At 42.8% G+C, this 57,671-nt stretch carries 46 protein-coding genes and 5 tRNA genes (2 of these 51 cut by a window edge); 36 read left to right on the top strand and 15 right to left on the bottom strand.

Annotated features, from left to right (window positions below; translation table 11 throughout):
- The 11 genes from DSL64_RS16555 to DSL64_RS16505 form a co-directional block, all read left to right on the top strand.
- Positions 1-119 carry the 3' end of a cytochrome c oxidase subunit II gene (locus DSL64_RS16555; protein WP_115832021.1) on the top strand. It extends 961 nt beyond the left edge of the window, so only the last 119 of its 1,080 coding nucleotides appear in the window; the start codon falls outside the window, past its left edge; its stop codon occupies positions 117-119.
- Positions 120-181: 62 nt separating this feature from the next.
- Positions 182-2,056, top strand: a complete 1,875-nt coding sequence (locus DSL64_RS16550; RefSeq protein ID WP_115832020.1) for a cytochrome c oxidase subunit I — start codon at positions 182-184, stop codon at positions 2,054-2,056.
- Entirely contained in the window at positions 2,034-3,032 is a 999-nt protein-coding gene (locus DSL64_RS16545; RefSeq protein ID WP_115832019.1) for a COX15/CtaA family protein, read from the top strand. The genes DSL64_RS16550 and DSL64_RS16545 overlap by 23 nt, the downstream gene beginning before the upstream one ends.
- 32 nt (positions 3,033-3,064) lie before the next feature.
- Positions 3,065-3,946, top strand: a complete 882-nt coding sequence (gene cyoE, locus DSL64_RS16540) for a heme o synthase (protein ID WP_115832018.1) — start codon at positions 3,065-3,067, stop codon at positions 3,944-3,946.
- 17 nt (positions 3,947-3,963) lie between these two features.
- Entirely contained in the window at positions 3,964-4,551 is a 588-nt protein-coding gene (locus DSL64_RS16535; RefSeq protein ID WP_115832017.1) for a cytochrome c oxidase subunit 3, read from the top strand.
- 12 nt (positions 4,552-4,563) lie between these two features.
- Positions 4,564-5,334 carry a cytochrome c oxidase subunit 3 gene (locus DSL64_RS16530; RefSeq protein WP_115832016.1) on the top strand — a complete coding sequence of 257 codons (771 nt, stop codon included), beginning with the start codon at positions 4,564-4,566 and terminating at the stop codon, positions 5,332-5,334.
- 31 nt (positions 5,335-5,365) lie between these two features.
- Entirely contained in the window at positions 5,366-5,695 is a 330-nt protein-coding gene (locus DSL64_RS16525) for a cytochrome C oxidase subunit IV family protein (RefSeq protein WP_115832015.1), read from the top strand.
- 6 nt (positions 5,696-5,701) lie between these two features.
- Positions 5,702-6,307 carry a hypothetical protein gene (locus tag DSL64_RS16520; protein ID WP_115832014.1) on the top strand — a complete coding sequence of 202 codons (606 nt, stop codon included), beginning with the start codon at positions 5,702-5,704 and terminating at the stop codon, positions 6,305-6,307.
- Between the two features lie 3 nt (positions 6,308-6,310).
- A complete protein-coding gene (locus DSL64_RS16515; RefSeq protein WP_115832013.1) occupies positions 6,311-6,856 on the top strand; it encodes a DUF420 domain-containing protein in 546 nt (181 codons plus the stop codon).
- Positions 6,853-7,137, top strand: a complete 285-nt coding sequence (locus DSL64_RS16510; RefSeq protein ID WP_115832012.1) for a CAMCR motif-containing small membrane protein — start codon at positions 6,853-6,855, stop codon at positions 7,135-7,137. Before DSL64_RS16515 ends, DSL64_RS16510 begins: the two co-directional genes overlap by 4 nt.
- A gap of 165 nt (positions 7,138-7,302) precedes the next feature.
- On the top strand, positions 7,303-9,798 hold the full coding sequence (locus DSL64_RS16505) for a glycosyl hydrolase (RefSeq protein WP_229217115.1): 2,496 nt from the start codon (positions 7,303-7,305) through the stop codon (positions 9,796-9,798).
- Position 9,799: 1 nt separating this feature from the next.
- Here the strand turns inward: DSL64_RS16505 and murI are convergent, their stop codons facing one another.
- Positions 9,800-10,609 (bottom strand): glutamate racemase, encoded by an 810-nt coding sequence (murI, locus tag DSL64_RS16500; RefSeq protein ID WP_115832010.1) that lies wholly within the window; start codon positions 10,607-10,609, stop codon positions 9,800-9,802.
- Between the two features lie 239 nt (positions 10,610-10,848).
- Here murI and DSL64_RS16495 point away from each other — a divergent pair, with 239 nt between their 5' ends.
- From DSL64_RS16495 to DSL64_RS16415, 17 genes are all read left to right on the top strand, one after another.
- A complete protein-coding gene (locus DSL64_RS16495) occupies positions 10,849-11,439 on the top strand; it encodes an RNA polymerase sigma factor (protein ID WP_115832009.1) in 591 nt (196 codons plus the stop codon).
- Complete coding sequence (locus DSL64_RS16490) at positions 11,420-12,181, top strand: hypothetical protein (RefSeq protein ID WP_115832008.1); 762 nt, start codon at positions 11,420-11,422, stop codon at positions 12,179-12,181. The genes DSL64_RS16495 and DSL64_RS16490 overlap by 20 nt, the downstream gene beginning before the upstream one ends.
- Positions 12,182-12,193: 12 nt before the next feature.
- A complete protein-coding gene (locus DSL64_RS16485) occupies positions 12,194-13,297 on the top strand; it encodes a porin family protein (RefSeq protein WP_115832007.1) in 1,104 nt (367 codons plus the stop codon).
- 168 nt (positions 13,298-13,465) lie between these two features.
- A tRNA-Tyr gene (locus DSL64_RS16480) sits at positions 13,466-13,548 on the top strand.
- 59 nt (positions 13,549-13,607) lie between these two features.
- Positions 13,608-13,680 (top strand) — tRNA-Gly (locus DSL64_RS16475).
- Between the two features lie 121 nt (positions 13,681-13,801).
- A tRNA-Thr gene (locus DSL64_RS16470) sits at positions 13,802-13,873 on the top strand.
- 281 nt (positions 13,874-14,154) lie between these two features.
- Positions 14,155-15,342, top strand: a complete 1,188-nt coding sequence (gene tuf, locus DSL64_RS16465) for an elongation factor Tu (protein ID WP_115832006.1) — start codon at positions 14,155-14,157, stop codon at positions 15,340-15,342.
- Between the two features lie 102 nt (positions 15,343-15,444).
- A tRNA-Trp gene (locus tag DSL64_RS16460) sits at positions 15,445-15,515 on the top strand.
- Positions 15,516-15,532: 17 nt separating this feature from the next.
- On the top strand, positions 15,533-15,724 hold the full coding sequence (gene secE / locus DSL64_RS16455) for a preprotein translocase subunit SecE (RefSeq protein ID WP_115832005.1): 192 nt from the start codon (positions 15,533-15,535) through the stop codon (positions 15,722-15,724).
- Between the two features lie 30 nt (positions 15,725-15,754).
- Positions 15,755-16,309, top strand: coding sequence for a transcription termination/antitermination protein NusG (gene nusG / locus DSL64_RS16450; protein ID WP_115832004.1), 555 nt, complete (start codon positions 15,755-15,757; stop codon positions 16,307-16,309).
- A 79-nt stretch (positions 16,310-16,388) separates the two neighbouring features.
- Positions 16,389-16,838 (top strand): 50S ribosomal protein L11, encoded by a 450-nt coding sequence (rplK, locus tag DSL64_RS16445; RefSeq protein WP_115832003.1) that lies wholly within the window; start codon positions 16,389-16,391, stop codon positions 16,836-16,838.
- A 31-nt stretch (positions 16,839-16,869) separates the two neighbouring features.
- Positions 16,870-17,568, top strand: coding sequence for a 50S ribosomal protein L1 (gene rplA, locus DSL64_RS16440; protein ID WP_115832002.1), 699 nt, complete (start codon positions 16,870-16,872; stop codon positions 17,566-17,568).
- Between the two features lies 1 nt (position 17,569).
- Positions 17,570-18,100: a 50S ribosomal protein L10 gene (gene rplJ, locus DSL64_RS16435; RefSeq protein WP_115832001.1), complete on the top strand. Its 531-nt coding sequence runs from the start codon at positions 17,570-17,572 to the stop codon at positions 18,098-18,100.
- A 93-nt stretch (positions 18,101-18,193) separates the two neighbouring features.
- Positions 18,194-18,577: a 50S ribosomal protein L7/L12 gene (rplL, locus tag DSL64_RS16430; RefSeq protein ID WP_115832000.1), complete on the top strand. Its 384-nt coding sequence runs from the start codon at positions 18,194-18,196 to the stop codon at positions 18,575-18,577.
- A gap of 339 nt (positions 18,578-18,916) precedes the next feature.
- Positions 18,917-22,780 (top strand): DNA-directed RNA polymerase subunit beta, encoded by a 3,864-nt coding sequence (gene rpoB / locus DSL64_RS16425; RefSeq protein ID WP_115831999.1) that lies wholly within the window; start codon positions 18,917-18,919, stop codon positions 22,778-22,780.
- Positions 22,781-22,868: 88 nt separating this feature from the next.
- Entirely contained in the window at positions 22,869-27,191 is a 4,323-nt protein-coding gene (rpoC, locus tag DSL64_RS16420; protein WP_115831998.1) for a DNA-directed RNA polymerase subunit beta', read from the top strand.
- A gap of 150 nt (positions 27,192-27,341) precedes the next feature.
- Positions 27,342-27,668: a DUF3467 domain-containing protein gene (locus DSL64_RS16415; protein WP_115831997.1), complete on the top strand. Its 327-nt coding sequence runs from the start codon at positions 27,342-27,344 to the stop codon at positions 27,666-27,668.
- A 65-nt stretch (positions 27,669-27,733) separates the two neighbouring features.
- On the opposite strand, the gene DSL64_RS16410 is transcribed toward DSL64_RS16415, so the two are convergent.
- A complete protein-coding gene (locus DSL64_RS16410) occupies positions 27,734-28,732 on the bottom strand; it encodes a hypothetical protein (protein WP_115831996.1) in 999 nt (332 codons plus the stop codon).
- Between the two features lie 198 nt (positions 28,733-28,930).
- Here DSL64_RS16410 and DSL64_RS16405 point away from each other — a divergent pair, with 198 nt between their 5' ends.
- Positions 28,931-30,007: a glutaminyl-peptide cyclotransferase gene (locus tag DSL64_RS16405; protein ID WP_115831995.1), complete on the top strand. Its 1,077-nt coding sequence runs from the start codon at positions 28,931-28,933 to the stop codon at positions 30,005-30,007.
- A gap of 15 nt (positions 30,008-30,022) precedes the next feature.
- Here DSL64_RS16405 and DSL64_RS16400 read toward each other — a convergent pair whose 3' ends face one another.
- Positions 30,023-31,459: a M20 family peptidase gene (locus tag DSL64_RS16400; RefSeq protein ID WP_115831994.1), complete on the bottom strand. Its 1,437-nt coding sequence runs from the start codon at positions 31,457-31,459 to the stop codon at positions 30,023-30,025.
- 303 nt (positions 31,460-31,762) lie between these two features.
- Here DSL64_RS16400 and DSL64_RS16395 point away from each other — a divergent pair, with 303 nt between their 5' ends.
- The 3 genes from DSL64_RS16395 to DSL64_RS16385 all read left to right on the top strand — a co-directional run bounded on the left by DSL64_RS16395 (position 31,763) and on the right by DSL64_RS16385 (position 35,133).
- Positions 31,763-32,224 (top strand): (2Fe-2S)-binding protein, encoded by a 462-nt coding sequence (locus tag DSL64_RS16395; RefSeq protein WP_115831993.1) that lies wholly within the window; start codon positions 31,763-31,765, stop codon positions 32,222-32,224.
- 2 nt (positions 32,225-32,226) lie between these two features.
- Positions 32,227-34,371, top strand: coding sequence for a molybdopterin cofactor-binding domain-containing protein (locus DSL64_RS16390; RefSeq protein ID WP_115831992.1), 2,145 nt, complete (start codon positions 32,227-32,229; stop codon positions 34,369-34,371).
- A 129-nt stretch (positions 34,372-34,500) separates the two neighbouring features.
- Positions 34,501-35,133, top strand: a complete 633-nt coding sequence (locus tag DSL64_RS16385; RefSeq protein WP_115832067.1) for a bifunctional 4-hydroxy-2-oxoglutarate aldolase/2-dehydro-3-deoxy-phosphogluconate aldolase — start codon at positions 34,501-34,503, stop codon at positions 35,131-35,133.
- Positions 35,134-35,195: 62 nt separating this feature from the next.
- On the opposite strand, the gene DSL64_RS16380 is transcribed toward DSL64_RS16385, so the two are convergent.
- Positions 35,196-36,518, bottom strand: coding sequence for an OmpA family protein (locus DSL64_RS16380; RefSeq protein WP_115831991.1), 1,323 nt, complete (start codon positions 36,516-36,518; stop codon positions 35,196-35,198).
- A 378-nt stretch (positions 36,519-36,896) separates the two neighbouring features.
- Here DSL64_RS16380 and DSL64_RS16375 point away from each other — a divergent pair, with 378 nt between their 5' ends.
- Both DSL64_RS16375 and DSL64_RS16370 read left to right on the top strand, forming a co-directional pair.
- Positions 36,897-37,220, top strand: a complete 324-nt coding sequence (locus DSL64_RS16375; RefSeq protein ID WP_115831990.1) for a nucleoside triphosphate pyrophosphohydrolase family protein — start codon at positions 36,897-36,899, stop codon at positions 37,218-37,220.
- Between the two features lie 240 nt (positions 37,221-37,460).
- A complete protein-coding gene (locus DSL64_RS16370; protein ID WP_115831989.1) occupies positions 37,461-39,245 on the top strand; it encodes a PQQ-dependent sugar dehydrogenase in 1,785 nt (594 codons plus the stop codon).
- Positions 39,246-39,308: 63 nt separating this feature from the next.
- Here the strand turns inward: DSL64_RS16370 and DSL64_RS16365 are convergent, their stop codons facing one another.
- Positions 39,309-40,838, bottom strand: coding sequence for a DNA recombination protein RmuC (locus DSL64_RS16365; protein ID WP_115831988.1), 1,530 nt, complete (start codon positions 40,836-40,838; stop codon positions 39,309-39,311).
- A 251-nt stretch (positions 40,839-41,089) separates the two neighbouring features.
- On the opposite strand from DSL64_RS16365, the gene DSL64_RS16360 reads away from it, so the two are divergent.
- Complete coding sequence (locus DSL64_RS16360; protein WP_115832066.1) at positions 41,090-43,108, top strand: M13 family metallopeptidase; 2,019 nt, start codon at positions 41,090-41,092, stop codon at positions 43,106-43,108.
- A 79-nt stretch (positions 43,109-43,187) separates the two neighbouring features.
- Here DSL64_RS16360 and DSL64_RS16355 read toward each other — a convergent pair whose 3' ends face one another.
- From DSL64_RS16355 to DSL64_RS16315, 9 genes are all read right to left on the bottom strand, one after another.
- On the bottom strand, positions 43,188-43,568 hold the full coding sequence (locus DSL64_RS16355; protein WP_115831987.1) for a response regulator: 381 nt from the start codon (positions 43,566-43,568) through the stop codon (positions 43,188-43,190).
- Between the two features lie 11 nt (positions 43,569-43,579).
- Positions 43,580-44,569, bottom strand: a complete 990-nt coding sequence (locus DSL64_RS16350) for a helix-turn-helix transcriptional regulator (RefSeq protein WP_115831986.1) — start codon at positions 44,567-44,569, stop codon at positions 43,580-43,582.
- A gap of 541 nt (positions 44,570-45,110) precedes the next feature.
- Positions 45,111-45,186, bottom strand: a tRNA-His gene (locus tag DSL64_RS16345).
- 110 nt (positions 45,187-45,296) lie between these two features.
- Positions 45,297-45,902 carry a superoxide dismutase gene (locus DSL64_RS16340; RefSeq protein ID WP_115831985.1) on the bottom strand — a complete coding sequence of 202 codons (606 nt, stop codon included), beginning with the start codon at positions 45,900-45,902 and terminating at the stop codon, positions 45,297-45,299.
- A gap of 62 nt (positions 45,903-45,964) precedes the next feature.
- A complete protein-coding gene (locus DSL64_RS16335) occupies positions 45,965-46,417 on the bottom strand; it encodes a nucleoside deaminase (protein WP_199539412.1) in 453 nt (150 codons plus the stop codon).
- 81 nt (positions 46,418-46,498) lie between these two features.
- Entirely contained in the window at positions 46,499-51,169 is a 4,671-nt protein-coding gene (locus DSL64_RS16330; RefSeq protein ID WP_115831984.1) for an Ig-like domain-containing protein, read from the bottom strand.
- A gap of 104 nt (positions 51,170-51,273) precedes the next feature.
- Positions 51,274-54,330 carry a serine hydrolase domain-containing protein gene (locus DSL64_RS16325; RefSeq protein WP_115831983.1) on the bottom strand — a complete coding sequence of 1,019 codons (3,057 nt, stop codon included), beginning with the start codon at positions 54,328-54,330 and terminating at the stop codon, positions 51,274-51,276.
- A gap of 181 nt (positions 54,331-54,511) precedes the next feature.
- The gene (locus DSL64_RS16320) at positions 54,512-55,225 is read right to left on the bottom strand and encodes an ATP-binding cassette domain-containing protein (RefSeq protein ID WP_115831982.1); all 714 of its coding nucleotides are present in this window, start codon (positions 55,223-55,225) and stop codon (positions 54,512-54,514) included.
- Positions 55,226-55,280: 55 nt separating this feature from the next.
- Positions 55,281-56,396, bottom strand: a complete 1,116-nt coding sequence (locus tag DSL64_RS16315) for an acyltransferase family protein (protein ID WP_115831981.1) — start codon at positions 56,394-56,396, stop codon at positions 55,281-55,283.
- 255 nt (positions 56,397-56,651) lie between these two features.
- Here DSL64_RS16315 and DSL64_RS16310 point away from each other — a divergent pair, with 255 nt between their 5' ends.
- The gene (locus DSL64_RS16310) at positions 56,652-57,056 is read left to right on the top strand and encodes a hypothetical protein (protein WP_115831980.1); all 405 of its coding nucleotides are present in this window, start codon (positions 56,652-56,654) and stop codon (positions 57,054-57,056) included.
- A gap of 79 nt (positions 57,057-57,135) precedes the next feature.
- Here DSL64_RS16310 and DSL64_RS16305 read toward each other — a convergent pair whose 3' ends face one another.
- A protein-coding gene (locus tag DSL64_RS16305) for a complex I subunit 4 family protein (protein ID WP_115831979.1) crosses the window boundary here: on the bottom strand, positions 57,136-57,671 show its end. Its footprint extends 1,135 nt past the window's final position; only the last 536 of its 1,671 coding nucleotides appear in the window; its start codon lies off the right edge, out of view; the stop codon is at positions 57,136-57,138.

Genomic DNA, 57,671 nt, shown 5'->3' with positions numbered 1-57,671 from the left:
TTCAGACTTATCCGGAATACCTTGCGAAGGTACCTGATAACCTGAAAGCAAAAGCAATGAAAGGATTACCAGAAACAACTGCAGCGCCGGCGGATAGTACAGCTTCTGCATCTCTGTAGTAAGTGAAGCTGCGCGTAGCAGTTTCCGTTAATAATCATAATTTTAAAATATCTTATAGTATATGTCAGCTGTTGAAGGAATGGATACCGCTCATGTAGATGCGCACGATCATCACCATGAGTCACAGAACTTCTGGCAGAAGTATGTCTTCTCCGAGGATCACAAAATTATAGCAAAACAGTACCTGATCACCGGGATTATTTGGGCTGTTATAGGTATATCAATGTCTGTAATCTTCCGTATTCAGTTGGGTATGCCGGACTCTAATTTGTCTTGGTTAAAACCAATTCTTGGAGGTTGGATCAGCGAAAGCGGGAAATTGGATCCTAATTTCTATCTGGCTCTTGTAACGATGCACGGTACTATCATGGTATTCTTTGTATTGACAGCCGGATTGAGTGGTACTTTCAGTAACTTTCTGATTCCTCTTCAAATCGGTGCACGTGATATGGCATCCGGTTTCATGAACATGCTTTCTTACTGGTTCTTCTTCCTTGCCAGTATCATTATGTTTGCTTCATTGTTCCTGCAAGCAGGACCTGCAGCTGGTGGTTGGGTAATTTATCCTCCTTTGAGTGCTTTGCCTCAGGCTCACCCGGGTTCAGGAATGGGTATGACATTATGGCTTGCAGCTATGGCGTTCTTTATCGTGTCTCAGCTACTTGGAGGTATCAACTATATCACTAGTATCATTAACCTGAGAACAAGAGGTATGTCTTTCGATCGTCTTCCTTTGACAATCTGGTCGTTCCTTATTACAGCTGTTCTTGGTCTTATCTCTTTCCCAGTGTTATTGTCTTCAGTATTGTTGCTGATTATGGACCGTCACTTCGGAACGAGCTTCTATCTTTCTGATATTTATATTAACGGTGAGGCTTTGCCAAACGTAGGTGGTAGCCCGATTTTGTTCCAGCACTTGTTCTGGTTCCTGGGTCACCCTGAAGTATATATCGTATTGTTGCCTGGTTTGGGTATTACATCTGAAATTATTGCAACTAACTCACGTAAGCCAATCTTTGGATACCGTGCGATGATCGCATCCATGTTGGGTATTGCATTCCTTGCATTTATTGTATGGGCTCACCACATGTTCGTAACGGGTATGAACCCATTCCTTGGATCTGTGTTCATGTTCCTGACGTTGATTATCGCTGTACCATCTGCTGTAAAAGGGTTTAACTATATCACCACATTGTGGAAGGGTAACATCGTGTTTACTCCTGGTATGTTGTTCTCAATTGGTTTGGTTTCTCTGTTCGTATCGGGTGGTCTTACAGGTATCATCCTTGGAAACAGTGCTTTGGATATTCAATTGCATGATACTTACTTCGTAGTAGCTCACTTCCACTTGGTAATGGGTGCTGCGTCAGCATTTGGTTTGTTTGCCGGGGTTTACCACTGGTTCCCTAAGATGTTCGGTCGTATGATGAACCCAACTCTGGGTCAGATACACTTCTGGTTTACATTTATAGGTATTTACCTGATATTTATCCCGATGCACTATGTCGGTATCGCAGGTTTCCCACGTAGATACTACCAGTTCACAAGCTACGACTTTACGCATAAGTTTATGGACATGAACATGTTCATATCTGTGGCGGCGATATTCTCATTCCTTGCTCAGTTTATTTTCCTTTGGAACTTCTTCTATAGCATTTTCAAAGGTAAGAGAGCTCCTCTTAATCCATGGAGATCTAACACATTGGAATGGACAACTCCTATTGAGCCGGTTCATGGTAACTGGCCTGGTGAAATACCTGCAGTATACCGTTGGTCATATGACTACAGTAAGCCAGGTGCTAAGGAAGATTTTATTCCACAAAATATACCATATTCTCAAACATTGGAATCCAATTTCCCACATGAGAATGAGCTGATCGCGACAGAGAAATTAATCGAAGCGCAGAATTTTAATGATCAGTTCAACGCACATTGATTTTAAAGCCAGCCGGAAATTTCGCCGGCTGGCTTTAAATACTGTTATTTCGCTTTATCTGGTGATTATCGCCGGAGGAGTAGTGAGAAGTACAGGTTCCGGAATGGGCTGTCCCGACTGGCCTAAGTGTTTTGGTCAATGGGTGCCACCAACTGAACTTTCGCAACTTCCTGAAAATTATAAGGAGATTTACGGAGCAAAACTGAAAGGTGAGATAGAGTTTAATCCTGTTAAAACCTGGACGGAATACGTAAACCGACTTGTGGGTGTTGTAACAGGAATCATGATCTTTTTGACGCTTCTTGCGTCTATTCCTTATTTGAAGGCTGGTTACGGGAAGATATTCTACTATAGTTTGTCTGCTTTTATATTAGTTGGAGTTCAGGGATGGCTTGGAGCGAAGGTTGTTGCTACAGAGCTAATGCCGGGGATGATTACAATACACATGTTACTGGCAATAGTAATCGTGTTTATTTTATTATATCTGTTTACCTGGTCAACGTTTTCAACAGGTTTGTTCAGAGCTAAAAGTAATAAGCCTTTGTTGAATAAATTGGGCTTATTAATACTAGGATTATCTCTGATACAGATTTTGCTTGGAACTCAGGTTCGTGAAAATATGGATGAAGTGATTCATTCATTGGGATACGGAGCCAGAGCTGAATGGATTGATAACCTGGGAACAGGCTTTTATATCCACCGCTCGTTTTCAATACTGGTTGTAATAGCTAATTTTTATTGGTTATATCAGGTAGAAAAAAATGGGGCTGACAGCAGATTAATTAAGTTCGTTAAGGGATGCCAGGTTGTGTTGCTACTGGAAGTGTTATCAGGAATTGCAATGGCCTATTTTGGCGTTCCACCGTTTGCTCAGCCAATGCACCTGACAATGGGTATTCTGCTAATTGGAATACAATATGTGATCTGGCTGCTGATCAATGAGAATAAGTATTTAGTGAAGAAGAGTTTGGTGTAATAGGAATCGGAGTAAGATAAGTGAGTAAAATAATGACATCATCAATAACAGAAGTAGCTTTCGGAGACCGATTGAGAGTAGGTTTTGAATTACTGAAATTCAGACTGGCATCTTTGATTGCTTTCTCTGGTGCTATGGGTTACTGCCTTGGCGCGAAAGAAGTTGTTTGGACCAAGTTGGTATTGTTTGTAATCGCTTCTATCGGAATTACCGGAGCAGCCAATATCATCAATCAGATTCTTGAAAAGGATACTGATAAAATGATGAAAAGAACAGCATCAAGACCACTTCCAAGTGGTAGAATATCGGTAAACCAGGCAATCACATTGTGTATTGTTTTAGGAGTAACGTCACTGTTCATATTTGTATCGGTATTTAATTTAATAACGGGTCTTATTTCTTTGCTTTCATTGGTACTGTACGGATTTGTATACACACCATTGAAGAAGGTAGGACCGATAGCAGTGTTTGTCGGGGCATTTCCCGGAGCCTTTCCTCCTATGATCGGATGGTTGGCAGCGACAAATCATTTCGGACTGGAACCGGGGATTCTGTTCGCGATTCAGTTCTTCTGGCAATTTCCTCACTTTTGGGCAATTGCCTGGGTTTTGGATGAGGATTACAAAAGAGCTGGCTTTAAGTTGCTTCCTGCAAAAGGTTTGAAGGATGCGGATTCGGCTTTACAAATGATGATTTACACATTGTTTCTGTTACCCGTAGGCTGGTTGCCTTACGAATTGGGAATGACAGGAATCAATTCAGCTTTCGTAGCAACAATATTTGGAATTTTGTTTTTAGCACAGACTTTCCATCTCATGCGGAAGTGTACAGATCAAACAGCGCGCCAGTTAATGTTCGGCTCGTTCATTTATTTGCCGATCGTACAGATAGCTTTTTTGTTGGATAAATTGTGATATAAGATTTAAGAGAGATGGAGAATATTCAACAGGTTAATATCGATAAGGAACCCAAGGCGCCACTGGCGATGGATCCTATCAAGTTTATTTTGTGGTTGTTTCTGGTTAGTATCATCATGCTGTTTGCTTCTCAAACCAGTGCATATCTGGTGAGAAGAGCTGAAGGGAACTGGCTGGAGTTTGAAATGCCTGTCATTTTTTGGTACAGTACCGTCGTTTTGATAGCCAGCAGTGTGGCTATGCACTGGGCATACTTGTCAGCAAAAAAAGATCAGTTCAAACAATTGAAGCTGGCAATTTCTATTACTTTTGTGCTGGGTCTTGTTTTCCTCTGGATGCAGTTTGAAGGTTGGAAGCAACTCGTGGCGATGAATGTATATTTTGTCGGAAATCCATCAGGCTCGTTTTTTTATGTATTTACAGGGCTGCATGGTTTTCACATCATCACTGGTCTAATAGTGCTGATCACTGCCTTAACAGCAGCGTTTCGTTTGAATGTTCATTCTAAGAATCTGAGAAGAATTCAGATCTGTACCACCTACTGGCACTTTTTGGATATTCTCTGGTTATACCTTTTTGTTTTTTTATTGACTTTTAATTGATAATTTTCACCAATGGCTGCACATGTAACAACACCTGGCTCGGTAGAACCCAAAATGTGGATGGGAGGTATTGAGCCTATGAAAGCGAGTTACGGTAAACTAATGATGTGGTTTTTCCTCATTTCGGATACTTTTACATTCTCTGCCTTATTGGTAGCGTACGGGTATCAGAGATTTAGTTTTCCCGCGTTTTCAGGTGATTTTGCTGATTTTACGTTTTCAAACTTATATTGGCCAATTCCTGAAAAGGTTTACGAGGCTGTTCCGTTTTTACATGGGATGTCGTTGCCTTTGGTATTTGTAGGTATCATGACGTTCATACTTATTGCTAGTAGCGTAACGATGGTATTGGCAGTGGAAGCGGGACATCGTATGGATCGTGCCAGCGTTGAAAAATATATGCTTTGGACTATCCTTGGTGGTTTTACTTTTCTTGGATGCCAGGCTTGGGAATGGGCTCACTTTATTCACGGAACTGATTCAGGTTCTGTCTTCACTGTAATCGAGAAGGGGGTAGAAGTAACCAAAACGGTCTTTGGAGCAAATCTTATTGAGAATCAATATGGTCCTGCTGCATTTGCAGACTTCTTCTTCTTCATTACTGGTTTCCATGGAACGCACGTATTCAGTGGGGTTGTTTTGAATATCCTTATTTTCTTCCGTACGGCAACTGGTCTTTACGACAGACGCGGAAGTTATGAAATGGTTGAAAAAGTAGGTTTATACTGGCACTTTGTAGACCTTGTTTGGGTATTCGTATTTACATTCTTCTATCTGGTTTAGTCTTCCCGAAACCTCTTAATTCTTAGATATCATGTCAGAAGCACATCATATACATAACCAGGATCCTAACGCGGGTGCTGAGCAACGCAAAGCAATCTGGAAAACTTTCTGGATCTTGTTGATCCTTACTGCTCTAGAATTCCTTATCGCATTTACTGTCCCTCACGGTGTTTTGAAGATTACAATCTTCATCGTAATGACAATTGTGAAAGCGTTCTATATCGTGGGTGAGTTTATGCACTTAAAACACGAAGCAAAGTCCCTGATTTGGTCGATACTAGTGCCGATTATATTTGTTGCATGGTTAATTCTTGCACTTTTACTTGAAGGTCAGGCGATCTACGATGCCATTTTTGGTTAAGAATAAATGATAAAGAAATATGTCAAAGCCGGATTACTGATTGTAACATTAGTAATACCGGCTTTGGTTTTTGGCTTCCTGAGGTTCTTTACTACGAACCACTACAATATCCCTTATTTTCATCCGGTTAAAAATGCAGCCGGGCAGATCAAGGTTGAAAGAGGTGACACGGTATTTTATGCGCTTCCCGATATAGGCGGTTATAAATTCAGAGATAAACTGACTGTAATAAGCTATTTCGAACCGAATTGTGTTGATAGCTGCGAGGTGATGCATGATAATCTGGATAGAATTTACGGTCTTACAGAGGGAATCAAAGATTTGAATGTGATGTTGGTAAGTGATACAATTGTTGATGCATCCGTGAGAGGCTGGAAAGATGGCTGGCGGAGTGTTAAATTAGTGGACGGGGATCGCACGAGCGTTTTGTTGTGGGATTACCAGGATCCCGGCAAAACTGTAGTTGGTGACAGAGATAACAGATGGATACTTATTGATAAGGAAGGGAGGATCAGAGGTTATTATAACGGCGCCAGCCATGACGAAACAGATCGTTTGATGGCGGAAATAAAGATTTTAGATTTAGGTGAAAAAAGAGGTTTAGTGAAATAGGTTATGGCGACTTTAATGCTTGATAAAGATCAGAAAAAATACGAACGCATTATTAATATTCTGGCAGTAGCAATACCGATAGCGGTAGCGGCTATTTTAGGAATAAGACAAAAGGTGGAGCTTGGTGAATGGACAAGGGTGCTTCCACATGTGATTGGTGTGATTAACTCCTTGACTGCGATATGTCTGATAGTGGGATATTATCATATTAAGAAGGGCAATGCAAACGGACATCGGCAAATGATGACCGCAGCTTTTGGTTTGGGCGCAGTTTTCCTTGTTTGTTATGTGCTTTACCATATTTCGAATCCGTCAACTCCATTTGGAGGAGAAGGAGCGGTACTGCGTTTTACCTATTATTTTTTATTGATTTCACACATTGTGCTTTCAATAGGTGTTGTATGGTTTGTGTTAAGGGCAGTTTATTTTGGGTATACCAACCAGCTGGCTCAGCACAGAAAGGCAGTGAAATATGCTTTTCCGATATGGTTGTATGTAAGTATCAGCGGGGTGGTTGTATATTTGATGATTAGTCCATATTACGTATGAAAAAGACAGCTGTTTTATTCGGAATGCTGGCGATGCTGGTATTATCATCTGTAGATACCTGGGCGCAGTGCGCTATGTGCCGTGGTTCAGTGGAAAGTACAATAGGAAACGGAAGAAATAACGTAGGGGTAGGCTTGAACACAGGAATTGTATATCTTTTTGTGATGCCATACCTTATTGTAGCGGTTATTGGCTATCTCTGGTACCGGAATAGTAAAAGAGATCAGGCGGCACGTGAGTTTGTGAATTCGCGTATAAAGCATGCCTATTCTCAGAATTAGTTTATCACCACCATGAATATGTAGAAGGCGGAACCTGAAAATGGTTTCGCTTTTTTTATTTCAGATTATCCGTAAAAAAAGCGGATAAAGTAGGGTAAGAAAGAGTGAGGTCGTCTTTACTTGAAAAAATTGTTTACGATGCGTCTTAGAATATTGTTATGCTTGATGAGCTTTGCGTTAACTGTGAACGCTCAGAATATTTCAACAGCCAGGCCCTGGACGTACTGGTGGTGGATGGGGAGTGCTGTTAAAAAACAGGACATTAAAGCTCAGCTGGATATTTTTAAAAAATCCGGTTTGGGGGGAGTTCATATCATCCCGATTTACGGTGCCAAGGGAGCAGAGAAAGATTTCATTCCATTCCTGAGCCCAAAATGGCTGGAGATGATGGAGTATACAGTTGCAGAAGGTAAGAAGCTTGGCTTAGGAGTAGATATGACAACTGGTACTGGCTGGCCGTTTGGCGGACCTAACGTTAGTACAGAGCTGGGCGCTCTACAAATGGAAGTAGTAGATGGTGCACCGTCTGTAAAGAATACGAAGCAAATGGTGAAGCGTGCCGCACCAGGTGGAGAAGGATTGGTATTTAATCCGTTTCATAAGTCTGCCATGTCGCAATACCTCACCAGATTTGATTCGGCATTTTCTGCAGTCAGGGAAAAACCAAGATCCATGTATATGGATTCGTACGAAGCTTATGGTGCCAACTGGACAGAGGATTTTCTCACTGAATTTCAAAAAAGAAGAGGATATGATTTAAGGCCTAATCTGACTCTTCTGAAAGATTCTGTCAACAAACAAAATGCCGGGCTCGTCAGGATAGATTATCAGCAAACATTGGCAGAGTTACTGAGAGAACGTTATGCGAATAGCTGGACGAAGTGGAGCAGAGATCATGGGTTTAAAACGCGTTACCAGGCGCACGGATCTCCGGGGAATTTGCTGGATTTGTATGATGAGTCCGATATCCCCGAAACAGAATCTTTCGGTACAAGTCGTTTTCCCATTCCCGGCCTTCGGGTAGATCCTGATTATTCGATCAAACAATTTGGTACACCAAATCCTCTGGCTATGAAATTCGCATCGTCAGCAGCGCATTTTTCAGGCAAAAAACTGGTGAGTTCTGAAACCAGCACCTGGCTTGCCAATCATTTTAAAGTTTCTTTATCTCAGATCAAACCTCAGATTGACGAGTTGTTTGTATCGGGTATTAACCACATATTTTATCACGGAACGACCTATTCTCCCATCAATGACCCTTATCCGGGTTGGCTGTTCTATGCCTCAACTAACTATGGACCTACTTCCCATTTTGCAGAGCATTTTCATTTGTTGAACAAATACGTAGAAAAGTGCCAGAGTATTTTGCAGGAGAGTAAACCCGATAATGATGTACTGGTCTATTTTCCGATACACGATCTTTGGGCAAAGCCTGCACGATCGTCTGGCGGTGTGCATTTGCTGGAGGTACATCACGTAGACAGATGGTTGCTTGATCTTCCATTCGGCAAGCTGACACAGCAACTCTGGAAGGACGGGTACTCTTTCGATTTTGTATCTGACAGGCAACTGGAAAGACTGAAAGTGGATTCTAAAGGGAATCTGGCGTCAGGAGCCACCAGCTATAAAACTTTGATTATTCCGTCGGAAACCTATATGCCCGAGGAAACATTGGCGTCGCTTCTTAGGCTTGCGCAGGCTGGAGGTAAAATCATTTTTCAGGGTAAAACACCTGAGCAGGTTGCAGGCTTTGGCAAACACGATGAAAGGCAGAAAACATTCCTGGAGAACGTGGTTCAGCTATCCAGGAAAAATACCGTACAGGTAGGTACTGATGTAGATAAATTGCTAGCCCAAAATGGTGTTGTGCAGGAGGAAGTATCAAAAAAGGGTCTCTCTTATATCCGGAAGATAAAAAATGGCAAAGTCATTTACTTCGTATCGAATTTAGGTAACGCTTTTACAGAAGGTTGGATATCGCTTGGTAAGATCAAAGTAGCGGCTAAAAATGATCCTCTGAATGGGATCTCTGTATTGGCAAAAAGAGACAGTGCAGGAATAGCTCAGGTTTATTTGAAGCTATTACCAGGTCAATCTTGTTTTCTGGAAGAGGAATCAGGAGTTGCAATTGTTTCAAATGTCAAAGGCAAGGTCAAGTCGGTGCCTGTTTCAGGGAATTGGGATATTACATTCCTCAAAGGTCGCCCGTCTCTGCCTGAAACAGCTAAATTACAAAAGCTTGGATCCTGGACAGAGCTATCAGATTCTGCCGTTTATTTTTCCGGTACTGCCAGATATACGGTCACGTTCGATGTGCCTAAGTCGGTACTGACAAAAAAAGGCTTACAACTCGACCTGGGAGATGTGAGGGAAGTAGCAACAGTTAAAATCAATGGTAAAGTTTTGGGAACATTTTGGTCTATACCATTCATCGCAGATATACAATCCGGAATTTTGAAGGAGAAAGGTAATAAGATGGAAATAGAAGTTACCAATCTTTCGGCCAATTACATGCGCCTGCGCGATAAACAGCTCCCCGACTGGAAGAAATTTTATGATATCAATGTGGCGGATATTACCTATAAGAAGTTCGATGCCTCTTCATGGCAACCTATGCCTTCCGGACTACTCGAACCTCTTAAAATTGTATATCAGGAATAGGCTACTCCCATAGAGGGTAATGCTCCAACTGAATTTGCTTACCGAAGAATATATTAGTGGATTGCTCAAAGGAAAGGGTATAATCGGAGACATAAAAATTCCGTTTGCCTTCTCCTTTGTCATTAATGAGATAATGCTGTTCAAGTAATGCTCTCAGCGAATTGGCGACGATTTCCGAAGTATCAAGGATTTCTACTTTGTTTCCATAAAAAGCCCCGATCTGCTGTTTGATCAACGGATAATGGGTACAACCCAGAATCAAAGCCTCTATCTCCGCCAAGGCAGGATCGGAAAGATAGCTGGCTATGATGCTTTCGCTAATGTTATTATCAAAAAAACCTTCTTCAATCATAGGAGCCAGCAAGGGCGTTGCCAGAGATTTAAGCTGGATATTTTTATTCAGAGCGTCAACTTTCTTTTTATATACATTGGATAATACGGTTTGTTTGGTACCTATCAGACCAATCGTTTTTCCATCGTAATGCTCCTTGATATAATCTACAACAGGATCAATCACATTGAGTACCCAGGCTTTACTACCCACATATTCTCTCACCAATTCGAAAGCTGCTGCTGAGGCAGAATTACAAGCGATAAGAATCAGCTTACAGTTCTGTTGCAGAAGCATATTGCAAATTTTGATAGAATAGGCCTGAATGGCGGCTGTTGACTTATCTCCATAAGGCAAGTGAGCCGTGTCGCCAAAGTAGATTGTATTCTCTTTGGGTAGCAGTCTTGTTACAGCACTGGCTACAGTCATACCACCTATACCGCTGTCAAAAATCCCGATAGGAGCCGTTGAATCAAACATCTTATGCTTTGGTTTATTTTCTGTCAAAACTAAAAGATCGCTGGGAGAATATTATTTTTAGTGAATAAATAAGTTTTTTTTAACTTTTTATTTATGTTTTAAAATGCTGATTAAAAGCTTATTACGATTCATTTTTTTGGCGATTTCGAAAAAACCGGAAGTGATTTGTGAAAAAATAAGAAAGCCATGCAACCTGAACCACGTACAGCAGCATCTTGTGGTTGAAATCAATATTCTGAATGGGTCGAATTCTATCATTTTTTAATCAGGAAGCACAGCTCGTCAAAGCGCTCAGGAAGCAAGATCCGAAGGCACAGCGGCAAGTGTACGAAAAATATAGCTCCCGCATGCTGGGGTTATGTTTCCGCTATGCCTGTGATGAAATGATTGCAGAGGACATTATGATTGAAGGTTTCATGCGCGTTTTCAGTAAGATTGATCAGTTTTCTGAAGAAGGTAGTTTTGAAGGCTGGATCCGGAGAATCATGGTAAATGAAGCACTCGGTTATCTCAGAAAACAGAAGAGAATGCTGGAAGATACTTTGTCAGACGAAGCAGCTAATATTCCGGATTATTCGCTGGCTGATGAGAATCTGAATGCTGAGGAACTTCTGAGCCTGATCGGCGATTTGCCGGTGGGTTACCGAACGGTCTTTAATTTATACGCTATTGAAGGCTACAGCCATGCTGAAATCGCGGAAATGCTGGGAATTAGTGAGAGTACTTCAAAATCACAATTGCATAGAGCCCGGGCTTTGCTGCAAAAGATGGTTTTGGAATGGGAGCAAGGATTTAAAAAAAAAGTAGAATATGAAAAAGCATCCTATTGATGATATTTTCAAAAAGAAGCTGGAAGGTATTGAGCGCACTCCTTCTGCTGCTGCATGGGAACGTATCAGACCTGTAAAAGAAGAAAAGCGATTACCTCTGCTGGTTTGGTATATGGCCGCAGGTGTGGTGGTGACGCTACTTGCAGGTTATGTGATCTGGATGAATGAGGCAGGAAATGTCGGGTCGGAACTGGCAGTGAAAACAAGTTTGCCCACTGAGGATAAAACAATCGTCAATCCTTCCGTAACTGTGGATAGCCTGCCAACAGGAGAAACCAGCCAGATCGCTAAGTCAGCTGAAAAGTATATCGAAAAGATACAGGTTCAACAAAATGAGAATGTATCTGAAAAACAGGTTACACAGCCCATGATTGCTGTTGTTGAATCGGTTACCAAAAAAGAAATTCAAACAATAGATACCAGCGAGGAGCTGAGTTATCCTGAGATTGAGTCTGTTCCTGAAATAGCCAGTGTAAAATCCGTGGCGCAAAACGAATCAGAAAACAGAACGATTGTAGTAAATGTGTCGGAACCTAAGATGGAAATCGAACAGGAAAAGTCATCCCGATTGAGTAAAATCTTCCGCCAGTTGAAAAATGTGAAACACGGTGAATCTGTGGATTGGAAAGAAGTTGGATTCAATCCTAAAGAGGTAGTAGCACGTGTGGATGGCCGTTTGAGAGACGGTGAAGAAAAGGTCTCGGAAAAATATCAGAACCTAAAAGAAAGAACTAAATTTTAAAAATCAGAAGCCATGAAAAAGCAATTATATGTAGCCATTGTTATTGCGTTATGCTGCGCGTTTACCGGAGTTAAAGCATCAGGAATAATGCGTGTGGCGGAAAAAGACTCGATCATCGTTACGTTCGGCAATAAAACACGCTTGATTATCTACGGCGAAAACAAGTCGGAGCTGGATAAGATCATGAGGTATGATCTGAATGCATTATTGAGAGATTTGCATGTGAAGCTGGATTCGTCCCGTTCAGACACCACCTTTCTGAGAGAAGAAGTGGATGGCAAACGATATCTGAAGGACAAATCGGATGAAGATTATGTACGCATTGGAGTGAGGGGAGTACATGTAAAAGATGGCGATACAGAGGTAAGAATTGATGCAGATGGTGTGTCAGTGAGAGATCATGATGATGACAATGACGATGACGACGATGGTGATAAAGACAAAGATTATAAGCGTATTGGCAAGAATTTTCATCGTTCACGTGTCGGGTCCAGTCCAAGAAAAGGTTTTGCTTTCGCTTTGGGACTAAATACTTACGGATCAAATGATCCCGGAGGAATTTACAATAAGGAAGATTACGATCTGCGTCCGTTTGGTTCCCGTTTTGTAAGCCTTGGTTATATTGCAAGTGCGAAAATTGCCAGAGGGCAGAAAGCAGGCTTTCATCTTGATTTCGGAATTGATTTTTCCTGGTTTAATCTGATGTACGACGGGAACAACACGATTACGAAGTTGACCGACAGAGTAGATTTTCCTCTGGTGGAGGACAACAATGGTAATGAGGTAGAGCTGAGAAAAAGTAAATTGGTTGTTCCGAATGTAAATTTGTCTTTAATGCCAACCGTAAGTTTTAAGAATTCTTTTATTTCTTATGTGAGTGCCGGTATGTATGGAGGTTACAGATTGGGTAGCTACACTAAGGTGAGAAGGGTAGGAACTAAGGATAATGATCGTGAAAGAGTCAACTATTACCTGAATGATTTTCGGTATGGTGTGGCTGCTGAGATAGGCTTCCGGAATTTTGTCGATCTTTTTGTCAACTACGATTTAAACACGTTACATGAGACAAACCGCGGGCCTAAAGTAAATATGCTCAGTTTCGGGATAAAATTATAAAATACTTAAAGTCTTGATTGTGGGGTAATTGAGAATCAATATTCTCAGACCCCACATTTTTTTTGAAATATTTTTCTAAAAAAGTTTGACGATAATAAAAAACGGTATAATTTTGCAGCTCCAAAAGTGAAACAAGCGGCTTTCACGGATGTATTGAAATATTGAAACGGGGGTGTACCAGAGTGGCCAAATGGGGCAGACTGTAAATCTGCTGGTGTACGCCTACGGTGGTTCGAATCCATCCGCCCCCACAGTTTGAGCCAGAATTGATTTCTTTATTACCAGTTTAGAAGTCAGGCACAACACGATTGCGGAAGTAGCTCAGCTGGTAGAGCGATAGCCTTCCAAGCTATAGGTCGCGAGTTCGAACCTCGTCTTCCGCTCAATTTTGAAACACCCGAGAGCGATCAGCGAAAACATTCATTTTGATAATTTTTCGCTGATCGCTTTTTGGTTGTTTCATAGATTTGCTAAAAGTTGCATTTCTTAGCGTTTTGATTTTTTGCCGTTGTAGCTCAGGGGTAGAGCACTTCCTTGGTAAGGAAGAGGTCAGGGGTTCAAATCCCCTCAATGGCTCGTAAGATTTTGAAAAGTTGAGTAGAACACTTCCTTGGTAAGGAAGAGGTCAGGGACGGTCCGCCGCTGCGACCGGGTGGCCGGTGCCATCAAGTCCCCTCAATGGCTCGGAGTAAATGAAAAGTTGAGGAAGTGTTCTCAATGATTCAAAGAAAGATTTTGATTCATATTGTTTAGTTTAATTGATTTTGAGGCGCTCGGTCAGGAAGATGAGCTAAACAGAATCAATAATTAGTGTTTAATAAATTCGTAATAACTTTTAATTTAAGCGTACTTAAGTCATGGCAAAAGAGACGTTTGACCGCTCGAAACCCCACGTAAATATTGGTACTATCGGGCACGTTGACCACGGTAAAACTACCCTTACTGCTGCTATCACAACTGTGTTGGCGAAAAAGGGTCTTGCACAACTTCGTGATTTCTCATCAATTGATAATGCTCCTGAAGAGAAAGAGCGTGGTATCACAATTAACACATCTCACGTAGAATACGCAACTGCTAACCGTCACTACGCACACGTTGACTGCCCAGGTCACGCGGATTACGTAAAGAACATGGTTACAGGAGCTGCTCAGATGGATGGTGCTATCATCGTAGTTGCTGCTACTGATGGTCCTATGCCACAAACTCGTGAGCACATTCTTTTGGCTCGTCAGGTAGGTGTTCCTCAGCTTGTTGTATTCATGAACAAAGTGGATATGGTTGATGATCCTGAGCTTCTTGAGCTTGTTGAAATGGAAATTCGTGAGCTTTTGAGCTTCTACGAATACGATGGAGACAACATTCCTGTTATCCAGGGTTCTGCTTTGGGTGGTTTGAATGGAGAAGAGAAATGGGTTAAAACGATCGAAGATTTGATGGATGCTGTTGACAGCTACATTCCAATTCCTCCTCGTATGACTGATCTTCCATTCCTTATGCCTGTTGAAGACGTATTCTCGATCACTGGTCGTGGTACTGTTGCAACTGGTCGTATCGAGCGTGGTGTGATCAACTCTGGTGAGCCTGTAGATATCTTGGGTATGGGTGCTGAAGGTCTTAAATCAACCGTAACTGGTGTTGAGATGTTCCGTAAAATCCTTGACCGTGGAGAAGCTGGTGATAACGTAGGTCTATTGCTACGTGGTATCAACAAAGAAGATATCCGTCGTGGTATGGTTATCTGTAAGCCAGGTTCAGTTAAGCCTCACGCTACTTTCAAAGGAGAGGTTTACGTACTATCGAAAGAAGAAGGTGGACGTCACACTCCATTCTTTAACAAATATCGTCCTCAATTCTACTTCCGTACTACGGACGTAACTGGAGAGATCACTCTTCCAGCTGGTGTAGAAATGGTTATGCCAGGTGATAACGTTACTATCGATGTAAAATTGATCAACAAGATTGCTATGGAAAAAGGTCTTCGTTTCGCGATTCGTGAAGGTGGACGTACCGTAGGTGCTGGTCAGGTTACTGAGATTGTTGACTAATCTGAGGTAAAATAAAAAACAAGTGCATTTCTTTTGGAATGCACTTGTTTTTTGTAAATAAGTTGTATCTTTGCAGCCCCGAAAGGAAGCATTGCACGATATACGGGTGTAGTTCAAGGGTAGAATAGCGGTCTCCAAAACCGTTGATGGGAGTTCGAATCTCTCCACCCGTGCATAATAAAAAAGAAAAATGGAAAAATTTACTTCTTTTTTGAAACTGTCTTGGGAAGAAATGACCCAGCACGTTACATGGCCTCCTTTCAATGAACTTCAGGCCAACACAACTTTAGTGCTTGTGGGTTCTCTTATTTTTGCATTCGTTGTAGGGATAATGGATCTCGTTTTTGAAAATGCACTAAGGCTGTTTTATCAGTCTTTCTAAGACTATTATATTGGCAATCCCCAGAATGGTATGAGTAGTCTAAATTGGTTTGTATTAAGAGCTGTGTCCGGACAAGAGAAAAAAATCAAGTCCTACATCGAAAATGAAATAACACGGCAGAAACTCACAGAATTCGTTCCGCAAATTCTTATTCCTTCGGAGAAGATATATGAAATGCGTAACGGTAAAAAGAGAGTTAGGGAGAAAAACTTTTTCCCGGGGTACATTATCATTTCAGCTGATTTATCCAAAGGGGAAGTTTTGCACATTATTACAAGTATTCCCGGTGTTATCGGATTCCTTGGAAACTCGGAAGGTAACTCAAAAGTACCTGTTCCTCTGAGACAATCTGAGATCAACAGAATACTTGGACGAGTGGATGAAGCAGAACAGCTGGAAGAAGCACCAAGCATGTCGTTTATCAAAGGCGAAACAGTGCAGGTGGTAGATGGCCCATTCAGTGGCTTTATCGGCTTGGTGGAAGAAGTATTTGATGAGAAGAAAAAACTCAATGTAGTTGTAAAAATATTCGGGCGTAATACACCCGTGGAACTCAGTTACGCACAAGTAGAAAAGGATAATTGATTAAAAGAACGGGCAGGGTAAGCTTCCACTTGCATGTGAGCCGCTTAATTAATCAGTGAACCGAACAAATTCCAAAACAATGGCAAAAGAAATAGGTGGATACGTCAAACTACAGGTAAAAGGTGGCTCAGCCAACCCTTCACCTCCAATCGGTCCTGCACTAGGATCGAAGGGTTTGAATATCATGGAGTTTTGTAAGCAATTCAATGGCCGTACTCAGGATAAACCTGGTGTGGTATTGCCGGTAGTTATTACGTACTATAAGGATAAGTCTTTTGATTTCGTTATCAAGACCCCCCCGGCCGCGATTTTGCTTCTGGAAGCATCAAAAGTAAAGACTGGTTCGGCTCAGCCAAACCGTTTAAAAGTAGGTTCAGTATCTTGGGATCAGGTTCGTACGATCGCTGAGACTAAAATGCCTGACCTTAACTGCTTTACTGTTGAGTCTGCTATGAAGATGATTGCGGGAACGGCTCGTAGTATGGGTATTACCGTCGCTGGCAAAGCCCCGTGGGAAGAAAACAACTGAGCGTTTAAATAGCGCCTAAGAAACAAAGAACATGGGAAAATTGACCAAAAAGCAAAAAGAAGCTCTTTCGAAATTCGACGCAGACCAAGCTTACTCACTAGAGGCGGCAGCGGAGGTACTTAAGACGATTTCCTATACCAAATTTGATTCATCAGTGGACATCGATGTACGTCTTGGCGTAGATCCTCGTAAAGCTGATCAAATGGTACGTGGCGTGGTGACATTGCCACACGGAACCGGAAAAGAAGTACGCGTATTGGTATTGTGTACTCCTGATAAGGAAGCAGAAGCGAAAGAAGCCGGAGCAGATTATGTTGGCCTCGACGAGTTCATTCAAAAGATTGAGCAAGGCTGGACAGATATAGACGTGATCATTACTATGCCTTCTGTAATGGCAAAAGTGGGTAAATTAGGTAAAGTATTGGGTCCTCGTGGTCTGATGCCTAACCCTAAGTCAGGTACAGTAACACCAGATGTTGCGAAGGCTGTTAAAGAAGTAAAAGCTGGTAAGATTGATTTCAAGGTTGATAAAACCGGTATCATCCATACCAGTGTAGGTAAAGTTTCTTTTGGAACTGACCAACTTGCACAAAATGCTACAGAGGTAATCAATACATTGATTCGCCTTAAGCCATCATCTGCAAAAGGTACCTACGTTAAGAGCATTCACTTGTCAAGCACGATGAGCCCGGGTGTTACTATTGATAAAAACACGATTCCAGGATTATAATATGACACGGGAAGAGAAAGCAGTAATTATTGACGAGCTAAGTCAGAAATTCTCGAACACGCCATACTTCTATATTACCAGCGCAAACGGAATGTCCGTAGGTGAGGTAAATACACTTAGAGGCCTGTGCTTCGAAAAAGGTATTGAGTATCGTGTTGTTAAGAATACTCTGATTAAAAAAGCACTAGAAACATTAGATACGGATTACTCATCATTTGATGAAGTCCTTAAAGGATTTTCCGGTATCATGTTTCACCCGGAGTCAGGTAAAGTTCCTGCACAATTGATTAAAGACTTCAAGAAGAAATCAGGTAGCGACAAGCTTAAATTCAAAGGAGCTTCTGTTGATTCATCTGTTTTCGTAGGCGAAAGCCAGCTTGACGTTTTGATTTCTTTGAAATCGAAGCAAGAGCTTATCGGAGAAGTTATCGGATTGTTGCAATCTCCTGCCAAAAACGTTATCGGCGCTCTTTCAAGCGGTGGAAACAAATTGGCTGGAATTCTCAAAACTTTATCTGAGAAGGAAGACTAATTATATAAGTAGCCAGGCTGAGCTCTCCGGGTTGATAATAAATGGAGCTTCAAAATCATCTTATATTGTATAATCAAAAAATCGAAAATAAAAATGGCAGATTTGAAAGCTTTCGCGGAACAGCTTGTTAACCTAACGGTTAAAGAAGTGAACGAATTGGCTACAATTCTTAAAGACGAATATGGTATCGAACCAGCAGCTGCAGGTGCAGTAGTGGTTGCAGGACCAGCAGGTGGAAGCGGTGACGCTCCAGCAGCAGAAGAAAAAACGTCTTTTGATGTAATTTTGAAATCAGCAGGTGCTGGTAAACTGGCAGTTGTGAAATTGGTTAAAGATCTTACTGGTCTTGGACTGAAAGAAGCGAAAGAACTAGTTGACGGCGCTCCAAAACCAGTTAAAGAAGGTGTTGCTAAAGACGAAGCTGAGGCTTTGAAAAAACAACTTGAAGAAGCTGGTGCTGAAGTTGAAGTGAAGTAATTATTACTTTGCAACAACCAAGAACTATAATTTAAGGAAATAGGCCTGATTCACGTCAGGTCTATTTCCTATTTTGTGCATAAACCAAACATTTTTCTCGAAAATACGTTAGGTACTTATACTAGCTGGTGTTCTGATCAACATTGCGCCGGTTCTATCTTCCCCCTGAGGGTTTTGTCTGAAACACTTCTTTACTCGTAGGAAAGAAGCACAGGGACAAATCTTCTTAATGTTCTACGAGGCATGCGATTAAGGTTTTAAACTAATTAGTACGATTGCCAGCAGCCGCAACGGCTTATGCTAAGTTTTTCGTTCTTCTAACCCAAATCAGAAATAGCCTTGGCTACAATTAAAAAAACACCCAGAATTAATTTCTCCAGGATCAATCAGATCATCGATTATCCGGATTTGTTAGGGATCCAGGTTCAGGCGTTCCGGGATTTCTTCAGTCTGGATACATCAGTTGAAGATCGTTCTGACGAAGGATTGTACAAAGTTTTCGCTGAAAACTTTCCAATTGCAGATTCGCGCGACAACTTCGTGCTAGAGTTCATTGATTATCTTCTTGAACCACCGAAGTATTCTGTTGACGAATCTATTGACCGTGGATTGACTTATGCAGTTCCTTTGAAAGCGAAACTGCGTTTGATCTGTAATGATGCAGACCACGAAGAATTTGAAACTATTGAGCAGGAAGTATTCCTTGGAAACATTCCTTACATGACAGAACGTGGTTCTTTCGTGATCAATGGAGCAGAACGTGTAATTGTATCTCAGCTACACCGTTCACCTGGTGTGTTCTTCTCAATGAGCAAGCACACCAACGGATCTAAGTTGTATTCAGCACGTATCATTCCGTTCAAAGGTTCATGGATTGAATTCTCGACGGATGTAAACAACGTGATGTATGCTTATATCGACCGTAAGAAAAAATTCCCTGTTACAACTCTTTTGAGAGCAATCGGTTTCGGATCTGATAAAGATATCCTTGACCTGTTTGGTCTTTCAGAGGAAATCGTAGCAACTTCTGCTAATCTTAAAAAGGCGGTTGGCCGTCGTTTGGCTGCAAGGGTATTACGTACCTGGACAGAAGATTTCGTGGATGAGGATACTGGTGAGGTTGTATCTATTCAGCGTAACGAAGTATTGCTGGAGCGTGATTCAACGATCACAACTGACGATATCGAGGTAATCCTTGAATCTGGTCAGAAATCAGTGATCCTTCACAAAGATGATATGAACGTTGCGGATTATAACATCATTTATAATACGCTTCAAAAAGATAGCTCTAACTCCGATAAGGAAGCTGTTGAGCAAATTTACCGCCAGCTTCGTAATGCGGAAGCACCGGATGAGCAAACTGCAAGAGACGTAATCCAAAGTTTGTTCTTCAGTGATAAGCGTTATGACCTGGGTGATGTTGGGCGTTACCGTATCAACAAAAAATTAGGTTCTGACACTAGTCTTGATGTTCGCGTACTGACTACTGGTGATATCGTTTCTATCGTGAAGTATCTGATCGGTCTGATCAATGCTAAAGCGGTTGTCGATGATATTGACCACTTGTCAAACCGTCGTGTTCGTACCGTAGGTGAGCAGCTTTATGCGCAGTTCGGTGTGGGTCTTGCACGTATGGCACGTACCATTAAGGAGCGTATGAACGTACGTGATAACGAAGACTTCAAGCCTGTTGATTTGATCAACGCGCGTACATTGTCTTCTGTTATTAACTCGTTCTTCGGTACCAACCAGCTTTCTCAGTTTATGGACCAGACAAACCCATTGGCTGAGATTACGCACAAGCGTCGTATGTCAGCACTTGGGCCTGGTGGTCTTTCCCGTGAAAGAGCAGGTTTCGAGGTTCGTGACGTTCACTACACGCACTACGGTCGTCTTTGTACAATTGAGACACCGGAAGGTCCAAACATTGGTTTGATTTCTTCTCTTTGCGTGTTTGCGAAAGTAAACGGAATGGGCTTTATCGAAACACCTTACCGTGTTATCGATGGCGCAGGAAAGCTTACTGATGAGCTTATCTATATGACTGCCGAGGAAGAAGATTCCAAATACATTGCTCAGGCTAACGCCTCTGTAGATGCAGAAGGAAACTTTACGGTAGAAAAAATCAAGACGCGTTTTGAAGGTGACTTCCCAATGGTGGATCCATCTCAGGCGTCTTATATGGACGTTGCTGCCAACCAGATTGTATCTGTTGCGGCATCACTTATTCCATTCCTTGAACACGATGATGCTAACCGTGCCCTGATGGGATCGAACATGCAGCGCCAGGGTGTTCCATTGTTGCGTCCACAAGCACCGATTGTAGGTACCGGTCTTGAAAAACGCGTTGCAATGGATTCCCGTGCACTTGTTGTTGCCGAAGGTGACGGTGTTATTGAGTACGTTGATGCGAAGAAAATCGTAGTTAAATATGACAGAACTGATGCAGATCGTCTTGTTAGCTTTATCGACGACAGCGTTGCTTACGACCTTGTGAAGTTCCGTCGTACCAACCAGGATACTTGCCTTAACCTTCAGCCAATGGTTCTTAAAGGACAGAAGGTGAAGAAAGGTGAAGCACTTTGCCAGGGATACGGTACAGAAGGTGGTGAACTTGCTTTGGGTCGTAACCTTTTGGTTGCGTTCATGCCTTGGCAGGGATACAACTTTGAGGATGCGATTGTAATCTCGGAAAAAGTGGTTCGTGATGATATCTTCACTTCTATTCACATTGAAGAATTTGAACTGGAAGTGCGTGATACAAAACGCGGAGAAGAAGAATTGACTGCTGAGATTCCTAACGTAAGTGAGGAAACGGTTAAAAACCTTGATGAAAACGGTATCGTACAAGTTGGTACTGAAGTAAAAGAAGGTGATATCCTGATCGGTAAAATCACTCCTAAGGGAGAGTCAGATCCTACTCCGGAAGAGAAATTGCTTCGTGCAATCTTCGGAGATAAGGCTGGTGATGTGAAGGATGCTTCTAAAAAAGCACCGCCATCTATGAAAGGTGTGGTTATTGATACCAAACTTTTCTCTCGTCCTACAAAAGAGGAGCGTGCAAAACATAAAGACGAACTACGTCTTTTGATGAAGAAATATGGTCGTGATCTGACAGCACTTCGCGGACGTATTATCGAAAAACTTGTTACACTTACTGACGGCAAAACATCTTCAGGTGTGAAGCACAAGTTTGGTGATGAGTTGATCTCGAAAGGAATGAAGTTTAACGTGAGAAATATCTCTGAAAACTTGTTCCCTGCAAATAACCCATACCGTGACGAAAGCCAGTATGCAGTTGCTGAAGAGGTAAACCTTATCGGTGATGTATTGACTGACTCATGGAGTGAGGATGCAGAAACGAACGCTCAGATCTCACTTGTTCTGAAAAATTACCTTAACTCACGTAGTGAATTGATGGGTCGTTTCAAACGCGATCGTTTTGCTCTTGAAGTAGGTGATGAACTTCCTGCTGGTATCGTGAAATTGGCGAAAGTATATATCGCTAAGAAACGTAAGCTGAAAGTTGGGGATAAAATGGCGGGTCGTCACGGTAACAAAGGGGTTGTTGCCCGTATTGTACGTGATGAAGACATGCCATTCCTTGAAGACGGAACACCAATGAACATCGTGTTGAACCCACTTGGGGTACCTTCTCGTATGAACATCGGTCAGATCTATGAAACAATCCTTGCATGGGCTGGTTTGAAACTGGGCCGCAGATACGCTACACCAATCTTTGACGGAGCAACAGAAGCTGAGGTTGCTGCGGAATTGGCGGAAGCTGGTTTGCCGGAATGGGGACGTACTTACCTGTACAATGGTTTGACAGGAGAGCAATTTGACCAACCGGTTACAGTAGGTCTTATGTATATGATGAAGCTTGGGCACCTTGTTGACGATAAGATGCACGCCCGTTCAATCGGACCGTACTCTCTTATCACGCAACAACCGTTGGGTGGTAAAGCACAGTTTGGAGGTCAGCGTTTTGGAGAGATGGAAGTGTGGGCGCTTGAAGCATTCGGTGCATCTCACATTCTTCAGGAAATCCTTACCGTTAAGTCGGATGATGTTGTGGGCCGTGCCAAAGCTTACGAAGCAATCGTGAAAGGTGAAAACCTTCCGAAACCAAATATTCCGGAGTCATTCAATGTACTTGTTCACGAGCTTCGTGGATTGGCATTGGAAATTACGCTGGACTAATTTTTAGTCGTAAGGAGCGCTTTTTAGCGCTCCTTAGAAATGCAATACAATTTGAATTTCGACTAACAAGACAAACGACTTTTTAATTATGTCTTTCAAAAAGAACAAAAAACTTAATAGTGATTTTTCCAGAATGACGATCAGTCTGGCATCACCTGAGTCTATCCTTGAGAGCTCTTTCGGTGAAGTAACCCAGCCTGAAACCATCAACTACCGGACCTACAAGCCGGAAATGGGTGGGTTGTTCTGTGAGCGTATTTTCGGTCCTGTGAAGGATTGGGAATGTCATTGCGGTAAATACAAACGTATTCGTTATAAAGGTATCATCTGCGACCGTTGCGGCGTAGAGGTTACTGAGAAAAAAGTACGTCGTGAGCGTATGGGCCACATTGAACTTGTAGTTCCTGTAGCGCATATCTGGTACTTCCGCAGTTTGCCGAACAAAATCGGTTACCTGCTTGGGTTGTCTACCAAAAAATTGGATCAGATCATTTACTACGAGCGATATGCTGTAGTTCAGGCTGGTATTAAAGAAGAGGATGGCGTTAGCTATCTTGACTTCCTTACAGAAGACGAATACCTTGACATCGTTGATAAATTACCTCGCGAAAACCAATTGCTTCCGGACACGGATCCAAATAAGTTTATCGCGAAAATGGGTGCTGATGCACTTGAAATGTTGTTGAGCCGTATTAAGCTTGATGAACTTTCTTATGAGCTTCGTCACCAGGCTGCAACAGATACTTCTCAGCAGCGTAAGGCAGAAGCCTTGAAACGTCTGAAAGTTGTTGAAGCTTTCCGTGATGCAAATACGCGTATCGAAAACCGTCCTGAGTGGATGGTGATCAAAATGGTACCTGTTATTCCACCGGAACTTCGTCCGCTTGTACCTCTTGATGGTGGTCGTTTTGCGACTTCCGATTTGAACGACCTTTACCGTCGTGTGATCATTCGCAACAACCGTTTGAAGCGTCTGATCGAAATCAAAGCTCCTGAGGTAATCTTGCGTAACGAAAAACGTATGTTGCAGGAAGCGGTAGATTCGCTTTTTGATAACAGCCGTAAAGTAAATGCAGTGCGTTCAGAAGGCAACCGTGCTCTGAAATCACTTTCAGATATGCTGAAAGGAAAGCAGGGACGTTTCCGTCAGAACTTGCTTGGTAAGCGTGTCGATTATTCTGGTCGTTCGGTTATCGTTGTAGGTCCTGAATTGAAACTGCACGAATGTGGTTTGCCAAAAGATATGGCGGCTGAGCTATTCAAGCCGTTTATTATCCGTAAGCTGATCGAGCGTGGTATCGTTAAAACTGTAAAATCAGCGAAGAAGATCGTAGACCGTAAGGATCCTGTGATCTGGGATATTTTGGAAAACGTATTGAAAGGACATCCTGTTCTTCTTAACCGTGCTCCAACGCTTCACCGTTTGGGTATCCAGGCATTCCAGCCTAAGCTGATTGAAGGAAAAGCGATCCAGTTGCACCCACTTGTGTGTACTGCATTCAATGCTGACTTTGACGGTGACCAGATGGCCGTTCACGTGCCATTGGGTCAGGAAGCCGTTTTGGAGGCTTCGATGTTGATGCTTTCTTCTCATAACATCCTTAACCCTGCCAACGGTGCACCTATTACGGTCCCATCTCAGGACATGGTTTTGGGTCTGTATTATGTAACTAAAGGTCGTGTAAGTACCCCTCAATATCCTATTCAGGGAGAGGGAATGATCTTCTACGGTCCTGAAGAAGTAATTATTGCGATCAATGAAGGCAAGCTTTCGAAGCATGCTAATATCAAGTGCCGTCTGCGTGTACGTAACGAAGACGGAACTTTCGAAATCAAATTGATTGACACTGTTGCCGGACGTATCCTGTTCAACCAGGCTGTTCCTGAGTCAGTAGGTTATATCAATGAGCTTTTGACTAAGAAGAAATTGCAGCAGATCATCGGTTTGGTATTCAAACTTGCCGGTGTTGCACGTTGTGCACAATTCCTTGATGAGATCAAAGAACTTGGTTTCCAAATGGCCTTCAAAGGTGGTTTGTCAATGGGATTGAACGACGTAATGGTTCCGGATGAAAAGATCAAATTGATCGAGCAAGCGAAAGTAGACGTTGAAAACGTTTGGAGTAACTACTTGATGGGTCTTATCACTGAGAACGAACGTTACAACCAGGTGATTGATATCTGGACGCGTGTTAACTCACGTATCACAGAAACATTGATGAAACAACTGGAAACGGATCAGGGTGGATTTAACTCTATCTACATGATGATGCACTCAGGTGCGCGTGGATCCCGTGAACAGATTCGTCAGTTGGGTGGAATGAGGGGTCTTATGGCTAAGCCTCAGAAAAACATCGCTGGTGGTGCAGGAGAAATCATCGAGAACCCGATCCTTTCTAACTTTAAAGAAGGTCTTGACGTTCTTGAGTACTTTATCTCAACCCACGGTGCGCGTAAAGGTCTTGCAGATACAGCCTTGAAAACGGCTGATGCGGGTTACCTGACACGTCGTTTGCATGATGTTGCCCAGGATGTTGTAGTTGTTGAAGAGGATTGCGGATCACTTCGTGGTATTGCTATCTCTGCTTTGAAAGACAACGAAGATATCGTTGAACCACTTTCTGAGCGTATCCTTGGTCGTGTAAGTGTTCATGACGTGTTTGATCCTTTGTCTGGTGAAGTTATCCTTGTATCCGGACAGGAAATCACTGAAGAAATTGCTGCTCAGATCGACGAAACAAGCATCGAAACTGTTGAAATTCGTTCAGTATTGACTTGTGAAACACGTAATGGTGTTTGTGCGAAATGCTACGGACGTTCACTTGCTTCGGCGCATATGGTGAATATCGGTGAAGCTGTAGGTGTAATTGCATCTCAGTCAATCGGTGAGCCAGGTACGCAGCTTACACTTCGTACATTCCACGTCGGTGGTACTGCATCTAACATTTCCGTTGATGCAAACATCAAAGCGAAATTCGACGGGGTTATTCAATTTGAAGAGCTACGTCTTGTTGAGTCTGTTAATTCAGAAGGTGATCCTATTACTGTAGTAATGGGTCGTTCAGGAGAGGTGAAAATCGTTCATCCTGAAACAGGTCAGCTTCTGATTTCGAATAACGTTCCTTACGGAGCTCACTTACTTGTAAAAGAAGGTGATAAAGTATTCAAAGGACAAGAGCTTTGTACATGGGATCCATATCACGCGGTAATTCTTTCTGAATTTACAGGAAAGGTTTCTTTCGATGCAATCGAAGAAGGTATTACTTACCGTGAAGAATTTGATGAGCAAACAGGCTTCCAGGAGTCGGTGATCATTGAAACTCGTGATAAAACCAAAAACCCGGCTATCGTGGTAAATGGTAAATCAACGTTGTTGAAAGATCAGACTGAAAAAGGTTATAACCTTCCTGTAGGAGCTCGTTTGGTTGTAAAAGCAGGAACCAGCATTAAAGCAGGTCAGCCACTGGCGAAAATTCCTCGTGTTGTTGGTAAGACCCGTGATATTACCGGAGGTCTTCCTCGTGTAACTGAATTGTTCGAAGCACGTAACCCATCTAACCCTGCAACGGTGTCGGAAATCGACGGTGTTGTAACGTATGGTGGTGTGAAACGTGGTAACCGTGAAATTCATATCGAGTCAAGAGATGGTACACAACGTCGTTACATGGTAGCACTTTCGAAACACATTCTTGTTCAGGATGGTGACTTCGTAAGAGCTGGTGATCCATTGTCAGATGGTGCCATTACTCCTGCTGATATCCTTTCTATCAAAGGACCAACAGCAGTTCAGGAATATCTTGTGAATGAAATTCAGGAGGTATACCGTCTGCAAGGTGTGAAGATCAATGATAAGCACATCGAATGTATCGTTCGTCAGATGATGCAGAAGGTAGAAATCCTTGACGCTGGTGATACTAACTTCCTCGAAATGCAGCCGGTTGACCGTGTTGTATTCCGTGAAGAAAATGATAAAATACTTGATCTTAAAGTTGTAGAAGACGCTGGTAGCTCGGATACACTGAAACCAGGTATGATCATTTCTGTACGCCGTCTGCGTGATGAGAATTCAAGCCTGAAACGTCGTGACCTTAAATTGGTAGTAGCACGTGACGCGCAAGCGGCTGTTGCGAAACCTACTTTGATGGGTATCACACAAGCTTCTCTTGGTACTGAAAGTTTTGTTTCTGCGGCTTCGTTCCAAGAAACAACCAAGGTGCTTTCTGAAGCGGCTGTACGTGGAAAACGCGATGAACTGAAAGGTCTGAAAGAGAACGTGATCGTAGGTCACCTGATCCCGGCCGGTACAGGTATGCGTAAGTACGAAAATCTGATTGTGGGTTCACAAGAGGAGTACGATGCACTAGCTGAATCCCGCGAAAAGCAATCACGTAAAAAGCGTGAATTAGCCTAGTCGGAATTCAAACAGATAAAAAGAGCCGGTTCTGCGCAAAGTAGAACCGGCTCTTTGTTTTTACATGCTGGTTAAATTTAGTAATTTACGACCTCACAGCCTGTATTGCATAGGAACATCACTACAAAAGCAGCTACCAAAACCTCAAAAATGGAAGAGAATAAAGAAAACGAACAGCAAATAAACGTTGAGCTATCAGAAGAAATGGCGGAAGGAGTCTATTCTAATCTTGCGATGATAGCTCACTCCAACAGTGAATTTATCCTTGATTTTATACGTCTGATGCCTGGTGTCCCACGCGCGAAAGTGAAGGCAAGAATTATAGTGACACCGGAGCATGCGAAACGTCTGGTTGCTGCTTTAAAAGACAATATTAAAAAATACGAAGACCAATACGGGCCGATTCCTAATTCACAGGATAACGAGCCAAGCTTCAATTTTCCGATCAGCTTCGGCGGACCGGGAGGGGAAGCCTGATAGATGACTAATAACTTATTAAAATGCCACAGAACCAAACTCCGGAGAGTAGGTTCTGTGGCATTTTAGTTCCATATCTTTTTGGCCTTTTCCTTCATGGACTTAAAACCTTCTTTTACCGGATCGCTCTTTTTGGTTTCTTCCTGCTGTGAAGAAGTTGTGGAAGCCGGTTGAGCTGAGCTAGATTCTGTTTTCGATGCATTAGCTGGCTTTCTATTTGTCTCATCGGTAGGTATTGATTGAACGGATCCCAGTTTAATCCCTTGCTGGATCCATTCTTTGGCAAATGCACTGGCTGTTGTATTGACATCCTTACCCGCCCGATACACTGCTTTCCATTTCAGGGATTTCTTCTCATAAACCGGATTGGTAAATGTTTTTCTTCTGCCGTTCACAGTTAAAGCCGCATTGAAATCAACAGTTGAAACCAGTTTGACATACTCTTCCAATCTTGTTTTTATCAGCACTGCCGGATTTTCGGGGTAAGTCTTTAACCAATAAGTTTTGTTGGGAGTCGGATCATTTCCTTGCGCCAGCATCTTCTTTTGATCCGCTACAGCTTCTTCTGCTTTCTTTAAAGCGGCTGCCGGAATCTGTTTATTGCCTTTCAATTTGGCTATTTCTGCTTCCTGTTGTTTCACAGATTGTTTCATCTGCTCATACAATGCGGGATCCATTGGTGTGGGCTCATCAGTAGGTGTGGCTGATTTTCTGGCTGTCTCGTAATCTCTGAGAAATTTTTCGCTGTGAACGTACTCCTTAATATATTGACAAAGCTCGTTAGTAGCAGCATTTTTATCTCCCTCTATTATGGTTTGCAGCATTCTGGCCCGGGGGATCGTGAAAGCTCTTGTCTGGCCATCTATAGACTCAGCATTTGAAATCCCCTCTTCGTTGATATCGACCGGACTATGATACTGCCGCCCGATAATATTGTTCAGAATGATTCTCTGAGCATATTGGTGTTGTAACCCAAGATTCTCAATAATGCTGTCTGCCAGGCGAAAGGCACTGAAGAAAGTTATACAAATTACGATCAGGATGATGTTGGTCCGGCGCTTCATATTTCTTATTATTTTGTTCGACTATAGCTGATATTCAGGGAGGTAAATTTAAACACAAGGCTTAGCTTGTCATTTACCGTAAAATAGGAAGTCAGCTGGTTGTCAGTAGGATAATGTAAAATATGAAATCGGCTAAGCAGGGTATGAGCGGGATGATTACCTTTACCATTAGTTATAAATTCAACATTCGATAAAGAAATGTCATTAACGCTGAAACATACACTCTTCGCACTAATACTTACTGGTAGCTTCTATGCTTGTAAACAGGAAGCAAAAACGGAAAAGATAGCAGAAGAAACCGGGCAAGTACCTGTGGCCGGCCTGTTGAAATCACGTTATACAATCGGAGATTCACTTCAAATAGGATTTGCTGGCACAGTTACAGATCTTCAGGTAAACATTAACGGAGAAAATACAGTGCATACTTTGAAAGGTACTGATTCGGCAGCGGTGGCTTTCGGTATGAACAAGACCGGATGGCATCAGCTCGCTGTATCCGGAAAGGCGAAAGGTGTCGCTTTTGCAGATACGCTCAGGTTTGAGATGGTTTCAGATATTGTGCCGGGAGAAATGAAGTATACGGTGATTTCCAATTTCCCACATCTTCCCACGAGTTTTACGGAAGGACTGGAATTTCATAAAGGGGAGTTATATGAAGGAACCGGTGAAAATGGCAAGTCTCAACTGCTCAAAATAGATCCCAAAACAGGTGCAGCACTGAAATCTGTTAATCTGGATCAGCAGTATTTCGGGGAGGGTATAACCATTGTCAATGATAAAATCTATCAGTTGACCTGGCAGTCGGGTGTTTGTTTCAGATACAATATGGATTTCACCTTAGACAAGACCTTTACCTACTATTTTCAGGGGTGGGGGCTTACGCATAAAGACACAACACTGATGACGAGTGATGGCTCTAACAAGATTCACTTCTACAATACCGAATATGAAAAAACCGGCGATTTGGAAGTATATGATCAGCATGGACCGGTTCGTAATATCAATGAGCTGGAATATGTAAATGGATATATCTATGCCAATATTTTCGAAAGCACAAAGATCATCAGGATTGATGCAGTTACAGGAAAAGTAGTAGCAGCGATGGACATGCAAGGCATGGTTCCTGCGAATGTGGACGCAAGAAGAGACGTTCTGAATGGGATAGCCTATCACCCGTCAGAAAAGCTATTTTATCTGACGGGTAAGAACTGGCCATTGATGTTCAAGGTGAAAATCAACGACCAGACAACCGGAAGCAGGGTTGCTAAGAAGTGACGGGTTATATGTGTTTTACCAGTCTTTCAGAAACTGATAGTAAAATCCGATACCTTTTTTGTAGCTCTCAACACTGATGCGCTCATTAATCCCATGAAATCCCTCCGGATCCGTAAAAGGTGTAAATCTGAACACCTGCTGCGTGAGATCTCCGAAAAAGCGTGCATCAGTTGCACCTAATACGAGGTACGGAGCAACAATAAGCTCCTTGTCCAAAGCATGGAGTGTGTTTTGAATGGATTTAAAGGTATAATGCTCCACATCCGCTACCTGCTTAGGCTCGCTGCTACCGGCTCTGGGAGTAATGGTGATCTTATCGTTGTCAATGATTTCCTTAACATAAGCAACAACATCGGCTACATTAGTGCCGGGTTGTGTACGGAAGTTGACCGTTGCGGTAGCTTGTCCCGGAACCACATTCTCTTTTATGCCTGCATCAAAAATGGTAGTGGCTGTAGTAGTACGGATAAGAGCGCTGCCGGTTGCTGTTTTGGAATACGTGCTAAAAATGAGTGGTTTGAAGATTGTCCTGTTCGCCATGGCCATCCTGCTGACAAATGGCATTTCCGGACCTATAAAATCAAGAAAAGAGTTGAGAACATAACCCATATCCGGCGGGAATGGATTGTCTTTTAGTTTGACCACAGCTTTAGCCATTTCATCAATTGCAGTTTGCTTTTCCGGCATGGAAGAGTGCCCGCCGGGAACAGTGATACGCATATCCAGGGTCACATATCCTTTTTCCGCAATGCCGATCACCGCTATAGGTTTCGTAATTCCCGGAACTTTATTTTTGGTAATGATCCCGCCCTCGTCCAGTACCATAGCCGGTTTAATTTTCCTTTCTTTGAAAAGCCTGGCCATTGCCGTAGCACCGTATTTTCCTGATGCTTCTTCATCATGTCCAAATGCAAAATAGATGTCGGTCTCCGGAGTAAAACCTTCTTTCACCAGCAATTCCACCGCCTCCAGAATGGCCATCAGACTTCCTTTGTCATCTATAGAACCCCTTCCATAAACAAATCCATTCAAAAGTTTACCTGAATAAGGCGCGGCATCCCAGTTTTTCAAAGTTCCGTCTTCTACGGGTACAACATCCTGGTGAGCCATCATAATTAAAGGATTCTCCGATGACTTCCCTTTCCAGTGAAAAAGCAGACTGTATTTATTCACATTTTCGACAGAGAGTGTCTTAAAGGTATTCGGAAAAGCAGTGACAAGAAACGCGTGAAACCCGAGAAAGGCGCTGCTGTCCAACTTGCTGCTGTCGTCGTAAGATATAGTCTGAAAGGTAATCGCCTTTTGCAAATGGGCTACCGCAGTTTCATTTACTTTGACGTAAGGTTTAGGATCAGCTGTGATTTGGCGGGATTTGGTAGTGAAGGTATTGAAGACAAGATAGGCCGCAAAAATGCATAAGAGGATAAAGAATAACGAAATTATTTTTTTCATAACGGTGCAGAAGAGAAAGGAGTTATTGGTATTTCAATATCGTATTTTATAAGATACGTTACAATATCTGCATGAAGTTCAGGGATTTATAGTCGTTGTATTTTGGTATCTATATCGATCTTATGATTTGATTTTCAGGTATATACAATTTGAAAAAATGCCCGAAACTCTGGCGTTTTCTTCGATATTTTGTAACTTAGGAACCTTGCTTACTGAACAACCTGAATTTGTTCATACCTGAATGGTTTTTTGAAAGTCAGTTGCTTCAGAATTTCTAAACCTCACAAGAAACAATAATTCACCATGGCGTTATTAAAATTAACAATTAACAACCGTTCTTATAGTGCGGATGTTGCTGAGGATACCCCGCTTTTATGGGTGCTTCGCGACAATCTGGGTCTGGTAGGAACAAAGTATGGCTGCGGCATTGCACAATGTGGTGCGTGTACGGTTCATTTGGATGGTAAGGCAGTTCGTTCCTGCGTGCTACCGGTATCGGCAGTAGGTAATGGTAAAGTAACCACTATTGAAGGTCTTTCCGAAAAAGGAGATCATCCTGTACAAAAGGCCTGGGATGAAGTGGATGTAGTCCAATGTGGTTATTGTCAGGCAGGCCAGATTATGACTGCTGCTGCGCTGCTCAAAGAAAAGCCCAAACCCACAGATGAAGAAATTGTTGCTACAATGAGTGGTAACCTTTGTCGTTGCGGAACCTACCACCGGATACGGGAAGCAGTAAAAGTAGCAGCCTCTAAATCGAAATAATCATGCAAACATTGGAAAATACATCGCGCAGAAGCTTTATGAAGCTTGCTGCTGCTGCCGGTGGTGGCCTTTTTCTTGGCTTCAACTGGACTAATTCTTCTGCTTTGCCGGTAGTTGTAGAGGCAGGGCAGGTAGCTGCAGGTTCAGTTAACTTTAACAGTTATCTGTCGATCGGGATTGACAATATCATCACCATTATATCTCCAAATCCGGAAATCGGTCAGGGTATCAAAACGGCTTTCCCGATGGTGGTTGCCGAAGAGCTGGATGCCGACTGGAAACTGGTGAAGACTGTTCAGGGAAATCTGGATTCAGGTGCTTTTGAGAGGCAAGTAACAGGAGGTAGTGGCGCTGTTCCGCATTCGTGGGAGAGATTGAGAAAGGCAGGAGCGATCGCGCGGCATTTGCTGGTAGAGGCAGCTGCAAATCGTTGGAAAGTTCCTGCATTGGAATGTACGACTGACAATGGCAAGGTATTCCACAAGGCATCCGGAAAGTCACTGACATACGGTGAACTGGCTGAAGATGCTTCAAAACTCACGGCTCCGAAAGAAGTAAAACTCAAAGATGAAAAGGATTTTAAGCTGATCGGTAAATCGGTTCGCAATGTGGATAACCATAATATCGCTACCGGTAAACCACTTTTCGGTCTGGATTTTTATCGGGAAGGAATGTTGTTTGCTGTAATCCAACGTCCGAAAGCATTTGGTTTTAAGCTGAAATCGGTAGATTCCAAAGCAGCGAAAGCGATGCCCGGTATTGTAGATGTAGTCACTTTTGAGAACAGTGTAGCCGTGGTGGGCAAGTCGACCTGGCAGGTACAAAAAGCGCGTGAAGCACTCAAAATTGAATATGAGAAACAGGCGGATCTGGAAAGTTCAGAAGATCACAACCGCATATTCGCGCAATTGATGCAGAATGGTGAAGGAACTGTTCGAAGAAAAAACGGAGATGTTGAAAGTGCATTTAAGAATGCCGCGAAAGTAATTACTTCTGAGTATCAGTGCCCGTTTCTTGCGCACAGTCCGCTGGAACCAATGAACTTTTTTGCCCATGTGAAAGAGGATGGAGTAGAGCTGGTAGGACCAACACAAACACCCGACCGCGCACGTGCAGAGGCAGCGAAAATTGCCGGTGTACCTCCTGAAAAAGTGTCTGTTGAAATTACGCGGCAAGGTGGTGGTTTCGGACGACGTCTGTCTGCAGATTTTGTTACGGAAGCAGTGCATGTTTCGAAATTGGTAAAAGCACCTGTAAAGGTGATCTGGACACGAGAAGACGATATGACAGGAGGGACTTACCGCCCTGCCGTACGCTATAAATTTGAAGCAGCACTGGATAAAACCGGTCAGATGATCGGCTATAAACTGCGTGGTGTAGGAATGAATGCGGGCAACAGTACAAGAGAAGATAATTTTCCTTCCGGTTCTGTGGACAACTTACTGATTGATTCGGTAGATCATAAATCTCCAATCACAACAGGACCGTGGCGCGCGCCTATTACCAACTTTTTGGCTTATGCCGAGCAATCATTTTTGGATGAAGTAGCTGAAGCTGCCGGCAAGGATCCTATTCAGTTCCGTTTGGAATTACTTGAAAAAGCGAAGAAAAAGCCTGTTGGTGAGGTGAAATACGATATTGAAAGAATGATTGCTGTGATTAAACTGGCTGCTGAAAAAAGCAACTGGGGTAAAAAGAAAGGCGTTCATCAAGGCTTCAGCGTTTACTTTTCTCATAGATCCTATGTAGCGCAGGTGGGTGAAGTGGTGATGGAAAAAGGAAAACCCGTATTGAAGAATATTATTGCCGCAGTGGACTGTGGTATTGTGATCAACAAAAGTGGTTCGTTACAGCAGGTAAGAGGAGGGGTGGTCGATGGAATGGGGCATGCCATGTATGGTAATATGACCTTTAAGGAAGGGGCGCCCGATCAACGAAATTTTGATGGTTTCCGGTTGATCAGAATGAATGAAATTCCTGAAGTAGATGTCCATTTTGTTGAAAATGGCATATCGCCAACAGGCCTTGGTGAGCCTGCACTGCCGCCGACCGGTGGTGCCGTGGCAAATGCATTATATAAAGCTACGAAGCAGCGACTGAGAAACCAGCCATTTATTCAGGAACCTTCTTTCAAGGGAATTTCCTGATTCTGCGTTCATACTGATTACCAGCGGAGGAATCACTTTGGTGTTTCCTCCGTTTTTTATTAATATCAGCGTCAGGTTATGGACAGTACCACAGCCGGCAGACGATTAGGTGATGAAAAAATTCAAGATATGAGTGATAAAAAGTTTTCCTGGGAGCTATTTCAGAAGGCCCCCATTGTAGGTATCGTAAGAAATTTGTCAATGGAAGTGGTAAAAGAGATTCTGCCTGTTTATCGTGCAGCGGGACTTACAACCATTGAAATAACCATGAATACGCCCGGAGCAACGGACATAATCAGGTATGCCCGATCCAAAGAAGCAGAAGGTTTAAATATCGGAGCAGGAACAGTGTGTACACTTGAAGATCTGGAGAAAGCATTAGATGCAGGAGCGCAGTTCATCGTCACACCTATTCTGGATAAGAAAGTAGTGAAGACTTGCGTAAAGCGAAAAATACCCGTATTCCCCGGAGCATATACGCCATCCGAAATTTATAAAGCATGGGCTCTGGGAGCTCCTGTAGTGAAAGTATTTCCTGCTACAGTGTTAGGACCGGAATATATCAAAGATGTACTGGGGCCGCTTGATCAGTTGAAATTATTGCCTACAGGAGGTGTAGGTCTGGAGAATATGGATCAGTTTCTGAAAGCCGGAGCAGCAGGGCTTGGCATCGGTGGACAACTTTTTGATAAAAAGTTAATTCTGGACAAGAATTGGGATGGTCTGCTGGCACATTTTAAATCCTACGTCGAAAAGCTTTAATGAATGAGCCTGTCCGGTTACGACAACGAGCAATGAAATCGTAGCCGGACAGGAATCATTCATTAAAGCTTTATAAACTCCACTCTACGGTTATTCGCTTTGCCGGCAGGTGTGTCGTTAGAATCTACAGGTTCGGTTTTCCCTTTTCCATCGCTTTCCAAACGGGCCGCTTCGATACCAAAGGTATTTGAAAGTGTCTGTTTTACCGCAAGTGCCCTTCTTTTGGATAGCTCCAGATTACCCGCGTCATTTCCATCAGCATCTGTATGGCCTATGATGTTGACTTTTAGTGAGGCATTGTCTTTGAGTACCTGAGCGATACTTTGGATACTTCCGTAAGATTCAGGTTTGATTTTGTCACTGTTTACGTCAAACAAAATTCCGTTGGTACTGAATTTTCCTTCAGTAGCCAATTTATTCCGAAGATCCGGAGCTCCTACCGCAACTACGATATTACTCATGAAAAATGCACCCTCTTTATTGTCATATTCCGGGTTGCTGGCAGAGAAAACTAACGAATTCAAAGTAGCATTTGCATCTAATGCACGCGGAAGATCCAGTACCTTAGTGCTATCCAGATACACACGAACACGTTGTTTTTGGCGCCAGATCGCTATTTTTACTGATAGCTTCTCAGGTTTAGCAAATTCTGGAGTACCGGATTTATATTGCTGACCGATCAGGTTGGTTGAATAGTGCATGGTTCCTTTACCTGATGCAGCAGGCTGAAAACATAGTTTAAAATTAGCAGCACCCTTCCAACTGAGGTTATCTGCATAACTGAATTTTTCATCCACATTTTTAGTTTCCATCAGGCTGATCATCCATTGTCCGATACCCGCAATATCCTTGTTCGCCATCACTTCCATCTGCACAGTAAAGTTTTCAGGCAGATTGTCTATGTTCTCGGGGTAGAACACGCCAGACTGAGCTAATCGGAGCCATTTTCCTGAACGATTGTTCAGCGTAACAACTTCTGCGCCCGATCTGGTATTCCAATTGGTAGGGAAATCACCGGTTGCCTCCTGAGAAAAATCTTCATGCATGATGATCTTGTCACCAGGAATAAAGTCAAATTTGGAATAAGATGTAAGATCTGCAACAGCTGGTTTTGCAACTACATTATCTGCAGACACTGTTGATGCAGCCTTATCAGCAGGCTCTGAAGATGTTTGCGATGAAACTTCAGAAGTACTGGAAGTCTGGGACGAAGATTTGGTTTCAGTGGTTGTCGTCTTCTTTTTTGGTTGCGTTGCTTTATCAATAGACTCGTCTATTTTTTGCTCCAGTTTTCGTTCCACCTTGTTACGCATTCTGTCGAGCAATTGCGCTTGTACAGATGTTATAGAAAGAGTGAGCGTGAAGAATAGCAGGAATTTTTTCATTATAATTATTTACATGGTTAATACATAATGTGCTCGGGGAGGATTGAGAATGTCGTGTTTTATTACACACAATTTTAGCAAAATGAAACCACCCGACAATGAGTGATAAAGGCATTGCCTTCATTAGAAGCAGGTCAAGGCTTTTAAACAATTGTTGAGTGTTGGTTAAATGGATTTTGTCAGAGTATACAAATCTAATGGATTCAGAATTGATTTTATATCCCTGAAATCAACCATAATATTAAATTATTACTATCGGTTACTTTATCTGTACCTTACCAATCCGGTGCCATTTTACTCCCATTATAAATCGGGGTAGAAGTGGCACTTGTCGGTTATGATGTTAAATAGAAGAAATTGAGCTAAAATTAATCACTTATGAAAGATTTAGATTTAAAGGAAATCAAAGAACGGTCGCTGAAAATCAGGGAGCGATACCACCAGCTGGAACAGCAACATCATGGTAGTGAGTGGATGGTAGAAGAAGATGCACTGGCATTCCTTACTGACGCCGGTTTAGTGGGGCGTCTGACTATGTCGCAACAGGGGCGCTGGCCGAAGGGTGAACAGACAATTGCTGAGCTGGAACACAAACTTGGGGAATGTGTTTGGTGGCTTACGATCCTTGCCCAACGAATGAATTTAGATATCAATGAAGCGACAGGGAAGTTTCTGACAAAAACAGAAAACCTGCTGGAATAAATGTAAAATCAGATGGAGAGTAAAGGAGTAAGTTTTCTCGGGTGAAGGCGGTAAAGGCGGCCAAGGTGGTATTGAGATAACTATTTGATAAATAATAGAAAGCGTTCAGGTTACAATACAAATATCCTGGAAATTTCAATTAAGTAAAGTGCAGCATTTCGGCATGGAAATTGTAATATTTTTTCTGCAATAAAAGTAGAAATAATTTTAATGTATATGCCAATCTAAACTTTACTTAAGATGCAGCACGTTATCAGAAATCCAAATCCTGGAAAGTCGGCTTTTGCTTTACTTTTCGGCAGCTTTTTATGTCTTACGATGCTTTCCTGTCCCGTGTTTGCACAGCCATCTGTGTTGACTCTGAATCCCGTATTTACAACGGGCTTATCTGCTCCCATGCAGGTGCTCCATGCGGGAGATGGTACCGGACGTATTTTTGTAACAGAGCGAGCCGGTGTTATGAAAGTTTTTAACAGCAATGCTACTACACCTTCCCTCACTACGTTTTTGAATCTCAATGCACCTGTTGCAAAAGTAGGTACACTTGGTGAAGGTGGATTGCTGAGCATCGCCTTTCATCCTGACTACGCCAACGCCTCTGGTACTAACCGGGGCGTTTTTTTTGCTTTTTATACTGATCAGCCGGGCAATTTGATCATTGAAAGATATAAGGTTGGCGACCCGTTGAGTAATGTAGCAACAGTTACAGAGGCAGGGGTGGTGCTGGAAATTCTGCATGAGGGGGAGAGCAATCATAACGGAGGTGAAATGCATTTCGGACGGGACAGACTGCTTTATATATCAACGGGTGATGGAGGCAATGCCGGAGATCCAAAGAACAATGCGCAACGGACCGAAGAGGATGGTGATCTGCCCTATTTGTTGGGTAAAATGTTAAGGATTAATGTGAACGACTATACTACAGGAAATCCGTATACGATTCCGGCAGGCAATCCATTTGGTAATGAGGTGTTCGACTATGGTTTGCGCAATCCGTTCAGGTGGAGCTTTGATCGGGCAACGGGAGATATGTGGATCGGAGATGTAGGACAAAACAATTGGGAAGAAATTGATTTTCGAGCTGCTGCTACCGCACCGGGAGTGAACTACGGATGGAATTGTTTTGAGGGAAATGCCATTTATGCCAGTAGTACTGCTAACCCTAAATGCGGAACGTTTTCTAACTATTCTCCTGCTTACGAATATGACGGGGCTTCGGTAATTGGAGGGGTAGTTTACCGCGGTAGCAGATACCTGGATCTGATAGGTTACTATGTGGGTACTGATCACTTTTCAGGGGAGTTTCAGTTGATTAAGCGGAATTCTACCAACACGGGCTGGACGACAACTATACGTCCTGCTGCTACAACCGGATCTCCTGCACAGAATATTACGAGAATATCCGATATAGGAGAGGCGGAAAACGGGGAGTTGTATGCCGTGAATCTCAATTCAGGAGCATTGTATCATATTGAGGCAAGTGGGGCTCTTCCGGTGACACTCACTCAGTTTCGCGGAACGAAAACCATTGAAGGGAATAAATTGCTGTGGGAAACTACGAGAGAAGTAAATTTCAAGGCGTTTGAAGTAGAGTACAGCGCAGATATGAAATCATTTGCTAATGTGGGAACTGTGCTTCCCGTAAGCCTTACTGAGGGAGCGAAATACCAGTTCTCTCATGTAACCGGTAATTTTGCCAGTGCTTATTATCGTTTGAAAATGGTCGATCTGGATGAAACTTATCGCTATTCCAGAGTGATTTCGATCATGGATGAGTACAGTGCGAAGAATGATTTTATCAGACCATCATTCATTGACTCCGGCATACTGAATGTGCTCTTGGATAAAGACTATCAATCCATCGAGCTGATTACTGCAAGTGGTAGTGTTTTACACAAACAGGACGTTACCGGAAGAAAAGGAAACCTTGAAATTCAGATTAACGAGATTCCTTCGGGCGTGTATGTTGTCAGGCTACATCATAAAGAACAGGTGCTACAACAGAAAGTGCTGGTGATGCATTAAGTGATATTTTGATGATGAGCATCGGATATAGGCCATTGCTCATCATCAGTTCTCAATCAACTCTTATTCTCCGGCGATCAGTTTATCTTCGTCCGCAGAACCGGAAATCCCCAGATCCGGCAGATTTTTCTTTGTTTTTAATCCCAGTTCTTTCAGTTTGGTGGCCTGAAGAACCAGATTATCGTTGCCAACGGAGAGCTGCTTAAACGCTTCCCCATATTTAAATTGCGCCTTTTCCATATGGGAGCCAACGTCTTTCAAATTAGATACAAATGCATAAAACTTGTCATATAGCTTAGCACCTCGTTCCGCAATTTCAAGTGTATTCTGGTTTTGGTATTCCCTTTTCCAAAGGTCCACAATCAGTTTCAGTGAAGTAATAAGATTTGTAGGACTGAGTAGCAGGATTTTTTTATCGTAGGCAAAATTCCAGAGATCCGGATCTCCCTGCAAAGCAGCGATATACGCTGGTTCGCTCGGAACGAAAAGCATTACAAAATCAAGAGATTTGTCATAATCATCGTATCCTTTTGCACTCAGAGAAATGATGTGAGATTTGATGGCTGAAATATGGGCGTTCAATTCTGACTTCTGTTCATCAACGTCCACGGCTGCAATGAGGCGGGTAAATGCATTCAATGAAACCTTTGAATCGATGATCACATTCCTGTTGTCCGGATATTTAATGACTGCATCCGGGCGCATTTTCTTTCCTGCCAGATCAGAGCGGAGTGCAACTCCGTCGGCATCCCGAAGTTCATGCTCCATAAAATATTCTCTTCCTTTTACCAGTCCTGATCGCTCCAGAATGCTTTCGAGTATCATTTCTCCCCATCTTCCCTGCGTTTTGGCTTCGCCTTTCAGTGCCTTGGTCAGATTGCGTGCCTCGTCACTGATGATCCGGTTCAGTTCCGCCAGTTTGGAAACTTCATTGCCCAGAGAAAACCGCTCTTGCGCTTCTTTGATGTAGACCTCTTCAACCCTATTTTTAAACTCAGCAATATTACGTCCCAGAGGTTCGAGTATCAGATTCAGATTTGTCTTGTTGAGTTCGGTGAAGGTGGCAGTTTTTGTTTCCAGAATTTCATTCGCCATGTTTTTAAATTCCAGATTAAATTTGGCTCCCAGATTTTCGATTTCAATCTTCTGAGTTTCCAGTTTATCGCTGAGCGCATTGTTTTCTGCGTAGGCAGTGGCCAGGCGTTGGTTGGCTGAATTGAGATCCTGCTGCAATAATTCAAGCTCCTTTTTTGAACGAACCAGATCAGCGTTTTTTTCTGCCAACATCTGTTTAGTCGCTTGCAGATTGGCTGTTATTGTGGACAAATCGTTCTGAATAAGTCTCTGGCTTTGTAACTGACTATGAATTTCAGATTTGAGAACTCTGTTTTCTTCGGTTTGTTCCGTTATGTTTTTTTGAAGAACCTCGATTTCTACCGAAGTTCTGGTTTTCAATTCGCGATAGTCAAGCTCCGTTTCATTCAACCGGCGCAATTCATTCTGATGGGCTGCACCCGAACCCGCCTTTGACATGAAATAACCAATTGCAGCTCCCACAATTATTCCCAACACCAGATACATCAGTAATTCCATATTTGTCTTCCTGTCCCTTATTTACAATTAACTTTTCAATTGCTGCAAGGTAAGTATAGATTGACAAAAAAAGATTGATGGTGCATTGGATTACTCATTCGACATTACTTACACCAACTGTGTAGTCAAAACAGATTCAAATGGGAGTATATGTACCTAATTTTCGTCTAAACCCTTTTAAATCAGCTAAAATTGAGCCATTTTTGAGTTTATTGATATCTGATACCTTACTGACTCTTACTTTTCAACCTATGAAATCAACTGTATTTTTTGCGCTGTTACTATTAGTAGCCGGAGCCTGCCGACAGAAGACCGACCCGACTTCCGAACGCGTGGTGATCACCGGAATTGATTCTACCAAAAAACCGGGAGATGATTTTTTTACATATGCCAATGGGATCTGGTTTGATACCATCCGTATTCCTGACAGCCAGACAGGCGTAGGTTCTTACTCTTTTCTGAATTATCCGCAGCGCTTACGATTGAAAGGAATTCTGGATAGTGTTTCTACAAGCAAGAATGCCGATGGCAGTATCGGGCAAAAGGTGGGTGATTTTTATGCGTCGGGAATGGACACACTTACCATTGATAAACGCGGATTTGAACCAATCCAGCCATTACTTACACGTATTGATGCAGTATCAGATGTTACTTCGCTCTTAAAGCTGGTAGCTGATGAAGAAAAAGCCGGGAATGGTTCGTTGATCGGGTTCTATGTAGGGCCCGATGACAAGCAGAGCACTGTGAATATCGCACAGTTTTATCAGACAGGAATCGGGCTGCCGGAAAGGGATTATTATTTCAAAAGTGATTTGGGCACGATAAAGATTCAGAAAGCTTATCAGGATTATCTTACCAGTTTGTTCGGGTTGACAGGATTAGACGCCGCAACGGCCCGGAAAAATGCAACGATCAGTTATGGTATAGAAAAACAGCTGGCTACTGGACACAGAACTAATATTGAACTCAGGGATGTGAAGGCGAATTATAATAAACTGGCGGTTGCGTCTCTGTCCAAAAAACATCCTGTGCTGAATTGGACCACTTTACTGCAAGATTTGGGAGCAAAGGTGGATTCTGTAAATGTAGGTCAGCCGGCTTACTATGATAAATTGAACAGTATGCTGAAATCTGTGGCAGTGGCTGATTGGAAGGTTTATTTGAAGGCTCATGCGCTGACAAACTATGCTAATCTATTGAGCAGGCCATTTGTAGATGCCTCTTTTGCTTATACCAAAGTCCTGACCGGACAGGCTGTTAAACAAACAAGAGCAGAGGAAATGACACGGGCGGTAGATCAGTCGCTTGGAGAAGCTCTGGCTGAGCTTTATGTAAAAAAATATTTTCCGGAGTCTGCAAAAAAACGAATGGCAGTGCTGGTTGGTAATTTGAAAAAAGCATTCGAAGCGCGTATTGACCGTCTTGATTGGATGAGTGATTCTACGAAAGCAAAAGCGAAGGATAAACTTTATGCATTTACAGAAAAAATTGGCTATCCGGATAAATGGAGGGATTATTCACAGGTAGTGATAAAACGGGGTGCTTATTTTGAAAACTGTTTATCTGCCAACAAAAATGATTATCTCTATAACCTGAATAAATTAGGTAAGCCCGTCGACCGTAACGAATGGCACACAACGCCTCCTACGGTAACGGCCTACAACAATCCTCCCCTCAATGAAATTGTTTTTCCGGCTGGTATTCTACAACCGCCTTACTTCGACGTGAATGCGGATGACGCGCTGAATTACGGAGGAATCGGAATGGTGATCGGGCATGAAATCACGCATTCTTTTGATGATCAGGGAGCTCAGTACGATAAAGCAGGGAACGTAACGGACTGGTGGACCAAAGCCGATTATGCCAAATTTAAGGCCAAAACCCAGCAGGTGATTGATCAGTACAATGCTTTTACTGTTTTGGATTCAGTTCATATAAAAGGGGCGCTTACGGTGGGAGAAAATACAGCAGACATTGCAGGTGTTGCTATTGCCTACGACGCATTTAAACTAACCGAACAAGGCAAAGACACTGCAAAACTGGACGGATTCACGCCAGATCAGCGATTCTTTATTTCCATTGCCAGAATATGGCGTGTTAAAACGAGAGATCCTTACATGGCTATGTATGTCAATACCAATCCGCACTCCCCGGCCAAATGGCGTGTGAATGGCCCTCTTATGAACTTCACACCTTTCTACAAAGCGTTTAATGTGCAACCTGGAGATAAAATGTATAAGCCAGAAAAAGATAGAATTGTGGTTTGGTAGTCTAATTTTATGCGGGGATGAGAATGGCTCATCTCCGCATAAATTAGTCTTTACTAGTCCAATGTCATCATGGGATAACTCACTTATTCATTATTTTAATCAGTTCCAACAGTTCAATGGGGTCTCTGTGTTTGGAAAAAAATTGATCCGCACCGGCCATTAAGCTTTTATTCATGTTATGAGGATCGTCCCTTCCTGAAAAAGCGATAATATGTATATCGGGCCATTTTTTCTTTAAAGCCACAGCTGTATCAAAGCCATTCATCACAGGCATTTCCAGATCCAGAATAATAATTGCAGGTAATTGAGTCCGGCGTGACATTTCTTCAAGGCACATTTGGCCGTTGTCTGCTTCAAATATGACAGGGATTCCATTTGAAGTTAATAAGTGATTGATTGAGTATCTGATTATTGTGCTGTCATCAATAATAGCAAGACTAATCATGTTTGATTCTGGCATATATATTTAAATCATTTTTGTAGTTCATTTGGATGTTGTCCGGTATATCTTTTGAACCACAAAGAGAATGTACTCGACTTTTTAAAACCTAACTCAAAAGCGAGTTCTTTCACTGTAATTTTTCGTATCTGCATTTTTTCCTGAGCGTAATTGATCTGTAGTCTCCTGAAATAGATTAGAGGCGTAGTGTTAAAGGTTTTTTTAAAGTTTTTCTTCAATTTGGTTTGAGAGATATAGAAATCCGATGCCAATGCGTCAATACCCGGAAATTTGTTCTTAATATTTTTTTCCAGATGATGAATAATTTTGATCATAAGATCCTGATCATCAGTTATTCGTGTCGGAGGTATTTCGATATTTGCTAATTTAAAAAACTGATCTGTAACATTAAATGCATTTGCGGTAACAGAAAGATTATAGTTGAAATTATTCTTGTTGTATTTCAATTGAAAATACAATTTGTCAAGTGCGATCTTCTCAATCTCATGTATAAGGCGTACTGATAGCCCTTTGCCGGTTGCAATAATGACGTTTGAATTAGTGAGTCTGGCATTGTCACTGGTCAGATTAAGAAAGCGGTGTAAATATTGTTTCGAAAAAATCAGGCGATAGCGTCTTATGGGAGATTTTCGCTTAACAAATATTTTATAAGTAGAACTTGATCCTGAAAAAATAGTGACATTGGTTACAGGTACTATTTTATCTCCAAACTGATATCTGAAGGTATGTTTTGATTGGTAGTAATCAATTGAAAAGTAATCAGTCTTACTTTTTTTTGGAGGCATAACATAGCAGGTGTCTGTTTTCTCTTCACTTTCATGAGCGAAGACCCAAAAGGAGTTGTTTATTTTTTCGTAGAATATTTCCGACCGATGATATTGGCTATCGAAATGTGAATCGTTAGGTGGCATGTCATAAGGCCGGACTTGCATGTTCAGGTATTTAATGTAATGTGCAGGTTCCATTCGTTTCAGAACTACCTCATGAAATTTTTCGTCCATCTAAATTGATGTGTCCTATAAATTCGGATGATTATGAATCCGTGATTATTAGTGTGTGATGATTACAACTTGTGGTTTTACGGGTTGCAATTTTACAGAATTTGGTGACCTAATAGGACTGATAGACTCCCTTATAAGCTCTCTATAAAAAAAAATATTGTATGATGATAGATAATATCTTAGTATATCTTGGAATTGTTATATGTGATACATTGTAAGTTATTTGCAATGTGTTGACAATTAAATTGTTTACTTACTGTAGTAGTATTTTGAACTACTCTAAAACCGGATATTGGAAGTTGAGTGAATGTTTAAGCTGTATGGTAAAAAATACTATAAAGTCTTAAACGGTATTAGGTCAAGAACAAAGGTGCAGGTAAATGGAATAGATATGGAGGCAAGAAGTAGTGGGAGAGGTGAATTCAAGACTCGTTAGAGGAACCACTTCATCTAAGGCAAAATGGAAGACAGCTTGTCGAATGAGCCAGAAGTTGAAATCATTAACAACAAAAAAGGTCCTGAAATTCAGGACCTTTGAAGAGGGAGGGAGACGGGTCTCGAACCCGCGACCTCTAGAACCACAATCTAGCGCTCTAACCGACTGAGCTACAACCTCCGTTTCGAAAACTTCGTTTTCAGACTACAAAAGTAGGAAAAGGTTTGAAGCTTGCAAGCATATTTGTTACTTTTTTTACAAACTTCAAACCTTATCTATGAATAAAACTGATTATTTGTTTGCAACAAACAGAGCATCAGCTGCTTTCCAGTCTACTACATTCCAATAAGCATCAATGTAGTCAGGACGTTTGTTTTGATATTTCAGGTAGTAAGCGTGTTCCCAAACATCCAGACCGATAATTGGAGTACCTTTTACTTCTGCAACATCCATTAGTGGGTTATCCTGGTTTGGAGAAGAAGTGATAGCTACAGCACCATCTTTAACGATCAACCATGCCCAGCCTGAACCAAAACGGCCTGTTGCTGCTTTTTTGAACTCATCTTTGAAAGCTGAGAAAGAACCGAATTTCGTGTCGATTGCTTTTGCCAGCTCACCTGTTGGTTCTCCTCCACCGCTTGCAGAAAGAGATTTCCAGAAGAAAGAGTGATTCCAGTGCCCTCCTCCGTTGTTACGTACAGGCGCAGGAGCTTTGCTGATATTAGCCAATATATCTTCAATGCTTTTGCCTTCCAGTTCTGTACCGGCAACAGCAGCATTCAAATTCGTAACGTATGCCTGATGGTGGCGGTCATGATGTATTTCCATTGTCAATGCATCGAAATGTGGTTCCAGTGCATTGTTTGCGTAAGGTAATGGATCAAGTGTAAATGCCATTTTAATTGAGTTTATGGTTAACGAATGTATTAATGCTGCTTTGGTAACAGTAGAATACTGCTTTATGTTCTTAAAGTTTTAAAAAAGTTGAGCAACAGTTCCCGGGACTCGTCTCCCAGAATTCCTGTAGTCAACTGTGTTCGTGGGTGCAAAATTTTTGTGCCAAGTCTTGAGAACCCACGTTTCTCGTCTGTCGCACCTACTACTATTCTTTTCATTTGCGTCCAGTACAGCGCTCCAGCGCACATTACGCAGGGCTCCAGTGTTACGTACAATGTGCAGTCTTGCAGGTATTTGGCTCCCAGATAATCGGAAGCTGCAGTAATGGCCAGCATCTCTGCATGAGCTGTCACGTCTTTCAGTTTTTCGGTTTGGTTATATCCTTTTCCTATGATTCTTTCACCAATTACTACAACGGCACCCACGGGAATTTCTCCTTCGTCATAAGCGCGTTGGGCAAGGCGAAAAGCCTCAGACATAAAATAGTGATCTGCAATTTCTGCTTCGATATTCATGCTTATTCTTTAAATCAGAACGGGATACCTGTTGAGTTGCAACAAATATCCCGTTTTTATAAGATCAATAATTATCAATGATTAGGGTTTCATCACCCGGTTGACCGAACGGCGGTTACCATCTTCTACCTGAAGCAGATAAAGTCCTGACGGGTATTTACTGAATTCCAGAGTTGTTGTTTTAGTACGAATCGGTTGCGTATGAATACTTCGTCCATTCAGGTCAAGAATCTTAATATTTGCATCTTTGGACCAGGTCTCTGCAGTCATTTCTACAATACATTCCGGATTCGCTACAGTCGGATAAACCCTCAGCCATGCTGTTCCCGTTGGTTCAAGACCTAAAATCGGATCTACCTGAACCCTTGCAGAACCTGCTCCTCTACCAACCCCGCACGTATTAGTTGCCGAAGCAATGGTGTAAGTAGTGGTGGTTCTTGGGGACATCACGAAAGAATATGGACTGGCTGCAGCAGTGATCACAGAATCTTTCGTTCCGTTTGAAAGTGTAAATGACCATGGAGCTTTACCTGTAATTTCAACTTTAAGAGTAGCTGGTGAGCCTACAAAAACAGTTTGTGTTCCCGAAATGGTCGCTACTGGTAATGGACTTACTGTAATACCTATTGTATTCACTGAGCCTTTTGTGTCAAAAGAAGCATTTGTACCCGAGTTGATTACTCTCACGAAGTAGAATCCGCCTTTCGTAGTATCAGGGAATGTCGCTGTGATGGAATTTCCGGTTGCTACGGAAGGAATACTGTAAAATTTAGCATCCAGATTTTCCTGAGCGATTTGTATTTTAAAGGTATTCCCTGTCGGGAAATCACCTGATTGCTGGAATGGTACTGTAAAGGTTTTACCTGCACAGGCTTCTGCTACTGAAGGACTGCCGGTAATAATGGTAGGAATTCTTACTGTTACCTGAGCTGTACCCATTGGTGTACCTATTCCGCATGAATTCTTCACTTCTGTTACAAAATAGTTGGTGGTTGCAGCAGGAGTAACCGGAATCGAGATCGTAGCCTGATTGGATGTGCCTGTTTTTCCGTCTGAAAGAATATATGTCCAAGGTCCGTCAGCTGTAAAGTTCAGGGTGATATTGGCTGTCTGTCCAAGATCTATCTGAGTGTTTCCTGAAATAGTTGCCGACGGCTTTGCTTTGATATGTATTTTAATCTCCTCCTTTGGACTTTCACAATTATTGGTGCCCGTTTGAGTTACCCAAAAAGAGTAATCTTCGACTTTCTCAGTAAATGGAGTATATGGGTAACCCTGGAATTCGGTATCAGTGAATTGGCGGTACCATTTCAAAACAGTCCCTGTAGCATCAAGTATCGGAGCGGTAACACCCTGGCAATATTCAAGGTAAGTTTTGGTTACAGGTTTCGGTGTTGTATTGATTTTTACATCAATTTTCGCACGATCTCCCTGGCAACCTTCCAGTGTTTGAGAAACATAATAGGATTTCGTTCCACCTTCCGCTGTAGATGGTATCGGAGCTACAGCGGAAGCAGTTCCGCCTGTGGCATTGTTACCGTACCAGTTCAGACTTGCAGTAGCTACAGGTGTTGCGGTAAGGGCTACAGCAGGTAAAAACTGGCAATATTCGATCAGAGCTGAAGAAACTGTTGGTAGAGCAGGTAATGGCTTTACTCTTAGTTTATAACTAACTCTTGCAGGGCTTTCACAACCCGTAGCTGTTATTTTTTGTACAGCGTAAACAGTTGTCTCACCCGAATTCTTCAGATTTAAAGTCGGAAGAGCGGTGGCTGTTCCGGTTGCAGCGCTATACCAAACAATCGTATTTCCTGTGGCTGCTGCCGGAGTAGCAGTAAATGTGAATGTCTTATCTTCCTTTTCCTGACAAAGAGCTTCAGAGAAAGCGGTCAGTGTTGCAGGTAATGCATTTGTAACCACATCCAGCTTAGCACGTGGGCTTTCGCAAGTTAATGTAGTTCCAGTGTAACCAGCGGTTTGACTCACATAGTAAGAAACGGTTCCTACTGTAGCTGTAACTGGTACAGGTACCGTGGACAGCGCCGGTGTGCTAGTCAATGTAGAATACCATTTCAGAGCTGTTCCTGTTGCGGTTAATGCAGCTGTGTTGGGCTCATCTTTACAGAATGCAAGAGGAGTAACGGTTGGAGCAGCAGGAAGTGCTTTTACCTCGATGGAAACAGTACCTCGCGTTGCACTTTCACATCCGTTCACAGTTTGAGTTACATAGTAATTTTTTACGCCAGCCGTTGAGGTCGATACGGCTGCCGGCGTAGCTGTAGCACTTCCACCGGTAGAAACAGTGTACCATGACAAACCTGTTGCTGGTGTAACAGCACCCAAAATTACGCTTGGTGCGACAGTCTGGTCCAGACAAACAGGCGCCAATGCTGTAATAGCAGGTGTTGCTGGTCTTGCTTTTATTCTTACATCAATTCGTGCACGCTCACTTTCACATCCGTTCAGCGTTTGACTTACGTAGAAAACCTGATTTCCAGGAGTAGTGGTTACAGGGATCGGAGATATGGTTGCAGGTCCTGTTGCACCTGAATACCAAATCAATCCAGTGCCTGTAGCGGTCAATGCTGTCGCAGTTTCGCCAACGCAATACTCAACGGGATCTACACTTACTACCGGCATAACTGTCTTATTTACGGTAATAATTACTTCTTTTTTCGCGCTTTCACATTTGCCTGCTTCTGTTTGTGTAACATAGTAGGTTGTGGATGTTGTAACACTCACATTCACGTTTGGAACTGGCGCAGAAGGCAATGGGACCTGACTTGCATTATACCATTTGATGGCAGTGCCTGTGGCAGCCAATGCAGCAACGGGTGTAGTACTTGCGCAGTAAGAGGTTGGTGAGGTAACTGCCGGAGCAGCGGATAGGACGCAAGCAGAAACGGTTACTGTAATAGTCACTTTCGCACTTTCACATCCGCCTACAGTCTGGCTTACTTTATAAGTCTGTGTACCAACAGCAGTAGTCGTTGGTACGGGAGCAGCAGATAAGGGGCTATCGGTGGCACTATACCATTTAATAGTTGAGCCGGTTAGACCAGTTGCAGTCAAAGCTGTCGCAACGTCCCCAACTGTATAATTAATTGAGGTCGTAGTTGTAGGAATAGCTGGAGGCGTACATGCAGCCACGGTCACTGTAATAGTCACTTTTGCACTTTCGCATCCGCCTACAGTCTGGCTTACTTTATAAGTCTGTGTACCAACAGCAGTAGTCGTTGGTACGGGAGCAGCAGATAAGGGGCTATCGGTGGCACTATACCATTTAATAGTTGAGCCGGTTAGACCAGTTGCAGTCAAAGCTGTCGCAACGTCCCCAACTGTATAATTAACAGACGTTGTAGTAGTAGGTACAGCCGGCGGCGTACATGCAGCCACAGTTACTGTAATAGTCACTTTCGCACTTTCGCATCCGCCTACAGTTTGGCTTACTTTGTATGTCTGTGTACCAACAGCAGTAGTCGTTGGTACGGGAGCAGCAGATAAGGGGCTATCGGTGGCACTATACCATTTAATAGTTGAGCCGGTTAGACCAGTTGCAGTCAAAGCTGTCGCAACGTCCCCAACTGTATAATTAACAGACGTTGTAGTAGTAGGTACAGCCGGCGGCGTACATGCAGCCACAGTTACTGTAATAGTCACTTTCGCACTTTCGCATCCGCTTACAGTTTGGCTCACTTTGTATGTCTGTGTACCAACAGCAGTAGTCGTTGGTACCGGAGCAGCAGATAAGGGGCTGTCTGTAGCACTATACCATTTAATAGTTGAGCCGGTTAGACCAGTTGCAGTCAAAGCCGTTGCAACGTCTCCAACTGTATAATTAATTGAAGTTGTAGTAGTAGGTACGGCCGGTGGCGTGCAAGCTGCAATTGTTACTGTAATAGTCAGTTTTGCACTTTCGCATCCGCCTACAGTTTGGCTTACTTTATATGTTTGTACACCTGCCGCTGTCGTTGTAGGAACTGGCGCACCTGCTAACGGGCTGTCTGATGAGCTATACCAATTCAGCGTAGAGCCGGTAACTCCTGTTGCTGCCAGCGCGGTAGCTACATCTCCTACTGTATAATTAACCGTTGCAGTTGTAGTCGGTAAGGCTGGTGGTGTACATGCCGTAACAGTAACGCTAATCGTAGCTTTTGGGCCTTCGCATCCACCAACAGTCTGGCTTACTTTGTAGGTTTGAGTACCCACCGCAGTTGTAGTTGGTACCGGAGCTCCCGCAAGAGGACTGTCTGCTGAATCATACCAGTTCAAAGTAGAACCTGTAACACCCGTTGCTGCTAATGCCACAGCGGTAGCTCCTGTTACGTAACTTGGCGGCGCTGTGAAAGTAGGGGCAGCAGGAATAGCATTAACGGTAAGTACAGTGCTTTCGGTACCAGTAATTACGGGAACGGTAGGAGCCAATGTTACGACTGAAACAACACGTACTTTATAAGCAGTACCCGCCGTTGAATTGGCAGGAATTACTCCGGTAATTGGAGAGGCTGTACCTGTTCCAATGTTTGAAGCTGAGCTAAATGAGCCTGTTGCATCCGATAATTGCACTGCAAAACTATTTGTTGGAAGTACTGCTCCCACAAATGTAAATGCAACAGAAATATTTCCGCCCGGACAAATTGACGCAGGAGTTACAACTCCTGTGGTGATACTTGTTTGTGCAATTGATGAAGCGGCCGCGAGAAGCGTGACAATGCAGGCAAAAAATCCTTTTCTAATAAATGTTCTTTTCATGTATCCGTCTTATATCTATTCCTTTAACCCTTTCTGCAATCTGCCTTCAAATTGCACATTGAACTGGTAAAGTTAGAGATATTTTCGGATACATTTTCACCAATTTAGTGAAGAACGGATTTCCTTTCAGTCAGAGCGGTGTATACTACATCGTGAATTTTTCTGCGGATTCTCTGGGTGGTGATTGCATTATTTTCTGCGTCGGGATTAACTCTGTTAGAGAGAAATATGAACAGCAGATCTTCGTCGGGATCTACCCAAACCATAGTGCCTGTGAAGCCGGTATGCCCGAATGAATTAACAGACGCCATCGATGAGACATAAGAACTGTTACCATCTGAAGGTGCCTTGTCCCAACCCAATCCGCGGTGACGGGATGCGTCGTACATGCGGGAAAACAAAGGCACAGTTTCTGATTGAAAATATTTCTTCCCGGCATAATTTCCTTTCCACAAATTCATCTGCATCAGTACAGCCAGATCTCTTGCTGTTCCAAACAAACCGGCATGCCCGGATACACCACCTACTTCAGCGGCCATCTGATCGTGTACTGTTCCCTGGAGCAGCTGCCCGCGATAGCGGTAATCCAGCTCGGTGGGAGCAATCTGCTTTTCTGAAAACCGGCGTAACGGATTGAACCCAAGGTTGGCCAATCCCAGTGGTTCGTAAATATTAGCAGAAACAAAAATATCTAGGGGTTGTCCACTTACTTTTTCAATGATTTTCTGCAAGGTCATGAAACCGAGATCACTGTACAGATAGCCATACTTACCCGCCCCTTCCTTTTTATTATTCATCGGGGACTTTACCACCCATTTCCATACCGAATCTCGCAGTGCCCCTTTTGCGAAAAGTTTAGGAGCAACCTGAAGATAATAGCTGCTATCTTTTTTGGAGCTGTAGTATTGTGGCAAAAGTCCTCCGCCACTGGTTTTGGTTCTGTCCCACAAGGAAGGATAGAAAGAAATCATTCCTGAACGATGCAGCAATAAATCACGGATTGTAAAATTTTCCTTGCTGGTTGCCAGCAGTTCGGGAAGATAGTGCGATGCTCTTTCATCCAGATTAATTTGCTTCCGGTCATAAAGAAGCATGATAGATTGCAATGTTGCTGACACTTTGGTAAGAGATGCCAAGTCATAAATCGTTTGCTCATTTACACGTTCAGGAAAGCGATAATTCAATCCCCCGAACTGTTTATCATAAACAATCTTTCCTTTCCGGGCCACCAGTACCTGGCATCCGGGAAATATCTGGTTTTGCACAGATGAAGTAGCGATGGCATCTATTCTGCTCAGCACAGCTGCATCCATACCAACGCTTTCAGGTGTACCGAATGCGATTCTGTCCAGAGCCGAAGTGGTAACACCGGAACCTACTTTGTAATTCAGTACTGAAACCGGCAGACGTCCTTGCGATGAAAGGGCTCCAAAAAGAATCTGAGGAACGATTTCCTGTTGTTCCTTCCCATCCTGGTTGGTACAGATCAGCACATCAGTATCCGGGAAGAAGCGGATGCTATAGGGCGAACCAAAAAGACACAACACGATTTTCTTTCCCTGCTCTTTCAGTTTGGTTACGAAGTTGACAGTTTCCGTAGTAACACCATAATATCTTTTCGGGTTAGACGATATACCATGTACGTCCACGATCACTGTTTCGTAAGGTTGCAGATATGTTAGCATTTCGTTGATCTGCCCTTCTGTCGGCGAATCATAGAAATTATAAGAACGCATTGGTTTATAAGTAGATAACATCTTCTGGAAAGAACTACTACTTCCTTCCCCTATACTTACCGAAGCAATTTTATTATCGCCTACTGTTCCGAAAGGAATCAGGTTATTGTCATTTTTAACAACCGTTACAGATGCCTCGCATAGCTCACGATAAAGCATTTTACTGCTTTCGCTATTCAAATCCGCATACAAATTGTTGGTATCTATGGGCTGATATTTGCTTAGTCCGGACCAGTACTTGGCCTGAAGAATTCTCTTTACCTTGTCGTCAATAATTTTTTCGCTGATGATTCGCTGAGCAATGGCGTCTTTGATTTTCGTGATTGTCTCCGCCACATTTTCAGGATAAAGCAGAACATCATTTCCGGCTACAAGCGCCTTCATATTTACTTCAGCAGCTTTGCCTGTTTTAAGCACCCCACGCATATTCATGGCATCTGTAAATACAAGTCCGCGGAAGCCGAGTTCCTTACGCAAAAGTCCGTTGATCACCTTCTCAGACAATGAGCTTGCCAGCTGAGGCGTGCTGTCCAGTATAGGAACATGCAAATGTCCGCTCAAAATGCCCATCAGACTATCAGCGATCATGCGGCGATAAGGGTACAAATCGGTTTCAGTCAACTGCTCCATGGTATGTGTAAGCACAGGGAGCGTGAAATGAGAATCCGCATCCGTATCACCATGTCCGGGAAAGTGTTTTGCGGTCGCGATCACCTTGTTGTGCTGCAACCCTTTCATGTAAGCAATCGCCTTGCGCGTTACGTTTTCGCGGTCTTCTCCGAATGACCTGATACCAATTACCGGATTATCAGGATTGTTGTTAATATCAGAAACCGGTGCAAAATTAATCTGAATGCCCATTCTGCGGCACTGACGTGCAATATCAGCACCCATTTTGTATACCAATTCATCATTTTGTATAGAACCCAGTACCATTTGTTTCGGGAATGAAATGGTACTATCGAGTCTCATGCCAAGTCCCCATTCCCCGTCGATTCCGATAAATAGAGGTACTTTCGAACGTGATTGGTAGCGGTTGGTTAGTGACGCCTGGCTTACAGGTCCTCCCTGAAAGAATATCAGTCCGCCGATATGGTAATCGGCAACCAGTTTATCGATATAGCGGTAGTGCGATTCATCCTTGTTCGAGAAAGTAGCGATCATAAAAAGCTGACCTATTTTCTCTTCAAGAGACATAGTCTGAAGTGTACTGTCTACCCAATGGTTTTCAGGTAAAACCAGTACAGGGCTTTTTCTTTTTCTGGGAGCCTTTACTGCTGCAGGTTTGTTTTCGGATACGATAGGTAGAGAAATTTCAGTGCGTGTACTTATCATTTTCCACGCAACTGCCACCACTGAACTTAGCACAACCAACAATACTATACCTGCGACAACCCGTATGCGGTTGACAAACCAAATCTTCATAATTATAACACTGACTTTAACGAGGTCACAACATCCATTACTATTAACATTTCCTGCGGGAGGTACCAATCATTACAATAATAACAAGAATCGTGTCAAATAAATGCAACTATTTTTTGTTTTAAGGCAATTCTAATAAATAATTGTTAATGGCTGTTAATACGTAAAAAGAGATAAAAGGTTACTGGTTGCCAGTGAGTTTTCTGAAAATAGCTTCCAGAGATTCACCCGATTGGCGCAAGGTATCCAACGAACTATCACTCACAACTTTTCCTTTGTTGATGATAATCACCCTGTCGCACAGCGCTTCCACTTCCTGCATAATATGCGTAGAAAAGAGTACGGTCTTATTGCTGCCGGCTGTACGAATAAGTTCACGTATCTCCAGTATCTGATTGGGATCAAGACCCGTAGTAGGCTCATCAAGGATCAGTACTTCAGGATCGTGAAGAAATGATTGGGCAAGGCCGACGCGCTGCCGGTAACCTTTCGAAAGTTGTCCTATTTTTTTATGTTGCTCCACTTCCAGTCCGCACATGGAGATTACCTCGCTAATCCGTGTTTTTAAAGTAGCTCCACTAATACCGTAAAGCTTTCCGGAAAACTGCAGAAACTCTTTTACATACATATCCAGGTACAGTGGATTGTGCTCAGGCAGGTAACCAATTGCCCTTCTGGCAGGCATAGGTTGGGTGAGCACATCGAAACCAGATACGGAGGCGTTGCCTGAAGTGGGCTGCAGATATCCGGTCAGGATTTTCATAGTCGTTGATTTCCCCGCCCCGTTGGGACCAAGGAAACCAACGATTTCCCCCGGTTTCAGGTCGAAGGAAATGTTATCAATGGCACGTTGTGCGCCGTATATTTTTGAAAGGTTTGTAACCTGAATAGACATGAAGCAAGTAGATTGATTCTGTGTTGAGGCAACAGCATAACCATCACTGTTACCCTTAAACTTTCAAAAATAACTTATTTCTGTATAGAAGGTACATAAATGCCCATTGGACTCCGATAAATGTAATGACTTCTCCCACGGCAGCAACAGGCTCAGGGAACAAATGTAATATCCCTCCGAACAATGCGTGGGCAGTGTATCCGAAATTAATGTAGTCGCCTATCATGTAAATCACAATAGAGTTCATTCCGATCACTACGAAAAAGAAGGTCCATTTTCGGAACTGCAGTACGTCAATCACCCAATAAAACAAGGCAAGCAACAATGTACTGAATCCTCCTGCACACAATACGAAGGAGCTGGTCCATAAGTTTTTATTAATCGGAAAGAATACATCCCACACCAGGCAGAGCAATAAGCTGATCACTCCCGCAAAGGTGAGGTAGATTACTTTATTATTAGCAGAAATTTTCTCCTCGCTGGTACGTAGCAATTCTCCGGCAAAAATTCCCATTAGTCCCGTTGCGATTGCGGGAATGGTCGATACCAATCCTTCCGGATCATGAATGGTTTTGTGCAGATGTCCCGGGATCAAAAGTCTGTCGAAGTAGCTGGCCGGATTACATTCCATTGTAAGCAAACCTGCACCGCAGCCCGGTACCGGAAACCATACCATAAATGCATAGTAACCGATCAGTAAACCTCCAAACCATATCCAGCGTGCCTTTTTATTGGTATACAGATAAATGATCTGGGCAAACATCCCTGCCAGACCTATACGTGCAAGCACACTCGGATAACGCATATTGGCCCATTCTGTATGGAAAATCCCGTTATTGTAAATGATGCCCAGCAGTACCAGAATAATACCTCTCTGAATGACCTTACGGATCAGTTCTGAGGGTGGAACTCCTTTTTCGAGACGACTTCCCAGTGAGAAGGGCGTGGATACGCCAGCCATGAATAAAAAGGTAGGAAAAATGAGATCATAAACCCGGAAACCATGCCAGTCGGGGTGGGTGAATTGCTGTGCCAGGAAAATAGCCCATGACCAGCCCGTTACTTTGGCAAATACTGCAAATATTTCTTCGCCTCCGGCAATCCAGAACATGTCGAAACCACGGAGCGTATCCAGAGATAGGAGCCTGTGCGAAGCAGATTTTTCTTTCATTGTAAATGATAAAGGTATAGGGAAATAAAATTTGGGGCAAACGGTGATTTGTAAAATAATCAGGTTATACAAGTACCGGAAAGTTTTATAGAAATACTATTCGGCACCTGCGGCAAAATTACATTTATTTGAATAAACATATATTTCTGTTTTTAAGTGAAAATTCAAGAGGCATGTTTTTGGGGCGGATATATACTAATTCTGACTGCTGTCGTTATTAGCCTCGAATTAACTCACCCAAAACATTTGTCACCCATGAAAAAGATTTTGATGCTGTCTCTGATTATCTCAGGACTTTGGGTATCAGGCTGTGCCACATCCAATAACGCATCTTCCCGGGACGATTCGGAGCGTTACGAAGAACCGGTAGCCAACCAACGGCTGAATAACAAAAGACTTGAAAAGAACCTTACGAAGTTCAGAGACGAATTGAATCTTTCTAAGCGTCAGGAAAAACAGTTGAAAAAGATTGATAAACGATATGCGCGTCTGGACAGGCGGCTTGCCCGTAAGGAGAATTCCAAACGACGTGATCATAAAGCTCTGGCGTCACAAAAGCGGCAGGATATGCTGGAGGTGCTGACCAACGAACAGCAACAAAAACTGGAAGCGCTTGTGAAAAAGGGACGTTTTAGTTTTGATCAGTGGTTTGGTAAATAAAGAATTATATTCCTGTTTATACCAAAAGAGGTATCGTTACGCAACGATACCTCTTTTGGTATATCCGGTAGATTTGATCTTACTTCAGGCCTTCAATCCAGGCCTCCACAGTAGGTCCGGTAATGTCAAACAGAAGTCCTGGCAGAATTCCTAATAGCAACGCGAGGAATGCCAGCGGAAGTAAAAGACTTATTTCTCTTGTGTTCAGATCGGTTAACAAATGGCTCTGACTTTCATCTTTATACCAAAAAGAACCGAAGAACATGCGCTGATAAGTCCATAAGAAATAAGCGGCTGCCAGTACAATTCCTAAGGTTGACAGAGCCGGAATCAATACATGCATATTATCGGACTGGAAAGCCCCCATCAGTGTAAACAATTCGCCTACGAAACCTGAGAAACCGGGAAGTCCCAGAGATGCGAAGAATGCGATACCTGTCAGAATCGTATATCGGGGCATTACAGTAATAAGCCCGCGGTAATGGTTGATCATCCTGTCGTGCGTACGGTCGTAAACCACTCCGGCCAAAAGGAAAAGCATAGCAGATAAAACACCGTGACTTACCATTTGATAGATGGCGCCATTGATACCCTCGGCTGTAAACGCAGCAATTC

Source organism: Dyadobacter luteus, from assembly GCF_003383615.1.
Classification (GTDB): Bacteria; Bacteroidota; Bacteroidia; order Cytophagales; family Spirosomataceae; genus Dyadobacter; species Dyadobacter luteus.
The sequence above is the reverse complement of the archived record's forward strand: the minus strand, read 5'-3'. Positions and strand labels throughout refer to the sequence as shown.

Bases quoted from the DNA above. Each gene is read 5' to 3' on its own strand.
- DSL64_RS16550 (WP_115832020.1), top strand. From the start codon at position 182: ATGTCAGCTGTTGAAGGAATGGATACCGCTCATGTAGATGCGCACGAT.
- DSL64_RS16545 (WP_115832019.1), top strand. From the start codon at position 2,034: ATGATCAGTTCAACGCACATTGATTTTAAAGCCAGCCGGAAATTTCGC.
- cyoE (WP_115832018.1), top strand. From the start codon at position 3,065: ATGACATCATCAATAACAGAAGTAGCTTTCGGAGACCGATTGAGAGTA.
- DSL64_RS16535 (WP_115832017.1), top strand. From the start codon at position 3,964: ATGGAGAATATTCAACAGGTTAATATCGATAAGGAACCCAAGGCGCCA.
- DSL64_RS16530 (WP_115832016.1), top strand. From the start codon at position 4,564: ATGGCTGCACATGTAACAACACCTGGCTCGGTAGAACCCAAAATGTGG.
- DSL64_RS16525 (WP_115832015.1), top strand. From the start codon at position 5,366: ATGTCAGAAGCACATCATATACATAACCAGGATCCTAACGCGGGTGCT.
- DSL64_RS16520 (WP_115832014.1), top strand. From the start codon at position 5,702: ATGATAAAGAAATATGTCAAAGCCGGATTACTGATTGTAACATTAGTA.
- DSL64_RS16515 (WP_115832013.1), top strand. From the start codon at position 6,311: ATGGCGACTTTAATGCTTGATAAAGATCAGAAAAAATACGAACGCATT.
- DSL64_RS16510 (WP_115832012.1), top strand. From the start codon at position 6,853: ATGAAAAAGACAGCTGTTTTATTCGGAATGCTGGCGATGCTGGTATTA.
- DSL64_RS16505 (WP_229217115.1), top strand. From the start codon at position 7,303: ATGAGCTTTGCGTTAACTGTGAACGCTCAGAATATTTCAACAGCCAGG.
- murI (WP_115832010.1), bottom strand. From the start codon at position 10,609: ATGTTTGATTCAACGGCTCCTATCGGGATTTTTGACAGCGGTATAGGT.
- DSL64_RS16495 (WP_115832009.1), top strand. From the start codon at position 10,849: ATGGGTCGAATTCTATCATTTTTTAATCAGGAAGCACAGCTCGTCAAA.
- DSL64_RS16490 (WP_115832008.1), top strand. From the start codon at position 11,420: ATGAAAAAGCATCCTATTGATGATATTTTCAAAAAGAAGCTGGAAGGT.
- DSL64_RS16485 (WP_115832007.1), top strand. From the start codon at position 12,194: ATGAAAAAGCAATTATATGTAGCCATTGTTATTGCGTTATGCTGCGCG.
- tuf (WP_115832006.1), top strand. From the start codon at position 14,155: ATGGCAAAAGAGACGTTTGACCGCTCGAAACCCCACGTAAATATTGGT.
- secE (WP_115832005.1), top strand. From the start codon at position 15,533: ATGGAAAAATTTACTTCTTTTTTGAAACTGTCTTGGGAAGAAATGACC.
- nusG (WP_115832004.1), top strand. From the start codon at position 15,755: ATGAGTAGTCTAAATTGGTTTGTATTAAGAGCTGTGTCCGGACAAGAG.
- rplK (WP_115832003.1), top strand. From the start codon at position 16,389: ATGGCAAAAGAAATAGGTGGATACGTCAAACTACAGGTAAAAGGTGGC.
- rplA (WP_115832002.1), top strand. From the start codon at position 16,870: ATGGGAAAATTGACCAAAAAGCAAAAAGAAGCTCTTTCGAAATTCGAC.
- rplJ (WP_115832001.1), top strand. From the start codon at position 17,570: ATGACACGGGAAGAGAAAGCAGTAATTATTGACGAGCTAAGTCAGAAA.
- rplL (WP_115832000.1), top strand. From the start codon at position 18,194: ATGGCAGATTTGAAAGCTTTCGCGGAACAGCTTGTTAACCTAACGGTT.
- rpoC (WP_115831998.1), top strand. From the start codon at position 22,869: ATGTCTTTCAAAAAGAACAAAAAACTTAATAGTGATTTTTCCAGAATG.
- DSL64_RS16415 (WP_115831997.1), top strand. From the start codon at position 27,342: ATGGAAGAGAATAAAGAAAACGAACAGCAAATAAACGTTGAGCTATCA.
- DSL64_RS16410 (WP_115831996.1), bottom strand. From the start codon at position 28,732: ATGAAGCGCCGGACCAACATCATCCTGATCGTAATTTGTATAACTTTC.
- DSL64_RS16405 (WP_115831995.1), top strand. From the start codon at position 28,931: ATGTCATTAACGCTGAAACATACACTCTTCGCACTAATACTTACTGGT.
- DSL64_RS16400 (WP_115831994.1), bottom strand. From the start codon at position 31,459: ATGAAAAAAATAATTTCGTTATTCTTTATCCTCTTATGCATTTTTGCG.
- DSL64_RS16395 (WP_115831993.1), top strand. From the start codon at position 31,763: ATGGCGTTATTAAAATTAACAATTAACAACCGTTCTTATAGTGCGGAT.
- DSL64_RS16390 (WP_115831992.1), top strand. From the start codon at position 32,227: ATGCAAACATTGGAAAATACATCGCGCAGAAGCTTTATGAAGCTTGCT.
- DSL64_RS16385 (WP_115832067.1), top strand. From the start codon at position 34,501: ATGAGTGATAAAAAGTTTTCCTGGGAGCTATTTCAGAAGGCCCCCATT.
- DSL64_RS16380 (WP_115831991.1), bottom strand. From the start codon at position 36,518: ATGAAAAAATTCCTGCTATTCTTCACGCTCACTCTTTCTATAACATCT.
- DSL64_RS16375 (WP_115831990.1), top strand. From the start codon at position 36,897: ATGAAAGATTTAGATTTAAAGGAAATCAAAGAACGGTCGCTGAAAATC.
- DSL64_RS16370 (WP_115831989.1), top strand. From the start codon at position 37,461: ATGCAGCACGTTATCAGAAATCCAAATCCTGGAAAGTCGGCTTTTGCT.
- DSL64_RS16365 (WP_115831988.1), bottom strand. From the start codon at position 40,838: ATGGAATTACTGATGTATCTGGTGTTGGGAATAATTGTGGGAGCTGCA.
- DSL64_RS16360 (WP_115832066.1), top strand. From the start codon at position 41,090: ATGAAATCAACTGTATTTTTTGCGCTGTTACTATTAGTAGCCGGAGCC.
- DSL64_RS16355 (WP_115831987.1), bottom strand. From the start codon at position 43,568: ATGCCAGAATCAAACATGATTAGTCTTGCTATTATTGATGACAGCACA.
- DSL64_RS16350 (WP_115831986.1), bottom strand. From the start codon at position 44,569: ATGGACGAAAAATTTCATGAGGTAGTTCTGAAACGAATGGAACCTGCA.
- DSL64_RS16340 (WP_115831985.1), bottom strand. From the start codon at position 45,902: ATGGCATTTACACTTGATCCATTACCTTACGCAAACAATGCACTGGAA.
- DSL64_RS16335 (WP_199539412.1), bottom strand. From the start codon at position 46,417: ATGAATATCGAAGCAGAAATTGCAGATCACTATTTTATGTCTGAGGCT.
- DSL64_RS16330 (WP_115831984.1), bottom strand. From the start codon at position 51,169: ATGAAAAGAACATTTATTAGAAAAGGATTTTTTGCCTGCATTGTCACG.
- DSL64_RS16325 (WP_115831983.1), bottom strand. From the start codon at position 54,330: ATGAAGATTTGGTTTGTCAACCGCATACGGGTTGTCGCAGGTATAGTA.
- DSL64_RS16320 (WP_115831982.1), bottom strand. From the start codon at position 55,225: ATGTCTATTCAGGTTACAAACCTTTCAAAAATATACGGCGCACAACGT.
- DSL64_RS16315 (WP_115831981.1), bottom strand. From the start codon at position 56,396: ATGAAAGAAAAATCTGCTTCGCACAGGCTCCTATCTCTGGATACGCTC.
- DSL64_RS16310 (WP_115831980.1), top strand. From the start codon at position 56,652: ATGAAAAAGATTTTGATGCTGTCTCTGATTATCTCAGGACTTTGGGTA.